At 59.3% G+C, this 43021-nt stretch carries 38 protein-coding genes and 1 pseudogene; 28 read left to right on the top strand and 11 right to left on the bottom strand.

What is annotated here, in order from left to right; genetic code table 11:
• Positions 1-58: 58 nt before the first annotated feature.
• The gene (locus KGB27_RS19630; protein ID WP_008026000.1) at positions 59-1426 is read right to left on the bottom strand and encodes an inorganic triphosphatase; all 1368 of its coding nucleotides are present in this window, start codon (positions 1424-1426) and stop codon (positions 59-61) included.
• Positions 1427-1582: 156 nt separating this feature from the next.
• On the opposite strand from KGB27_RS19630, the gene argE reads away from it, so the two are divergent.
• Both argE and argA read left to right on the top strand, forming a co-directional pair.
• Complete coding sequence (argE, locus tag KGB27_RS19625; protein ID WP_223413751.1) at positions 1583-2752, top strand: acetylornithine deacetylase; 1170 nt, start codon at positions 1583-1585, stop codon at positions 2750-2752.
• 266 nt (positions 2753-3018) lie between these two features.
• Positions 3019-4317 carry an amino-acid N-acetyltransferase gene (argA, locus tag KGB27_RS19620; RefSeq protein WP_008026003.1) on the top strand — a complete coding sequence of 433 codons (1299 nt, stop codon included), beginning with the start codon at positions 3019-3021 and terminating at the stop codon, positions 4315-4317.
• A gap of 113 nt (positions 4318-4430) precedes the next feature.
• Here argA and tauA read toward each other — a convergent pair whose 3' ends face one another.
• Positions 4431-5420: a taurine ABC transporter substrate-binding protein gene (gene tauA / locus KGB27_RS19615; RefSeq protein ID WP_008026005.1), complete on the bottom strand. Its 990-nt coding sequence runs from the start codon at positions 5418-5420 to the stop codon at positions 4431-4433.
• Positions 5421-5781: 361 nt separating this feature from the next.
• On the opposite strand from tauA, the gene KGB27_RS19610 reads away from it, so the two are divergent.
• The 9 genes from KGB27_RS19610 (at position 5782) to KGB27_RS19570 (ending at position 14889) form a co-directional block, all read left to right on the top strand.
• Positions 5782-7116, top strand: a complete 1335-nt coding sequence (locus KGB27_RS19610; RefSeq protein WP_008040737.1) for an OprD family outer membrane porin — start codon at positions 5782-5784, stop codon at positions 7114-7116.
• Positions 7117-7489: 373 nt separating this feature from the next.
• The gene (locus KGB27_RS19605) at positions 7490-8851 is read left to right on the top strand and encodes an OprD family porin (protein ID WP_192227510.1); all 1362 of its coding nucleotides are present in this window, start codon (positions 7490-7492) and stop codon (positions 8849-8851) included.
• 294 nt (positions 8852-9145) lie between these two features.
• A complete protein-coding gene (locus KGB27_RS19600) occupies positions 9146-9784 on the top strand; it encodes a peroxiredoxin (RefSeq protein ID WP_008026010.1) in 639 nt (212 codons plus the stop codon).
• A 310-nt stretch (positions 9785-10094) separates the two neighbouring features.
• The gene (gene ssuE, locus KGB27_RS19595) at positions 10095-10688 is read left to right on the top strand and encodes an NADPH-dependent FMN reductase (RefSeq protein WP_223555891.1); all 594 of its coding nucleotides are present in this window, start codon (positions 10095-10097) and stop codon (positions 10686-10688) included.
• A gap of 218 nt (positions 10689-10906) precedes the next feature.
• Complete coding sequence (locus KGB27_RS19590) at positions 10907-11872, top strand: sulfonate ABC transporter substrate-binding protein (protein ID WP_008026015.1); 966 nt, start codon at positions 10907-10909, stop codon at positions 11870-11872.
• A 25-nt stretch (positions 11873-11897) separates the two neighbouring features.
• The gene (gene ssuD / locus KGB27_RS19585; RefSeq protein WP_008026018.1) at positions 11898-13046 is read left to right on the top strand and encodes an FMNH2-dependent alkanesulfonate monooxygenase; all 1149 of its coding nucleotides are present in this window, start codon (positions 11898-11900) and stop codon (positions 13044-13046) included.
• An 8-nt stretch (positions 13047-13054) separates the two neighbouring features.
• Positions 13055-13837 carry an aliphatic sulfonate ABC transporter permease SsuC gene (gene ssuC / locus KGB27_RS19580; protein WP_008040745.1) on the top strand — a complete coding sequence of 261 codons (783 nt, stop codon included), beginning with the start codon at positions 13055-13057 and terminating at the stop codon, positions 13835-13837.
• Positions 13834-14640: an aliphatic sulfonates ABC transporter ATP-binding protein gene (gene ssuB, locus KGB27_RS19575; protein ID WP_223555889.1), complete on the top strand. Its 807-nt coding sequence runs from the start codon at positions 13834-13836 to the stop codon at positions 14638-14640. Before ssuC ends, ssuB begins: the two co-directional genes overlap by 4 nt.
• A 33-nt stretch (positions 14641-14673) precedes the next feature.
• Positions 14674-14889: a molybdopterin-binding protein gene (locus KGB27_RS19570; protein WP_003229256.1), complete on the top strand. Its 216-nt coding sequence runs from the start codon at positions 14674-14676 to the stop codon at positions 14887-14889.
• A gap of 173 nt (positions 14890-15062) precedes the next feature.
• On the opposite strand, the gene KGB27_RS19565 is transcribed toward KGB27_RS19570, so the two are convergent.
• The 3 genes from KGB27_RS19565 to KGB27_RS19555 all read right to left on the bottom strand — a co-directional run bounded on the left by KGB27_RS19565 (position 15063) and on the right by KGB27_RS19555 (position 18127).
• On the bottom strand, positions 15063-15701 hold the full coding sequence (locus KGB27_RS19565) for a TetR/AcrR family transcriptional regulator (protein ID WP_008040751.1): 639 nt from the start codon (positions 15699-15701) through the stop codon (positions 15063-15065).
• A 91-nt stretch (positions 15702-15792) separates the two neighbouring features.
• Positions 15793-16518: a carbonic anhydrase gene (locus KGB27_RS19560; RefSeq protein WP_223555887.1), complete on the bottom strand. Its 726-nt coding sequence runs from the start codon at positions 16516-16518 to the stop codon at positions 15793-15795.
• Between the two features lie 232 nt (positions 16519-16750).
• Positions 16751-18127 carry a glutamine synthetase family protein gene (locus KGB27_RS19555; protein WP_008026026.1) on the bottom strand — a complete coding sequence of 459 codons (1377 nt, stop codon included), beginning with the start codon at positions 18125-18127 and terminating at the stop codon, positions 16751-16753.
• Between the two features lie 278 nt (positions 18128-18405).
• Between KGB27_RS19555 and KGB27_RS19550 the strand changes: the two are divergent.
• The 8 genes and pseudogenes from KGB27_RS19550 to KGB27_RS19515 form a co-directional block, all read left to right on the top strand.
• Positions 18406-18723: pseudogene (locus KGB27_RS19550) on the top strand (gamma-glutamyl-gamma-aminobutyrate hydrolase family protein); the annotation flags it as partial.
• Positions 18724-18823: 100 nt separating this feature from the next.
• Positions 18824-20182 carry a glutamine synthetase family protein gene (locus tag KGB27_RS19545; RefSeq protein WP_008026030.1) on the top strand — a complete coding sequence of 453 codons (1359 nt, stop codon included), beginning with the start codon at positions 18824-18826 and terminating at the stop codon, positions 20180-20182.
• A 58-nt stretch (positions 20183-20240) separates the two neighbouring features.
• Entirely contained in the window at positions 20241-21605 is a 1365-nt protein-coding gene (locus KGB27_RS19540; RefSeq protein WP_008040754.1) for an aspartate aminotransferase family protein, read from the top strand.
• A gap of 170 nt (positions 21606-21775) precedes the next feature.
• Positions 21776-22888, top strand: a complete 1113-nt coding sequence (locus tag KGB27_RS19535; RefSeq protein WP_008026034.1) for a polyamine ABC transporter substrate-binding protein — start codon at positions 21776-21778, stop codon at positions 22886-22888.
• Between the two features lie 256 nt (positions 22889-23144).
• Positions 23145-24242, top strand: a complete 1098-nt coding sequence (locus KGB27_RS19530) for a polyamine ABC transporter substrate-binding protein (RefSeq protein WP_008026036.1) — start codon at positions 23145-23147, stop codon at positions 24240-24242.
• Between the two features lie 71 nt (positions 24243-24313).
• Positions 24314-25456: an ABC transporter ATP-binding protein gene (locus KGB27_RS19525; RefSeq protein WP_008026038.1), complete on the top strand. Its 1143-nt coding sequence runs from the start codon at positions 24314-24316 to the stop codon at positions 25454-25456.
• A gap of 35 nt (positions 25457-25491) precedes the next feature.
• Positions 25492-26373: an ABC transporter permease subunit gene (locus KGB27_RS19520; protein ID WP_177318183.1), complete on the top strand. Its 882-nt coding sequence runs from the start codon at positions 25492-25494 to the stop codon at positions 26371-26373.
• Positions 26370-27263 carry an ABC transporter permease subunit gene (locus tag KGB27_RS19515; RefSeq protein ID WP_008026042.1) on the top strand — a complete coding sequence of 298 codons (894 nt, stop codon included), beginning with the start codon at positions 26370-26372 and terminating at the stop codon, positions 27261-27263. Before KGB27_RS19520 ends, KGB27_RS19515 begins: the two co-directional genes overlap by 4 nt.
• 124 nt (positions 27264-27387) lie before the next feature.
• Here the strand turns inward: KGB27_RS19515 and KGB27_RS19510 are convergent, their stop codons facing one another.
• The gene (locus KGB27_RS19510; protein WP_192227514.1) at positions 27388-28029 is read right to left on the bottom strand and encodes an HD domain-containing protein; all 642 of its coding nucleotides are present in this window, start codon (positions 28027-28029) and stop codon (positions 27388-27390) included.
• A 304-nt stretch (positions 28030-28333) separates the two neighbouring features.
• Between KGB27_RS19510 and KGB27_RS19505 the strand changes: the two genes are divergently transcribed.
• The gene (locus KGB27_RS19505) at positions 28334-29299 is read left to right on the top strand and encodes a GlxA family transcriptional regulator (protein WP_223555882.1); all 966 of its coding nucleotides are present in this window, start codon (positions 28334-28336) and stop codon (positions 29297-29299) included.
• A gap of 117 nt (positions 29300-29416) precedes the next feature.
• On the opposite strand, the gene KGB27_RS19500 is transcribed toward KGB27_RS19505, so the two are convergent.
• Entirely contained in the window at positions 29417-31828 is a 2412-nt protein-coding gene (locus KGB27_RS19500) for a penicillin acylase family protein (protein WP_223555880.1), read from the bottom strand.
• A gap of 107 nt (positions 31829-31935) precedes the next feature.
• The gene (locus KGB27_RS19495) at positions 31936-32517 is read right to left on the bottom strand and encodes a DUF6436 domain-containing protein (protein WP_192227516.1); all 582 of its coding nucleotides are present in this window, start codon (positions 32515-32517) and stop codon (positions 31936-31938) included.
• Positions 32518-32614: 97 nt separating this feature from the next.
• Between KGB27_RS19495 and KGB27_RS19490 the strand changes: the two genes are divergently transcribed.
• On the top strand, positions 32615-33562 hold the full coding sequence (locus tag KGB27_RS19490) for an alpha/beta hydrolase (protein WP_223555878.1): 948 nt from the start codon (positions 32615-32617) through the stop codon (positions 33560-33562).
• Between the two features lie 104 nt (positions 33563-33666).
• Here the strand turns inward: KGB27_RS19490 and KGB27_RS19485 are convergent, their stop codons facing one another.
• Positions 33667-34419: a DUF2059 domain-containing protein gene (locus KGB27_RS19485; protein WP_192416684.1), complete on the bottom strand. Its 753-nt coding sequence runs from the start codon at positions 34417-34419 to the stop codon at positions 33667-33669.
• A 108-nt stretch (positions 34420-34527) separates the two neighbouring features.
• On the opposite strand from KGB27_RS19485, the gene KGB27_RS19480 reads away from it, so the two are divergent.
• Positions 34528-35160: a 2OG-Fe(II) oxygenase gene (locus tag KGB27_RS19480; RefSeq protein ID WP_223480664.1), complete on the top strand. Its 633-nt coding sequence runs from the start codon at positions 34528-34530 to the stop codon at positions 35158-35160.
• A 2-nt stretch (positions 35161-35162) separates the two neighbouring features.
• Positions 35163-35642 (top strand): DUF523 domain-containing protein, encoded by a 480-nt coding sequence (locus KGB27_RS19475; protein WP_207284898.1) that lies wholly within the window; start codon positions 35163-35165, stop codon positions 35640-35642.
• A 127-nt stretch (positions 35643-35769) separates the two neighbouring features.
• On the opposite strand, the gene KGB27_RS19470 is transcribed toward KGB27_RS19475, so the two are convergent.
• Entirely contained in the window at positions 35770-36354 is a 585-nt protein-coding gene (locus KGB27_RS19470) for a transporter substrate-binding domain-containing protein (RefSeq protein WP_008040763.1), read from the bottom strand.
• A gap of 136 nt (positions 36355-36490) precedes the next feature.
• Here KGB27_RS19470 and KGB27_RS19465 point away from each other — a divergent pair, with 136 nt between their 5' ends.
• On the top strand, positions 36491-36916 hold the full coding sequence (locus KGB27_RS19465) for a DUF4399 domain-containing protein (RefSeq protein ID WP_008026064.1): 426 nt from the start codon (positions 36491-36493) through the stop codon (positions 36914-36916).
• 62 nt (positions 36917-36978) lie between these two features.
• Here the strand turns inward: KGB27_RS19465 and serA are convergent, their stop codons facing one another.
• Complete coding sequence (gene serA, locus KGB27_RS19460) at positions 36979-38208, bottom strand: phosphoglycerate dehydrogenase (protein ID WP_008040764.1); 1230 nt, start codon at positions 38206-38208, stop codon at positions 36979-36981.
• Positions 38209-38569: 361 nt separating this feature from the next.
• Here serA and KGB27_RS19455 point away from each other — a divergent pair, with 361 nt between their 5' ends.
• From KGB27_RS19455 to KGB27_RS19440, 4 genes are all read left to right on the top strand, one after another.
• Positions 38570-39964: an FAD-binding oxidoreductase gene (locus tag KGB27_RS19455; RefSeq protein ID WP_032828611.1), complete on the top strand. Its 1395-nt coding sequence runs from the start codon at positions 38570-38572 to the stop codon at positions 39962-39964.
• A 37-nt stretch (positions 39965-40001) separates the two neighbouring features.
• Complete coding sequence (locus KGB27_RS19450) at positions 40002-40667, top strand: fumarylacetoacetate hydrolase family protein (RefSeq protein ID WP_008026071.1); 666 nt, start codon at positions 40002-40004, stop codon at positions 40665-40667.
• 247 nt (positions 40668-40914) lie between these two features.
• Positions 40915-41844, top strand: a complete 930-nt coding sequence (locus KGB27_RS19445; protein WP_223555876.1) for an SdiA-regulated domain-containing protein — start codon at positions 40915-40917, stop codon at positions 41842-41844.
• A gap of 130 nt (positions 41845-41974) precedes the next feature.
• Entirely contained in the window at positions 41975-42892 is a 918-nt protein-coding gene (locus tag KGB27_RS19440; RefSeq protein WP_223555874.1) for an SdiA-regulated domain-containing protein, read from the top strand.
• The last annotated feature ends 129 nt before the right edge of the window (positions 42893-43021 follow it).

Raw genomic sequence — 43021 nt, 5'->3', positions numbered from 1 at the left:
CGCTCCTACAGGATCTGCACAGTACCTGTAGGAGCGAGGCTTGCCCGCGAAGGCGGTTTTACATACGCAGCAGCATTTTCCAGGCACGATTCTGATAAACGGCAATCGCCTGCTGCTTGCGCGCATCCAGCAGTTCATCGGTGATCGGCTCGTTAGCCAGCAACGCCAACTGTTTCAGCTCGCCGTACAGTCGATCCATTTCCGGGACCTCCAGCACGTTGCGCGCATGGTGCAACCAGGACTGGATGCGCTCGATGCGCGGCAGTTGCTCGGCCAGATCTTCCGGCTGCTGCTGGTAACGCTGCAATTGCAGGGACGTCGCTTCTTCACCGAGCAAGCGCGGCAACCAGCTACCCAGTTGCGCAGCGCCCTGGCGATTGCCGCGAACATTACGATCGGCCGCCCAGGTGCGGGCCAGCAACCAGCGCGAGGTGTTCAGCGAGAACAGGCCCCAGCGCGGGTCTTCGAGTTCTTCGAGGAACTGCTCCGGCGCGGCTTTGCGCACGTCTTCGTCGTCCAGACCGGCTTGAACCAGCGGACGCCAGTCTTCAAGCAAGGCATCCAGCGCGAGACGCAGATCGTGCGTCGACTGACGCGGCGCGGCCTGGCCAAGGCTGCTCAGCAGGGCGCGCAATTCAGCAAGGTTTTCGACCCAGTCCTGCAACAGACGCCAGTGGCCATTGAAGCGATATTGCTCGGCCAGACGCTGGCTGCTGCTCAGCAAGTGCCAGCTCAACGCGGCGAACGCGTCGTCCAGCGGCATTTCGGCGCTGATCTGCGGGGCCGGCAGGCTCAACGAATAGCTGTTGGCGTCGTACAAGCGATAACCGCGTTCGGCCTTGCTGATGTCACACGGCATCAGGGCCAGGGTCGCGGCCAGTTCGGCGGCCAGCTCCAGCAATGCCGCCGGTTCGCCTTCGCGCAGTTCCAGTTCCAGCTCGCAGATTTCTTCTTTCTGCTTGCCGACCACCACGTGGCCCAGGTCCAGCGCGGCTTCGATGACCACTTTGGTCTTGCCACGGCCCCAGGCGATTTCAGCGCGTTCGCGGACGAAATCGGTGGTGAAGATCGGCTTCAGGGTTTTCTTGTCCAGCTCGGCCAGCTCTTCAGGCCAGCATTCGCCGTCGAGTTTCTTCACGTCGAGCTTGGCTTTGGGCAGGTTCCAGTCGTATTCGTTACGCTCGGACAAACCGGCGACGCTCTGGCCACGGGTCTTGAGGGTCTGAATGACTTCTTCGCCGTCCTTGCGCAGGCGCAGGGCAACCTTGGCGCGGGCCAGGTCGCGCTCAGGCGTGTCGAAGTACTGGTTCATCAGTTCACGGCGTTCCCAGCCACTTTTGTTGCGTTTTTTCAGGAGCGGGTGCTCGCGCAGTGCGGCGAGGGTTTCGCGGCTGACGCGGAGTTTGATTTCAGTTTCTTTCTGCATGGCCGGAAAATCCAGGATCGGGAGCGCAGCCGGGGGAATGTGTGGCTGCCAAGGTCGTGCAGTGTACAGCACTGCTCAGGCCTACGCGCCGCGACGGTTTATTCCTGTCACCGGATGGTTCTATGATGGACTTCAATTCGGGAGTTGGAGTCAGCGATGCCGTTGCCGTCGATGAAAGATCAGTTCGCTGCGCTGATTGCCGCACCATCGGTCAGTTGCACTCAGGCCAGCCTCGATCAGACCAACCGTCCAGTGATCGATTTGCTGGCGACGTGGCTCGGTGACCTGGGTTTTGCCTGCGATATCCAGCAGGTCAGCCCTGGCAAATTCAACCTGCTGGCCAGTTTTGGTTCCGGCCCCGGCGGTCTGGTGCTCGCCGGGCACAGTGACACGGTGCCGTTCGATGGCGCGTTGTGGCAGACCGATCCGCTGAAGCTGACCGAAGTCGATGGCCGCTGGGTCGGGCTGGGCAGTTGCGACATGAAAGGCTTTTTTGCCCTCGCCATCGAAGCCGTCCTGCCGTTGCTCGACCAGCCGTTCAAACAGCCGTTGCTGATCCTCGCCACCTGCGACGAAGAAAGCTCGATGTCCGGCGCGCGTGCCTTGGCCGCAGCAGGACGCCCGTTGGGCCGAGCGGCGGTGATCGGCGAGCCGACCGGGCTCAAGCCGATCCGCATGCACAAAGGCATCATGATGGAGCGCATCGACATTCTCGGTCAGAGCGGCCATTCCTCCGATCCGCGCCTGGGCCATAGCGCCCTCGAAGCCATGCATGATGCGATTGGCGAATTGCGCGGCCTGCGCTTGCTGTGGCAACGTGAATTCCGCAATCCACAGTTTGGCGTGCCGACTCCGACCATGAACTTCGGCTGCATCCATGGCGGCGATAACCCCAACCGGATTTGCGGCCAGTGTTCGCTGGAATTCGACCTGCGTCCGTTGCCGGGCATGGACCCCAAGGTGCTGCGTGCGGAGATTCTGCAGAAACTCCAGCCGGTTGCCGAGCGCCATCAGGTGAAGATCGATTACGCGCCGCTGTTCCCTGAAGTGCCGCCCTTCGAGCAGGCTGAGGACGCAGAATTGGTCCGCATCGCGGAGCAGCTCACCGGTCATCGCGCCGAAGCAGTGGCGTTCGGGACGGAAGCGCCTTATCTTCAACGCCTTGGCTGCGAAACGCTGGTGCTGGGCCCGGGTGACATCGCGTGTGCGCACCAACCGGGGGAATACCTCGAAATGTCACGTTTGCAGCCTACCGTGCATCTATTACGACAGTTGATTGAACATTACTGCCTGACACCGGCCCAATCGCCGATGTCGGTTGGTTGAGCACCATCCATGTGGGAGCGAGCCTGCTCGCGATGGCGATCTTTCATTCAACATCCATGTTGACTGGTCTGGCCTCATCGCGAGCAGGCTCGCTCCCACAGGGTCTGTGTCATGACCGACAAAGTGTATAAATTGCCGATGTTTAAACCCGTATTCATGAGGAGAGCGCGCGTGTCGCCAAGCCTGTTCCGACGATAACCATCAGCCCGCTGTGCGTTTTCTGTTTCGCCCATTTTTTGGCTGCTATTTATTACAGGCCCAGGTTCATGCCCGAATACGTTAATTGGCTTCGTCACGCTTCGCCTTACATCAATGCCCACCGCGATTGCACCTTTGTCGTCATGTTGCCCGGCGACGGCGTGGAGCACCCCAACTTCGGCAACATCGTCCACGACCTGGTGCTGCTGCACAGCCTCGGCGTGCGACTGGTGCTGGTTCACGGTTCCCGTCCACAAATTGAAACCCGTCTCGCGGCACGCGGCCTGACCCCGCATTACCACCACGGCATGCGCATCACCGATGCCGCGACCCTTGAGTGTGTGATCGACGCGGTTGGCCAGTTGCGTATCGCCATCGAAGCGCGCCTGTCCATGGACATGGCCTCGTCGCCGATGCAGGGCTCGCGCCTGCGAGTGGCCAGCGGCAACCTGGTGACCGCCCGGCCGATCGGCGTGCTCGAAGGTGTCGACTATCACCACACCGGCGAAGTGCGCCGGGTTGACCGCAAAGGCATCAATCGCCTGCTGGACGAGCGCTCCATCGTGCTGCTGTCGCCGCTGGGCTACTCGCCGACCGGGGAGATTTTCAACCTCGCTTGCGAAGACGTCGCCACCCGCGCGGCCATCGACCTGGGCGCCGATAAACTGTTGCTGTTCGGTGCTGACCTGGGCTTGATCGATGAAAACGGTCGTCTGGTGCGCGAACTGCGCCCGCAACAAGTGCCGGCGCATTTGCAGCGTCTGGGCAGCAACTATCAGGCGGAACTGCTGGATGCAGCGGCTGAAGCCTGCCGTGGCGGCGTAGCGCGCAGCCATATCGTCAGTTACGCCGAAGACGGCGCGCTGCTGACCGAACTGTTCACCCGTGACGGCGGCGGTACGCTGGTGGCACAGGAGCAATTCGAGGTTGTGCGTGAAGCCGCAATTGAAGACGTTGGTGGTTTGCTGGATTTGATCAGCCCGCTGGAAGAGCAGGGGATTCTGGTGCGGCGTTCGCGCGAAGTGCTGGAGCGTGAGATCGAGCAGTTCAGCGTGGTCGAGCGCGAAGGCATGATCATCGCTTGCGCGGCGCTGTATCAGATTGCCGATTCGGATGCCGGGGAGTTGGCGTGTCTGGCGGTGAACCCGGAATACCGTCATGGCGGTCGCGGGGATGAGCTGCTGGAGCGCATTGAAACCCGTGCCCGTGCTCAGGGATTGAAGACGCTGTTTGTCCTGACTACCCGTACGGCTCACTGGTTCCGCGAGCGCGGGTTTGTGCCAAGCAGCGTCGAGCGCCTGCCGTCGGCGCGGGCGTCGCTGTACAACTATCAGCGTAATTCGAAGATCTTCGAAAAAACCTTGTAACCCGGACCCTGTGGGAGCGAGGCTTGCCCGCGAAGGCGGCCTCAAATTCAACATATGTGTCGGCAGGTATGGCCTCTTCGCGGGCAAGCCTCGCTCCTACGGGGAACGGTGTGTTACTCGGTGACGAATTTCGCACTGACATACGGCGAATAGTCCGGCAGCACCGTCTCAACCTTGCCTTGTTCCTTCAAGAACTTCGCCGTCTCACCAATCGCCTTCGCCGTGCCGCCCTCCAGCAGCGCGGTGGTTTGTTGCGCCTTGGCGTCCGGGAATGCAGAACCGGCCAGCAATTCCGGTACATCGGCGGCATTGGCACCGGTCAGTTTGGCGATTTTCTGTACCGGCACCGAATCGGCGGTCCAGCTGTCTTTATGTGCCGCGTAGTCGGCGAACGAGTCCAGCGTCACCTTGGCGAACTTGGCTACGACGTCGGGGTGTTTCTCGGCGTAATCCTTGCGCGCCACCCACACTTCAAAAGTCGGCGCGCCCCACTGACCCACCTGTGCGGCGTCAGTCAACGTCTTGCCAGTCTTGCGAATTTCCCCCAGGGCGGGCGACCAGACGAACGCACCGTCGATGTCCCCACGCTTCCAGGCGGCAGCGATTTCCGCTGGTTGCAGGTTCACCACTTTGACTTTCGAGGCGTCGAGGCCCCAGTGCTTCAAGGCGCCGAGCAAGCTGTAGTGAGAGGTTGAAACGAACGGTGTGGCGATGGTCTTGCCGATCAGATCTTCCGGTTTATCGATGCCGCTGCCGTTGCGTACCACCAACGCTTCGGCGGCGTTGATCTGGGCAGAAACGATAAACGCGACGATCGGCAAATTGCGCGAGGCGGCCGCGGCCAGTGGGCTTGAACCGAGGTTGCCAATCTGTACGTCGCCCGAGGCGATGGCGGTTACTACTTCCGGTCCACTGTTGAAACGACGCCAGTCAATTTTTTGGCCGATGGTTTTCTCGTAGAGTCCATCCGCCTGGGGAACTTTGCTGGGGTCTATTCCGGTTTGATAGCCGACGGTGAGGTTCGCGGCATGGGCGGAAAAAGAAAATAATACCGATACACAAACTGTAACAATTGGGTTGGATAGTGCGCGCTTGGTCGTCATGGCGTAGGCCTTATCGATAGGAATTGTTGCGGAATTGCTTCCAAACCTAATCGATCTAAAAAACGCCTAATAAATACCATTTAGGAATTAGCTTATGAGCTGGCCGCTCTAGTCCGCGGGGCAGCAAACGGTGAGCAAAATTCCTAAACGGTATTAGAAAAGAATCCATTCATTCTTTTCAGGTTTATGACGAAATCATGACCCTGCACGGACCAAAAAACGGGGATTAGACCATGGTCGTAGACACACATGGTTACGATTGACTTGTGGGTCACGCTCTGGCGCTAATCGCGCATCTTAGGACTTGGGACATTGATTCCGGGCCAGGAATACAAGAATTAGAGACGAGAGGAGTTTAACAATGAACAAGTCCACCTTGGCGCTGGCCGTGGCCCTAGGGGTTATGGCGCAGCAGGCAGGCGCCGCCGGTTTCATCGAAGACAGCAAGGCTTCCGTCAGTTCGCGTACCTATTATTTCGACGCCGATGTCCGTGAAGGCGCCAAGACCCCAGCTAACCGTCAGCGCGAAGCCGCTGAAGGCCTCAAATTCGATTACCAGTCGGGCTTCACCCAAGGTGTCGTAGGTTTCGGTATCGATGCCCAGGCATTGGTCGGTATCCATCTGGACGGCGGCAAGGGCCATCACCCGGACAATAACTCCTTCAGCCCTAGCGATACCGATGGTTCGGCAGAGAGTTCGTGGAGCCGCGTGGCGGGCAACGTCAAGGCACGCTTCTCGAAGACAGAGGCCCACTACGGTGGTGCCCTGCAGCCAAACATGCCGATCCTGATCGCGAACGACAGTCGCGTACTGCCGCAAACCTTTGAAGGTGGCACCATCACCTCGAAGGAAATCGACAACGTGACCTTCAACGTAGGTCAGCTGGAGCACGCGACGGGTCGCGCATCCAGCAACAGCACTGGCCTGTCTGTGGCTGGCGCTACTCAGGACAGCAATCAGTTCCGTTATGCCGGTGCTGACTGGAAAGTCACCAAAGACCTGATGCTGCAGTACTACCACGCGAACCTGGAAGACTTCTACAAGCAGGACTTCCTCGGCCTGGTGCACGTCTACCCGATCGCACCCAACCAGTCGTTCAAGACCGACCTCCGTTATTTCGACAGCAGCTCCGACGGCAAGAACGGTCAGGCTGGCTACCAATTCAACAACAACGGTGGTTTCGCCAAGAACAAGGGCGAGGTCGATAACAAGACCTGGAGCGCCACGTTCACCTACACCTTGGGCGGCAACGCGTTCCTGCTCGGGCATCAGCGTGTCAACGATGACGGCGGCTTCGTCTTCTTGAACCAGGGTAACGTTGTCGATGGCAACGGTCGCAACGAAGGTGGTGGCGGCGCCAGCTTCTACTCGTTCACCGATGCCACTGTGGGCAGCTTTATCCGTGCCGGTGAAAACACCACGTACGGTCAGTACACCTATGACTTCGCGTCTTTGGGTGTACCAGGCTTGAAAGCTTCGGCCGCTTACTTGTATGGCCGGGATATCAAGACCGTCAGCGGCGCGGGTGAAGACCTGAACGAGCGGGAAACCGACTTGCGCGTAGACTATGTGATTCAAACCGGTCCACTTAAAGGGTTTGGCACGACGGTGCGTCACGGTGCTTATCGTGGCAACACCAACGCTGACCAAGACCAGACCCGTCTGATCTTCAACTACACCTACAGCTTCTTGTAAGAGATTTCGCAAAAGAGCCTCGCCGTTTGGCGGGGCTTTTTTGTGATTTTTTCACATATGCCAATTAGGTATTGCTTAGGAATTTATTATTCTTTTTGGCTTTTAAAATAAAGCCCTAAAGTGCATCCCGCCGGGGCCGATATCGAGTGTCCCGTAGCGATTAAAATGCCGCTTTTTATTCCCGCACGGCATGAAAAAGAATGAAATAAATGTATTTACGTTTACCATGCCGGCCCATTCGCCGCGCTTAGACCCTTGACTTAGACACATCAGTTGAGTGGCGCGCGGATTGCGGTTGGCGGTATCCGCACATTTCAGGATCCAGGGCATTCGACTCAGGACCGAAAAAATTAGAAACGAGAGGAGCGAAACAATGAACAAGTCCACCTTGGCCCTGGCTGTGGCCGTAGGGGTTTTGGCGCAGCAGGCAGGCGCCGCCGGTTTCATCGAAGACAGCAAAGCTACTTTGGGGCTGCGTAACTTCTACATCAACACTGATAACCGTGACCACGATGCCGCCACTGCTTCTGGTGTGCAGAGCAAAAACGAAGAATGGGGCCAAGGCTTCGATCTGCGCTTCACCTCCGGTTACACCCAAGGCACCGTCGGCTTCGGTATCGACGCGATCGGCCTGCTGGGCGTGCGTCTGGATTCGGGCGGCGGTACTAACGGCGCCACTTCGACTTCGTACGGCGGCACTGTTTTCCCAAGCAAATCCAACGGCGAAGCGGTTGATAACTTCTCCAGCCTGGGTCTGACTGCCAAAGCCAAGATCTCCCAGACTGAACTGAAGCTGGGCACCCTGCAGCCAAAACTGCCGGTTATCGTGACCAACGACGGTCGTCTGCTGCCACAAACCTTCCAGGGTGGCCAGATCACTACGAACGAGATCAAAGACCTGACACTGGTCGGTGGTCAGATCGAGCACGCAAAAGGTCGTAACTCCAGCAACAACGAAGAGTTGTCGATCGCTGGTGCCAACGCCCACACGGCTGCCGGTCGCGACAGCAACAAATTCATTTACGGTGGCGGTGACTACAAAATCACCAAAGACCTGACTGCCCAGTACTACTACGGCAACCTGGAAGACTTCTACAAGCAGCACTTCCTGGGTCTGGTTCACAACTGGGCCATCGGTCCGGGCGTGTTGAAGTCGGACTTCCGTTACTTCAACAGCCGTGACGATGGCGCTAATGGCCACGACTCGAGCTACTTCACTACTGGTAATGACACCGGTTTCGCTAACGGTCGAGGCAAAGTCGACAACAATCTGTACAGCGGCCTGTTCCTGTACTCCGTTGCCGGTCACACCTTCGGTGGCGGTTACCAAGCCAGCAACGGCAACAGCGACTTCCCTTGGTTGAACCAGGGCGACGGCTCGTCGGCTTACCTGACTACCGACAGTCAGATTGCCAAGTTTGCCCGCGCCGGTGAGCGCACCTGGCAAGCTCGCTACTCGTATGACTTCGCCAAAGTCGGCGTACCTGGCCTGACCGCCGGTGTGGTTTACCTGCGTGGCGACAATATCGACACCGTGGGTGCCAACGGTCGCGAAAACGGCTCTGACGGTTCCGAGTGGGAACGCGACCTGACCGTCGGCTACGTCGTACAAGAAGGCTCGCTGAAGAACCTGGGCGTGATGTGGAAAAACGCTACCTGGCGCAACGACATCCCTGGTCAGCGCGACCAGGACGAAAACCGCCTGATCGTCAGCTACTCGATCCCGCTGTTGTAATAGCGCTCGCGTAACGGCTGAAAAAAAGCCCCGCCCGGCATCACGCCGGGCGGGGCTTTTGCGTTTTCGGGGCGGGGTCACCCCCGTAATCCCGTCCCGAAACGTTCCCTCTTTTGCAGCGACTCAAGGCCTTCTCGAACCTTGGAAGCGATAGTCGTCGCGATGACTTTGCAGGTCCAGTGAACAGATCTTTAATATTCTTTTAGAGTCTAATAATGGCTTTATTTATTCTTTTTCTAAACTCCCCAACACGAGCTACAGTTGAGTTCTACACCTACTCATCAGGAGCCCACCATGAGCATCAGACTCGGCGACATCGCACCCGACTTCGAACAGGATTCCAGCGCCGGCACCATCCGTTTCCATGAATGGCTGGGCGATAGCTGGGGCGTGCTGTTTTCCCACCCGGCGGATTTCACCCCGGTGTGCACCACCGAGCTGGGCTTCACCGCCAAGCTCAAGGATGAATTCACCCAGCGCGGGGTCAAGGCCATCGCGTTGTCGGTAGACCCGGTGGACTCGCACCACAAGTGGATCGAGGACATCAACGAAACCCAGAACACGATCGTCAACTTCCCGATCCTGGCCGACGCTGATCGCAAGGTATCGGACCTGTACGACCTGATTCACCCAAACGCCAACGACACCCTGACCGTGCGTTCGCTGTTCGTGATCGACCCGAACAAAAAGGTTCGCCTGACCATCACCTACCCGGCGAGCACCGGCCGCAACTTCCATGAAATCCTGCGGGTGATCGACTCGCTGCAACTCACCGACAACTACAAGGTGGCCACCCCGGCCAACTGGAAGGACGGTGAAGAAGTGGTGATCGTGCCGTCGCTTCAGGATCCAGAGGAAATCAAGAAGCGCTTTCCAAAGGGTTATCGCGCGGTGAAACCGTACCTGCGCCTGACGCCACAGCCTAATCGTTGATCGACGTCCCTGTAGGAGCGAGGCTTGCCCGCGAAGGCGTCGTCAAAGCCAACATCAATGTTGGAGTCATGGCCTCTTCGCGGGCAAGCCTCGCTCCTACAAGGGCTGTGCAAACCCATATAGCAGGGGAATTTCGGGCCGTTTATACGGCCCATTTTTTTGCCCGGAGAAAGCGGTTTCGTATAGAACTACAGCGAATAACCAAATAAATAAATATGATTTAAAGATATATAAATCACCTGTTAAGGTCTCTCCATCGAAGCGAGATCGCCCACTGCGAATCGCCTGCACCGTTCAAGGAATCGTCTGAATGCTGGTCGTCTCACTCGGTGGCAGTCCCAGCCAACGCTCCCGTTCCGGGGTGCTGCTGGAGCGCTCTCAACGCTGGTTGCAAGAGCAAGGTGTGGAAGTGGTGAGTTATCAGGTACGGGACTTCCCGGCCGAAGACTTGCTGCACGCACGGTTCGACAGCCCCAAGGTGATCGACCTGTTGCAACAGATTGAAAACGCCGATGGCCTGCTGATCGCCACCCCGGTGTACAAAGCGTCGTTTTCCGGCGCTCTGAAAACCGTGCTGGACCTGCTGCCCGAACGCGCCCTGGCGCACAAAGTGGTGTTGCCCATGGCCACCGGCGGCAGCATCGCTCACATGCTGGCGGTGGATTACGCACTCAAGCCAGTGCTGTCGGCATTGAAAGCCCAGGAAATGCTCCACGGGATTTTCGCTGTGGACAGCCAGATCGCTTACGGCGAAGGCAGCGTCCAGGCGCAGCTGGCGCCGGAGCTGGAACAACGACTGAATGAATCGCTGGAGTTGTTCTTCAGCGCCATGGCGCGACGGCCCAAGCCGATCGATCCGAACCTGCTGAATGATCCTTTGTTGAGTGCTCGCTGGAGCATTTAAAGCATTTTATTTTTTAGTTTGAAAAGTCGCCGAGCGAAGATCAGGCAAGGCAAAAGTTAGCGAGGAAGCGGAGTTGACGTTAGTCAATGAGCATTCCGAGCTGACTTTTAACGCAGCATGATCGAGCGCAGGCACTTTTCAGACAAAAAACTCACCTTACTCAGCCGTCAACGGTTAAGCAGGTGCAGCCAAAACCCAACTGCAAAAAGGAGAGCGCTATGCGCACTGTCATTTTGCGTCGTGGTCTGGTCGCTCTGTTTGCTGCGGCTGTAACCTTCGGCGCCATTACTCAAGCACAAGCTGAAACCCTGCGGATCGGCTATCAAAAGTACGGCACCCTGGTGCTGCTCAAAGCCAAAGGCACCCTGGAAAAACGCCTCGCCGCCCAAGGCGTCGACGTGCAATGGACTGAATTCCCCGGCGGCCCGCAGCTGCTTGAAGGCCTGAACGTCGGCTCCATCGACTTCGGTGTCACCGGTGAAACGCCTCCGGTCTTCGCTCAAGCGGCGGGCGCCGATCTGCTCTACGTCGCCTACGAACCGCCTGCGCCGCACAGCGAAGCGATCCTGGTGCCGAAGGACTCGCCGATCAAATCGGTGAAGGACCTCAAGGGCAAGAAAGTCGTGCTCAACAAAGGCTCCAACGTTCACTACCTGCTGGTCCGCGCACTTGAAGACGCCGGCCTCAAATACACCGACATCCAGACCGTCTTCCTGCCGCCGGCCGATGCCCGCGCCGCGTTCGAGCGTGGCAGTGTCGATGCCTGGGTCATCTGGGACCCGTACCAGGCCGCCGCCGAGAAGCAGCTGCAAGCGCACACCCTGCGCGATGGCAAGGGCATCGTCGACAACCATCAGTTCTACCTGGCGACCAAGCCTTACGCACAGAAAAATCCTGAGGTGATCAAGACCCTCGTGGAAGAAGTGCGCGCCGTCGGCGAATGGTCCAAGGCCAATCCTGAAGACGTGACCAAACAGGTCTCGCCACTGCTCGGCTTGCCGGAAGACATCACCCTGACCTCGGTGAAACGCCAGGGCTACGGCGCGTTGTTCCTGACCCCGGAAGTGGTCGCTGCGCAACAGAAAATCGCCGATAGCTTCTACCAGCTCAAGCTGATTCCGAAGCCGCTCAGCATCAAAGACGTGATCTGGACGCCGCCGGCAGCCGTTGCCAAAGCGCAGTAATTCGATTCCCCAAGGAGACCACTCCATGAGCCTCAATATCTTCTGGTTCCTGCCTACCCACGGCGACGGCCATTACCTTGGCACCGCCGAAGGCGCTCGCGCCGTTGACCACGGTTACCTGCAACAAGTCGCGCAAGCGGCGGATCGCCTGGGCTTCGGCGGGGTGCTGATTCCCACTGGCCGCTCGTGCGAAGACTCGTGGCTGGTGGCCGCGTCGCTGATCCCGGTGACCCAGCGTTTGAAATTCCTTGTCGCCCTGCGCCCCGGGATCATTTCCCCGACGGTGGCTGCGCGTCAGGCCGCGACACTGGATCGTCTGTCCGGCGGTCGTGCGCTGTTCAACCTGGTGACCGGCGGTGATCCGGAAGAATTGGCCGGCGATGGTTTGTTCCTGACCCACGAAGAGCGCTATCAGGCTTCGGTGGAATTCACCCGCATCTGGCGTCGCGTGCTGGAAGGCGAAACCGTCGATTACGACGGTCAGCACATCAGCGTGAAAGGCGCCAAGTTGCTCTATCCGCCGATCCAGCAACCGCGTCCGCCGCTGTACTTCGGCGGCTCGTCGGAAGCCGCGCAAGACCTGGCCGCCGAGCAAGTGGAAATGGTCCTGACCTGGGGCGAACCGCCGGCCGCCGTGGCCGAGAAGATCGAACAGGTTCGCGCCAAAGCCGCGAAGCTTGGCCGCACGGTGCGCTTCGGTATTCGCTTGCACGTGATCGTCCGTGAAACCAATGCCGAAGCCTGGCAAGCGGCGGACCGACTGATCTCGCACCTGGACGACGACACCATTGCCCGTGCCCAGGCTTCCCTGGCGCGCTTCGATTCCGTGGGCCAGCAACGCATGGCGGCGCTGCATGGCGGTAGTCGCGACAATCTTGAAGTCAGCCCTAACCTGTGGGCCGGCGTCGGCCTGGTGCGTGGCGGTGCCGGTACTGCACTGGTCGGCGACGGTCCGACCGTGGCCGCCCGCGTGAAGGAATACGCGGACCTGGGCATCGACACCTTCATCTTCTCCGGTTACCCACACCTGGAAGAGTCGTACCGCGTCGCCGAGTTGCTGTTCCCGCACCTGGACATCGAGCGTCCGGAATTGCCGAAAAGTGCCGGTTACGTCAGCCCGTTCGGCGAGATGGTCGCCAACGACATTCTTCCCAAAGCTGCGTCCCAGAGCTGAGGCGCGCCATGAAAAGAATCATCCACAACTTTGCGCCCTGGGCGTTGCCGATTTTGCTGTTGGCGGTGTGGCAGTTGTCGGTGTCGGCGGGCTGGTTGTCGACACGGATTCTGCCGGCGCCGATTGCCGTGATCGAAGCCGGGGTGAGCCTGGTGCGCAGCGGTGAAATCTGGACGCACCTGGCCATCAGCGGCTGGCGTGCGGCGCTGGGCTTCACCATCGGTGGCGGCATCGGCCTGGCGCTGGGCTTCATTACCGGCCTGTCGAAATGGGGCGAGCGCCTGCTCGACAGTTCGGTGCAGATGATCCGCAACGTGCCGCATCTGGCGCTGATTCCGCTGGTGATCCTGTGGTTCGGCATCGATGAGTCGGCGAAGATTTTTCTGGTGGCGTTGGGCACCTTGTTCCCGATCTACCTCAACACCTACCACGGCATTCGCAACGTCGACCCGGCGCTGGTGGAGATGGCGCGCAGCTACGGCTTGTCCGGTTTCAGTCTGTTTCGTCAGGTGATTCTGCCGGGTGCATTGCCTTCGATTCTGGTCGGCGTGCGTTTTGCGCTGGGCTTCATGTGGCTGACCTTGATCGTTGCTGAAACCATTTCCGCGAGCTCCGGCATTGGTTACCTGGCAATGAACGCCCGGGAGTTTTTGCAGACCGACGTGGTGGTGCTCGCGATCCTGATGTACGCGGTGCTCGGCAAACTGGCCGACCTCGCGGCTCGTGGACTTGAACGTGTGTGGCTGCGCTGGCATCCGGCTTATCAAGTTGCCAAAGGAGGTGCCGCATGACCGCTCAACAACCTCCACGCCTGCTGCGCGGGATTCCGCTGGTGGTGCGCAAGCTGCAAAAAACCTTCGGTTCGCGGCAGGTGCTGCGCGAGATCGATCTGCACATTCCGGCCGGCCAATTCGTCGCCGTGGTGGGGCGCAGTGGTTGCGGTAAAAGCACCTTGCTGCGATTGCTCGCCGGTCTCGACAAACCCACGGGCGGTGAATTGCTCGCCGGTTCCGCACCGCTGAGTGATGCGCGGGAAGACACCCGGCTGATGTTCCAGGAAGCACGTCTGCTGCCGTGGAAAAAGGTCATCGACAACGTCGACCTCGGGCTCTCGGGCAACTGGCGGCCGCAGGCGCTGGAAGCGTTGGAGTCGGTGGGTCTGGCGGACCGCGCCAATGAATGGCCGGCGGCCTTGTCCGGCGGGCAGAAGCAGCGTGTGGCCCTGGCCCGCGCGCTGATTCATCAACCGCGCCTGCTGTTGCTGGACGAACCGCTGGGCGCGCTGGATGCCCTGACCCGGATCGAAATGCAGCAACTGATCGAACGGCTCTGGCAGAAGCACGGTTTCACCGTGTTGCTGGTGACCCACGACGTCAGTGAAGCGGTGGCGATTGCCGATCGGGTGATCCTGATCGAAGAGGGCGAAGTCGGCCTCGACCTGCACGTGGAACTGCCGCGCCCTCGGGTTCGGGGTTCGCATCGGCTGGCGGCGCTGGAAACCGAAGTCCTCAATCGCGTCCTCGCGCTGCCCGGCCAGCCGCCGGAACCGGAACCTGTTTCACCCTTGCCTACGCAATTGCGCTGGGCTCAATAACTCAAGCCTCATTCAACGACAGGAATCAACATCATGACTATCAAAGCCATCAACGTTCGTAACCAGTTCAAAGGCTCGATCAAGGAAATCGTACTGGGTGACGTGCTGTCGGAAATCGACGTGCAAACCGCTTCCGGCATCGTCACGTCGGTGATCACCACCCGCTCGGTGAAAGAGCTGGAACTGGTGGTCGGCAGTGAAGTGATCGCGTTTGTGAAATCCACCGAGGTGTCGATCGCCAAGTTGTAAGACTGTGCGCCAACAACAACCCCGAAGGGTTCGAACCCTTCGGGGTTTTTTATGGGCGTGAATCAGTCAATTCGGCGGTGCGGCCATCGCGAGCAGGCTCACTCCCACAGGGAAACGCGTTCCAATGTAGGAGCGAGCCTGCTCGCGATGAGGCCGGTGCAGCTGAAAAATAATCAGGCAGGAATAGCACGCTTCGGCAAATACGGCGGCAAATACAGCCCCAGATACGCATCAAACACCCGCATCCCTTCCTCGGCCATGCGCGGAGTGATCTGCCCATGCTGCTGCACTGAACGGGCATAAACGCGATCACCCAGCTCCATGGCCAGCGCAAACACATCAACGTCAGTCGGCAATTTAGGCAGTTCGAAATGATGATCGAACAGCTTGTGCATCAGGTCGCCCAGCTCAATGTCGTGCTGACGGTCGGCCTGGGTGACTTCGGTCAGGCCATGCTGCGCGAGGATCAATTGGCGGGCGGCGGCGTCTTCGTCGTAGATGTCGAGCATGCGTTGTTCCACCAACCGCGACAGGTCGCGCCAGCCGTTGAGCGCATCGTGGTCGATGGGCGCTTGCAGGCAGGCGCGAAAAGCCGCGTGGACGTCGGCGGTCAGCGCTTCGAGCAGGGCCGGGACGCTGGCGAAAAAGTGGTAGACCGAGGAGGGCGGGATTTCCGCGCGTTCGGCAACGCTGTAGATCGACAGACTGGCCACGCCCTCGGCGGCCAGCAGCGTGCGGGCGGCATCGAGTATCGAATCGATCCGGGCCTGGCTGCGGGCGCGGGGTTTGCGTGGGGTGGCGAGTCGGGTCATTGAAGTCTCCTGCGGGGCAGCGGGCATTGTACGAGGCGGGTGGCACCTTGTCTGTATGGGCACCGCTGCCCGAATTGACTGTCAGGACTGTTTAGCCTCCGACGTGCACACTCCGACCGTTCAAGGGTTGAACTGGGCGTGAATTCATCGGATAGAGCACCTGGAAAGCCTCCAGTTGCGCGCGGGAAATTTCCAATGGAGTGGTCAGCACATTCCAGCGCACACCTTCGGTACAGGGAGGTGTTGTGAGGGAGCCCATGTAGGAATAGGCGTTATGGTTTGCAGGTAATAACTGCGCAACGTTAATCGCCTCCAGGTTCGCAGTGCCACCTGTATTTTTTGGCATGGCTGCCAGGACAGGCTCCAGGTCCGGGTTGTGAGCACCTTCTTCAAACACCACGGCCACCACGGCCAGTTCGCCTGCGGCATTGCGATGAACCAGGTGTGCGTCCATCGGGAAGATGCGCCCCTGGATCATTTCTTCACTTGGCGTATGGAAATGCAGTTGTACCAAGGAGTAATGACCGGAGGCCAGATTGATTCCTCCGGCGTTCTCTGGAGTTACTTGAATCGTATGACCGTTGTTCACTACCGTGGCTTTGCCTGAATGGTAGGTAAAGTTCAGAGGCTCCAGATCGGTTTTGACCGCGTCACGAATATCAATGGGCGACTGTGTTTGGCCTGACGAGCAGAGGCTGTACTCGCTCTTCAGTTCACCCCAGTTTTGTGGGCCGGTGGGGGCGGAATAGCTCCATGGGGCCGTGTCGCCAGCGGTTGCCCAGGCGGTCGTGCACAAACTGGCGACGATCAGAGTCATGGCTGTACCCAATCGCTGTTTTTTCATTTTTGTTCTCACACGTAGTCAGGGAAACGGAAAGAGTTCCGGAGTCTAGAGTGTGAGGTGGTGGTCAGGGGACAGATGTCGTTAGCGTCTGACGAATTCGTAGGAGTTTTCTTTGGTTTTTGGTCGCAAGCACTCCATAACAAATCGCGAGCAAAAAAAACGCCGCAAGCTGTGAAGCCTGCGGCGTTGTTTTCACTGCAACCGCTTAAACGGTATGCAGATACCAGTTGTACTCAAGGTCGGAGATGGAGTGTTCAAACTCTTCCAACTCACTTTCCTTGCAGGCCACGAAGATATCGATGTATTTCGGATCGATGTACTTGGCCATGACTTCGCTGTCGTCCAGCTCGCGCAATGCGTCGCGCAGGTTGTTCGGCAGGCTTTGCTCGTTCTGCTCGTAGGAGTTGCCTTCCACGGGTGCGCCCGGCTCGATCTTGTTGGTCAGGCCGTGGTGCACGCCCGCCAGGACCGAAGCCATCAGCAGGTACGGGTTGGCGTCGGCGCCGGCTACACGGTGTTCGATGCGCACGGCATCGGCGGCGCCGGTGGGTACGCGAATCGCTACGGTGCGGTTGTCCAGGCCCCAGCACGGCGAGTTCGGCACATAGAACTGCGCGCCGAAACGACGGTAGGAGTTGACGTTCGGGCAGAGGAAAGCCATCTGCGCCGGTAGGGTCTCGAGCACACCGCCGATCGCGTGACGCAGTGCGGCGTTCTGCTCGGGATCCTCGCTGGCAAAAATGTTTTTGCCGTCTTTATCAAGAATCGAAATGTGGACGTGCAGACCGTTACCCGCCTGGCCCGGGTAAGGCTTGGCCATGAAGGTGGTGTCCATCTCATGGTCGTAGGCGATGTTCTTGATCAGGCGCTTGAGCAGGACCGCGTAGTCGCAGGCCTTGATCGGGTCGGCCACGTGGTGCAGGTTCACTTCGAACTGCGCCGGGGCACTTTCCTTGACGATGGCGTCGGCCGGGATGCCTTGCTCTTTTGCACCTTCCAGAATGTCCTGGAGGCAGTCGACGTATTCGTCGAGGTCGTCGATCAGGTAGACCTGTGTCGAGTGCGGGCGTTTACCGGAAACCGGCGAGCGAGGTGGTTGCGGACGGCCGTTCACGTTCTCCTGGTCGATCAGGTAGAACTCCAGTTCGAACGCGGCGCAGATGGTCAGGCCCATTTCGTCGAACTTGCGCACCACGTTGGCCAGCACTTCGCGCGGGTCGGCGAAGAATGGCTCGCCTTCGAGTTCATGCATGGTCATCAACAGTTGCGCGGTAGGGCGCTTCTGCCAGGGCTCATTGCACAGGGTATCGGGGATTGGATAGCAGATTCGGTCAGCATCGCCGATGTCCAGGCCCAGGCCGGTGCTTTCCACCGTCGAGCCGTTGATATCCAGAGCAAATAGAGAGGCCGGCAGGTTGATGCCTTTCTCGTAAACCTTGTGGAGGCTGGTGCGTTCAATGCGCTTGCCGCGCACCACACCATTCATATCCGCAATCAGAAGGTCAACGTACAGAACCTCAGGATGTTCCTTAAGGAACGCGTTCGCTTCGTTAAGCTGAACGGCACGCGGGGGTACCGACATGATGCAACACCTTTGTTGTTAAAAATATCAATCATTGATCTCTTCGGATTCCAGTCAACCCGAACGGCATGCCGAAGTCAAGCGAGGCCTTTTTTGCCCTAAAAAAGCGCCCATGAGGCTTTTTTGAGGCACTTTGGGGCGTTTTTATGCCTTTGAATGCTTTGCCGTCCGCGGGCTTGAGCGGGCCGTGTTGTATTTTTTACGGGGGTGTTGTGTAAAAAAATGAACAAGGCTAAGCTCGATTCAAACCCATAACAGCAATAATACCGGGGTGCTTCATGTCTCGCCTGCCGTTAATCGGCGTCGCCGTCTGCTCTAAGCAGATCGGTCTGCATGCTTATCACATCAGTGGCGATCGTTACGCTCACGCCAGGGCCCGTGTTGCCAAAGGCGTGCCGTCGACTCTTCCTTCCCCGGCAAACCGGCTGGTTCCGTCCGATATTCTGGACGGTCTGCGCGACATTCTCTTTACGGGTTGTCCTTCCAATATAGAACCGTTTTACCTGGCTGGCCCGACCAACGTGTCGGTCATCGCTCATGATTCTGCACGCCTTGCATTGTTCCCGTTCACTCATGCCGTCGTCGAGGCAGGTATTTGTGCGCGGCAATTGCAGTGGCAATCTGTACCAAGCGACGCCCGTGCGTCAAACAACGCCTGACTTATAAGAGTCAGGAAACTCAGCCTAAGAGGCATTTATGAGTAACAACCTCGACCAGCTCACCGATTGGTTGAAAGACCACAAGATCACAGAAGTCGAATGCATGATCGCCGACTTGACCGGGATCACCCGGGGCAAGATTTCGCCGACCAACAAGTTCATTGCTGAAAAAGGCATGCGCCTGCCCGAGAGCGTTCTGTTGCAGACCGTGACCGGCGACTATGTCGAAGACGACATCTATTACGAACTGCTCGACCCGGCCGACATCGACATGATCTGCCGTCCCGACTCGAATGCAGTGTTCCTGGTGCCATGGGCCATCGAGCCGACCGCCCAGGTGATCCACGACACTTATGACAAGCAAGGCAACCCGATTGAGCTGTCGCCGCGCAACGTGCTTAAAAAGGTTCTGAAGCTCTATTCCGACAAGGGCTGGCAGCCAATCGTGGCGCCGGAAATGGAGTTTTACCTGACCAAGCGTAGCGACGACCCCGACTACCCGCTGCAACCGCCAATCGGTCGCTCGGGGCGCCCGGAAATCGGCCGCCAGTCGTTCTCGATTGAAGCGGCCAACGAATTCGATCCGCTGTTCGAAGACGTCTACGACTGGTGCGAACTGCAGGAACTGGACCTCGACACGCTGATCCACGAGGACGGCACGGCGCAGATGGAAATCAACTTCCGTCACGGCGATGCCCTGTCCCTGGCCGACCAGATCCTGGTGTTCAAACGCACCATGCGCGAAGCCGCGCTCAAGCACGACGTGGCCGCCACTTTCATGGCCAAGCCGATGACCGGCGAGCCGGGCAGCGCGATGCACCTGCACCAGAGCATCATCGACATCGAGACCGGCAAGAACGTCTTCTCCAATGAAGACGGGACCATGAGCCAGTTGTTCCTGCATCACATCGGTGGCTTGCAGAAACTGATCCCCGAGCTGTTGCCGCTGTTTGCCCCGAACGTCAACTCGTTCCGCCGCTTCCTGCCGGATACGTCGGCGCCGGTGAACGTGGAGTGGGGCGAAGAGAACCGCACCGTGGGCCTGCGGGTGCCGGATGCCGGGCCGCAAAACCGTCGGGTGGAAAACCGCCTGCCGGGGGCCGATGCCAACCCGTACCTGGCGATTGCCGCGAGCCTGCTCTGCGGTTACATCGGCATGGTCGAAGGCTTGAACCCAAGTGCGCCGGTGGTGGGGCGCGGCTATGAACGCCGCAACCTGCGCCTGCCACTGACCATCGAGGACGCGCTGGATCGCATGGAAAACAGCGCGACCATCGAGAAATACCTGGGCAAGAAATTCATCACTGGCTACGTCGCGGTCAAGCGGGCCGAGCATGAAAACTTCAAGCGCGTGATCAGCTCCTGGGAGCGGGAATTCCTGCTCTTCGCCGTCTGATGCGCCGGGCGCTGCTGATTCCTGCGGCGCCTTTCACCGAAATCTTAGGAGAGTTCGCATGACCAGCAACAACCCGCAAACCCGTGAATGGCAAACCCTGAGCAACGATCACCACTTGGCCCCGTTCAGCGACTTCAAGCAGCTGAAAGAGAAAGGCCCGCGGATCATCACCAACGCCAAGGGCGTTTACCTCTGGGACAGCGAAGGCAACAAGATCCTCGACGGCATGGCCGGCCTGTGGTGCGTAGCGATCGGCTACGGTCGCGATGAACTGGCTGATGCCGCCAGCAAGCAAATGCGCGAGTTGCCTTACTACAACCTGTTCTTCCAGACCGCTCACCCGCCGGTGCTCGAGCTGGCCAAGGCCATTGCCGACATCGCGCCAGAAGGCATGAACCATGTGTTCTTCACCGGTTCCGGCTCCGAAGGCAACGACACCATGCTGCGTATGGTCCGCCACTATTGGGCGATCAAGGGCCAGCCGAAAAAGAAAGTCATCATCAGCCGCAAGAACGGTTATCACGGTTCCACCGTGGCCGGCGCGAGCCTGGGTGGCATGACGTACATGCACGAACAAGGCGACTTGCCGATCCCGGGCATCGTCCACATCGCCCAGCCTTACTGGTTCAGTGAAGGCGGCAACATGACACCGGAAGAGTTCGGTGTGTGGGCAGCCAATCAGCTGGAAGAGAAGATTCTGGAAATCGGCGTGGACAACGTCGGTGCCTTTATTGCCGAGCCGATCCAGGGTGCCGGTGGCGTGATCATTCCGCCAGACACCTACTGGCCGCGCATCAAGGAAATCCTCGCCAAGTACGACATCCTGTTCGTGGCGGACGAAGTGATCTGTGGTTTCGGCCGCACCGGTGAGTGGTTCGGTACCGATTTCTACGGCCTCAAACCCGACATGATGACCATCGCCAAAGGCCTGACGTCCGGCTACATCCCGATGGGTGGCCTGATCGTGCGTGACGAAGTGGTGGCGGTGCTCAACGAGGGCGGCGATTTCAACCACGGTTTCACCTACTCCGGGCACCCGGTGGCGGCGGCGGTGGCGCTGGAAAACATCCGCATCCTGCGCGAAGAAAAAATTATCGAGCGCGTTCATGCAGAAACGGCACCTTACTTGCAGAAACGTTTGCGGGAACTGAGCGATCACCCGTTGGTGGGGGAAGTGCGCGGGGTGGGGCTGTTGGGGGCCATCGAACTGGTTCAGGACAAGGCCACGCGCAAGCGTTACGAAGGCAAGGGCGTCGGCATGATCTGCCGCACATTCTGCTTCGACAACGGCCTGATCATGCGTGCCGTCGGCGACACCATGATCATCGCTCCGCCACTGGTGATCACCAAGGCTGAAATCGATGAGCTGGTGACCAAGGCACGCAAGTGCCTGGACCTGACCCTGAGTGCGTTGCAGGGCTAAGTGCTAGGCTCTGAGCGGGAGACATGAAACTTTCGCTCAGGGCAGTCGCAAACGGCGGCCTTTCCTTGAAAGACCGCCACCGATCTTGCCAGACTAGCCGCGGTTCCAGTTGCCCGGGTTTGGCCGCTGAACAAAGTGGTTCAAAAAAGAAAAAATTTGGAGCATTACGCATGAAGGCATTAGGAAAAAAGCTTGCTGGCAAGACACTTCTCGCCATGTCCCTGATGGGCATTATGGCGGGTGCGGTTCAGGCGGACGACAAGGTGTTGCACGTCTATAACTGGTCCGATTACATCGCTCCGGACACCATCAAGAAGTTCGAAACCGAGTCCGGCATCAAAGTCGTTTACGACGTATTCGACAGTAACGAAACCCTGGAAGCCAAGTTGCTGGCAGGCAAGTCCGGTTACGACATCGTCGTACCGTCGAACAACTTCCTGGCCAAGCAGATCAAGGCCGGCGTTTACCAGAAGCTGGACAAGTCCAAGCTGCCTAACTGGAAGAACCTGAACACTGACCTGCTCAAAGCGGTATCGGTGAGCGACCCGGGCAACGAACATGCCTTCCCGTACATGTGGGGTTCGATCGGTATCGGCTTCAACGCCGAGAAGGTCAAGGCAGCACTGGGCGCCGATGCACCGACCAATTCCTGGGACCTGTTGTTCAAACCTGAAAACATCGCGAAGTTGAAATCGTGTGGCGTCAGTTTCCTTGATTCGCCAACCGAGATGATTCCGGTGGCGTTGCACTACCTGGGCTATCCAACCGACAGCCAGGACAAAAAACAATTGGCCGAAGCCGAAGCGCTGTTCCTGAAGATTCGTCCTTCGGTTGGCTACTTCCACTCGTCCAAGTACATCTCCGACCTGGCCAACGGCAACATCTGCGTAGCCGTGGGTTACTCGGGTGACATCTACCAGGCCAAAGCGCGCGCCGCCGAAGCCGGTGACAAGGTGAAAGTCAGCTACAACATTCCGAAAGAAGGTGCCGGCAGCTTCTACGACATGGTCGCCATCCCTAAAGATGCCGAAAACGTCGAAGGCGCCTACAAGTTCATGACCTTCCTGCAAAAGCCGGAAATCATGGCTGAAATCACCAACGCGGTACGTTTCCCGAACGGTAACGCGGCGGCCACTCCTCTGGTCGAAAAAGAAATCACCGAAGATCCGGGTGTCTACCCGCCTGCCGATGTGCTGGCCAAGCTGTACGCGATTGCCGATTTGCCGGCCGCGACCCAGCGGATCCTGACTCGCAGCTGGACCAAGATCAAATCCGGTAAGTAAGCAGTAGTAACCCTTGTAGGAGCGAGCCTGCTCGCGATGAACCTGAGAGCAACGCTGGGTGTCAGGCACCCAGCGTCATCGTTGACGACCATCGCGAGCAATCGAGCGTCGACCGGCTGCTCCTACACGGATCTTCATAAAGTTTGCTGGAACGGTTTTTCGAGGGTAAGTTGCGCGCCGGTTTTGTTGCTGGGCAGCTACGACTGTCATGTAACGCGGGGCAACTTGGGCCCAACTAATTTTAGAGGACCTCCACTTGCCTATTTTTTCTTTGTTGCGCAATGCATTGCTGGCCGGTGCCGGACTGACGATGGCTGTCAGTGTCCAGGCTGCCGGCACGGTGCATATTTATAACTGGTCGGACTACATCGGCGAGACCACCCTGGCCGACTTCCAGAAAGAGACCGGTATCAAACCGGTGTATGACGTTTTTGATTCCAACGAAACCCTGGAGGGCAAGTTGCTCGCCGGGCGTACCGGTTATGACGTGGTCGTGCCGTCGAACCACTTCCTCGGCAAGCAGATCAAGGCCGGTGCTTTCCAGAAACTCGACAAGTCGAAGTTGCCGAACTACTCGAACCTCGACCCCGTATTGCTCAAGCGTCTGGAACAAAACGATCCGGGCAACTTGTACGCCGTCCCTTACCTGTGGGGCACCAACGGCATCGGTTACAACGTCGACAAGATCAAGGCTGTGCTGGGCGTCGACAAGATCGATTCCTGGAGCGCGGTGTTCGAGCCGGAGAACATCAAGAAGCTGCAGAGTTGCGGCGTGGCGTTCCTCGACTCCGCCGATGAAATGATGCCGACGGTCCTCAACTACATGGGCCTGAACGCCAACAGCACCAACCCCGAAGATTACAAAAAGGCTGAAGCCAAGTTGCTGGCGGTGCGGCCTTACGTGACTTACTTCCACTCCTCCAAATACATCGCGGATCTGGCCAACGGCGATATCTGCATCGCGATCGGTTTTTCCGGCGACATGTTCCAGGCTCGCAACCGTGCGGCTGAAGCGAAGAAAGGCGTGAACATCGCCTACACCATTCCCAAAGAGGGCGGTGCGCTGTGGTTCGACATGCTCGCGATTCCGAAGGATTCGGGCAACGTCAAAGAGGCCCACGCCTTCATCAACTATTTGTTGAAACCCGAGGTGATCGCACAGGTCAGTGATTCTGTTGGCTATGCGAACCCCAACCCTGGCTCGGACAAATTGATGGAGCAGTCCATCCGCACCGACGAGTCGGTTTATCCACCGCAAGCAGTCCTCGACAAGACCTACGTGTCGGTCGAGTTACCACCAAACATTCAACGTTTGATGACCCGCAGCTGGACCAAGGTCAAGTCGGGCAAATAGCTTCAGGGCTCAAACTATCCAGGTTGGCTCACCTTGAGCGAACTGCACTCTTTTTTTTGGGAGTTTCGTAAATGGCAGTTGCCTCCGGCGCCTATAAGAAAGCCCTCGAGGGCGACCAGTCACCTAAACAGGTGCTGGTCAAAATCGACCGGGTCACGAAGAAGTTCGACGAGACGATTGCCGTGGACGATGTGTCCCTGGAAATCAAGAAAGGCGAGATTTTCGCCCTGCTCGGCGGTTCGGGATCGGGCAAGTCCACGTTGCTGCGCATGCTCGCAGGCTTCGAACGGCCCACGGAGGGGCGTATTTTCCTCGATGGCGTAGACATCACCGACATGCCGCCCTACGAGCGGCCGATCAACATGATGTTCCAGTCGTACGCCCTGTTCCCGCACATGACCGTGGCGCAGAACATCGCCTTCGGCCTCAAGCAGGACAAACTGCCTGCGGCTGAAATCGATGCCCGCGTGGCCGACATGCTCAAGCTGGTTCAGATGACCCAGTACGCCAAGCGCAAGCCGCATCAGTTGTCCGGTGGTCAGCGTCAGCGTGTGGCCCTGGCGCGTTCGCTGGCCAAGCGACCGAAGCTGTTGCTGCTCGACGAACCGATGGGTGCGCTGGACAAGAAGCTGCGTTCGCAAATGCAGCTTGAGCTGGTCGAGATCATCGAGCGCGTCGGCGTAACTTGCGTCATGGTGACCCACGACCAGGAAGAGGCCATGACCATGGCCGAGCGCATCGCGATCATGCACCTGGGCTGGATCGCCCAGATCGGCAGCCCGATCGACATCTACGAAACCCCGACCAGCCGCCTGGTCTGCGAGTTCATCGGCAACGTCAACATCTTCGACGGTGAAGTGATCGACGACGCCGAAGGCCATGCGACCATCACCTGCAAAGACCTGGATCGCCAGATCTACGTGGGCCACGGCATCAGCACCTCGGTGCAGGACAAATCCGTGACCTACGCGATCCGTCCGGAAAAACTGCTGGTGACGCCGGACATGCCGACCTGCGAATACAACTGGTCCAGCGGCAAGGTGCACGACATCGCCTACCTCGGTGGCCACTCGGTGTTCTACGTCGAGTTGCCGAGTGGCAAGATCGTCCAGTCCTTCGTCGCCAACGCCGAACGCCGCGGTCAGCGCCCAACCTGGGGTGACCAGGTTTACGTGTGGTGGGAAGACGACAGCGGCGTGGTACTTCGCTCATGAACATGCGCAAATTTAAACGCCGCCTCAATCGAATAATTCCCGGTGGCCGTCAGCTGGTCATCGGGGTTCCGTTCCTCTGGCTGTTCATGTTCTTCATGCTGCCGTTCTTCATCGTCCTGAAGATCAGCTTCGCTGAAGCCGACGTGGCCATTCCGCCGTACACCGAGATCTACAACTTCGTAGACCAGAAGCTGCAGGTGCTGCTCAACCTCGGCAACTACGCGATGCTCGGCGACGATGAGTTGTACATCGCCGCTTACCTCGGTTCGTTGAAGATGGCGCTGATCAGCACCATCCTCTGCCTGCTGATCGGTTACCCGATGGCCTACGCCATCGCCAGTGCCCGCAAAGAGCTGCAAACAGTGCTGGTGCTGCTGATCATGATGCCGACCTGGACCGCGATCCTGATCCGCGTTTACGCGTGGATGGGCATCCTCAGCAACAACGGTCTGCTCAACGGTTTCCTGATGAGCATGGGCTGGATCGATGAACCGCTGCAGATCCTCAATACCAACCTGGCGGTTTACATCGGCGTGGTTTATTCGTACCTGCCGTTCATGATCCTGCCGCTCTACGCCAACCTGGTGAAGCACGACAACAGCCTGTTGGAAGCCGCATCCGACCTCGGTTCGAGTACGTTCAACAGCTTCTGGAAGATCACCATTCCGCTGTCCAAGAACGGCATCGTCGCCGGTTGCATGCTGGTGTTCATTCCAGTGGTGGGCGAGTTCGTGATCCCGGAACTGCTGGGCGGTCCGGAAACCTTGATGATCGGTAAAGTGCTCTGGCAAGAGTTCTTCAACAACCGTGACTGGCCGGTGGCGTCTGCCCTGGCGGTGGTGATGCTGTTGATCCTGATTGTGCCGATCATCCTGTTCAACCGCAGTCAGGCCAAGGAAATGGAGGGTAAAGAATGAAGCGCTTCCGTTTCTCGAGTTTCATGCTGATCGCGGGTTTGCTGTTTATCTACGCGCCGATGCTGATCCTGGTGATCTACTCGTTCAACGCCTCGAAACTGGTGACGGTGTGGGGCGGCTGGTCGATCAAGTGGTACGTCGGCCTGATGGACAACACCCAACTGATGGGCTCGGTGGTGCGTTCGCTGGAAATCGCCTGCTACACGGCGATTGCCGCTGTGGCGCTGGGCACGTTGGCCGCATTCGTCCTGACCCGCATTACCCGCTTCAAGGGCCGCACGTTGTTCGGTGGTCTGGTCACCGCGCCGCTGGTGATGCCCGAAGTGATCACCGGTCTGTCGCTGTTGCTGCTGTTCGTGGCCATGGCGCAGATGATCGGTTGGCCGCAAGAGCGTGGCATCGTCACCATCTGGATCGCCCACACCACGTTCTGTGCGGCGTATGTGGCGGTGGTGGTGTCGGCACGCTTGCGTGAGCTGGACCTGTCCATCGAAGAGGCCGCCATGGATCTCGGGGCGAAGCCGTGGAAGGTGTTCTTCCTGATCACCATCCCGATGATCGCGCCATCCCTGGGGGCGGGCGGCATGATGTCGTTCGCGCTGTCGCTGGATGACCTGGTGTTGGCCAGCTTCGTGTCGGGGCCGGGGTCGACGACCTTGCCGATGGAAGTGTTCTCGGCGGTGCGTCTGGGCGTGAAGCCTGAGATCAACGCCGTGGCCAGCCTGATTCTGCTGGCGGTGTCGTTGATGACCTTCCTGGTCTGGTTCTTCAGCCGCCGCGCCGAAGAAAGCCGCAAGCGTGCGATTCAGCAGGCCATCGAAGAAAGCGCTGCCGATTCGTGGAAGCAACCGGACGTGCGTCGCGCGCAGCAGGCGCCGGAAGCCGCCTGAGTGTTGGCCACAATCGCGTGGCCAACCCCGATCTACTGTAGGAGCCAGCTTGCTGGCGATGGTATGTCAGCCACATTGATGTCGACTGACACACCATCGCCAGCAAGCTGGCTCCTACAAGGTTTTATGCAATCCAGGGGGACTTGCGGATGATCTCGACGAAGTTCATCGGCTTGAACCCTGGCTCGCTGTCCACCAGCACATCCGCGTTCACCGTACCGAACGTGGTGTCCGGCTTGTGCTTGAAGCCGTTGGCGAACGCACACAGGATGCACTCCTTGAACCCCTCGCCCCGTGGATGCGCATGCACCACCGCCTCACGCTGCGCCGTGGGAAATGCCGCGTAGTCGATCCCCAGCACATCCATTTCAACGCCCGCCGTCACCAATGCCACGTTGGGGCGCAGGTGATGCACTACGTTCGGCGTGGTGTGCAGGGCAATCGACAACCACACCTGTTCGATGTCGTCATCGCTCAGGCCATAAGGCTTGAGAAACGCTTTGGCGGCGTTGGCGCTATCGACTTCGAAGCGTTCATCGTCGCTGCGATGACCTTCCACCAGACCCAAGTCATGGAACATCGCGCCGACGTATAACAGCTCCGGGTTGTAGGCCAGTTGCTTGCGTTCACCGCTCAAAGCGCCGAACAGAAACACCCGGCGCGAGTGGTGATAAAGCAGGTCGGATTCGACGTCGCGAATGTATTCCGTGGTGGCCCGGGCCAAAGCGCTGTCGGGGATTTTGATGCCGGCGATGGTGCTGCTCATGGTGCTGTCCTCGTGGGGAACGCCGTGGCGGCGCTGATGGAACAAGTCTGTTCCCGGCCCCAAAACCGGACAATCGATCCATGGCTGCGATCCTTGCCAATGAGCATGCAAATCGCGCCAACCTCGCTTGTTGAGCGCGGATTGGCTACGGTTGAGGTCCTGCGCATGGATTTACGTCATGCGCACACCTTGTAGGAGCCGGCTTGCTGGCGATGGTATGTCAGCAACATTGATGTCGACTGACCCTCCATCGCCAGCAAGCCGGCTCCTACAAAGTCTGCGTGCATCGAGGGTGTTCCTTGTTATGAGTAAAACCGTTGCCATCGTGGTGTTCGCCGGCGTTCAGTCCCTGGACGTCACCGGCCCCATGGATGTGTTTTCCGAGGCCAATCGTTTCCTCGCGCCGCAGGATCACTATCAACTGGAGGTGATCGGCGTCGAGCGCGGTGTGATGCCGTGCTCCAACGGTTTATCCCTTAATGCCCATCGGCATTTCAGCGAGGCGCTGGGGGCGTACGACTTGTTGCTGGTGGCCGGTGGGCCGCAGTTGCCGTTCATGGATTTCGGCGCGGCCTTCGATGCCTGGCTGCGCGATGCCAGCGCGCTGGCGCAACGGTTCGGCTCGATCTGCAACGGTGCGTTCATGCTCGCCCGGGCAGGCTTGCTCGAAGGGCGAACAGTGACGACTCATTGGGGCGATGCCGCTGCGCTCGCGGCGTTGTGCCCTTCGACGCAGGTCGAGGCTGATCGCTTGTACGTGCAGGACGGCGAGCTCTATACCTCGGCCGGGGTCACGGCGGGGATCGATCTGTCGTTGTACTTGTTGGCCCGGGATCATGGGCCGGAAGTGGCGCTCAGCGTGGCCAAGCGGCTGGTGGTGTTCACGCAGCGCTCGGGCGGGCAATCGCAGTTCAGTCCATTCCTCACGCCCCACGCCGAGCCGACGTCGGCGGTGGCGATGGTTCAGCATTATGTGCTGGCCAACCTGACCGGCGATCTGACCATTGCTGACCTGGCCAACGCCGCCAACATGAGCGCCCGCAACTTTTCCAGGGTGTTTGCCAAAGAGGCGAAAGTCACCCCGGCAGAATTCGTCGAACGGGCGAGGGTGGATGCGGCGCGGGTGATGCTCGAAAGCACCGTCGCGCCGTTGAAGACGGTGGCGTATCAGTGCGGGTTTCGCGATGCGCAGCATATGCGCAGTGTTTTCAATCGCCGGATGGGGGTAACGCCGCAGCAGTTCAGGTTGAATTTTGCGGCGATGGTTTGAGCTGACATTTGTGTGGTCAGTCAGGGCCTCTTCGCGGGCAAGCCTCGCTCCTACAGGAATAGGTCACTTGTAGGAGCGAGGCTTGCCCGCGAAGGCGTCAGCCCGGCCAACAAAAATCTACTGCACAGCCCGCGCCGGCAACAGCTTCAACGTACTCCGCGTATTCGCCGTCACCTCTTCATCATTGAGATGCGCCTGGAAGTACACCCCTTCGACATACGCCTCCGCCTGATCATCAAAATGCCGGTCAAACGGCACGCCACTCTGGCCCACCGGGTTGACGGTCAGGCTGTGCGCCGGGTCGGCGAAGTCGATCAGGCGTCGAGTCGATGGCCCATAAGTCACCGGCCACGGCGCCGGGCCGATCTTGGCCGAGAGGTTGTTTGGCACCTCGTGAGTGCCCGGTGCCGCGAACGGCCCGACATTGAAAATCCGGTCCAGCGGCTTCTGTTGCCCCAGCGGATGACCATGGGTCAGCGTGTGCGCCTTGCCCCACTGCCATTGCGCGAAGTCCGCACCCAGCGTGCTCTTGAGGTGCGCGAGGCTCGCTTGCCACGCCACCTTGACCGTGTCGGCGCGGGTTTCCTTGCCGAGGGTGTTGCGGTTGTCCCACCACGGCGAGTCGGCGTTCGCGGCCAGACGCGGCAGCGCAGCGTCGATCACCCGAGTCGAGAGCAGCGTCTCGAAGAAGTCGTTGCCCAGCTCATCGTGCATCGTCGCGTCAGCGAGGTTGAACAGGAACTGGTTGAACAGCGTGGCGCTGGTGGAATCCAGCGGGTAGTCGCCGGTCCACTGGGCCAGTTGTTCAACCAGTTTCAGTTCAGCGGGATCGCTCACCACCTCGCGCAGCACCGGTAACAACGGCGCGAGCAAGCGCGGGCCGTAAGCGGTGGTGGTGCCCAGTTGCAGTTTCTGGCTGGCCTCCAGATCCCACTTCACGGCCTTGTCGCTGAGCTGGCGATTGAGCTGCTGCCCACGATCGGCGAGGTTGTAGTAACCAGGGATCTCCATGCCGGTCGGCGACACGGGCTGGAAGTTGGCCGAAACAATGTAGCCCCGCGCAGGGTTCTCTTCCTGCGGGTTGGCGCTGAACGGGTAGAAGCCGTCCTTGTCCGCTTCGGCGCTGCTGCCGTCGAGGATGAACCACGGCCGCACACCCGCCGGACGCTTAGGCAGTTGCGCCGCCGCCCACCAGCCGATGTCGCCCTTGGCATTGGCCCAGACGATGTTCAGCCCCGGCGCCTGGACCTTGGCGGCGGCACTGCGCGCCTTGGCCAGGGTGTCGGCGCGGTTGAGCTGGTAGAAACCTTCGAGGATCGGGTTCTGGCTTTCCAGAAAACCCCACCACATGGCGATGGGCGTCTTGCCGACGCTGTTGCCCAGCGCATCGTTGACGATCGGCCCGTGTGGCGACTGGCGCAGCAGCAACTTCACCGGCGGCTGCCCCTTGACCGCGATCTGCTGTTCGCTGGTGACCATGTCCACCCACTTGCCGCGATACCAGACCTGGTTGGTGTTGTCCGGGTTGACCTTCTCGGCGATCAGGTCGAGGTCGTCGTTCTGGAACATGGTGATGCTCCAGCCGAAGTCACGGTTCATCCCCAGCGAGGCGAACGGCATCAACGCCTGATAGTGACCGTAGAGCTCGAAGCCCGGCGCCGAGAGCTGCGCTTCGTACCACACCGACGGCGCAGAGAAGCGGATATGCGGATCGCCGGCCAGCAGCGGTTTGCCGCTTTTGGTTCGATTGCCCGCGACCACCCAGGCGTTGCTGCCCTCGAACTGCGGTAAACCGTTGTCGGCCAGCGCCTGCTCGCTCAGGCGGGCGAGAGTGTTGAGGTCTTTCCAGTCGGCGCTGGCGAGAGGCGGCGGGGTGCTGCTGTGGTTGTTCGCCAGCACGCCTTTGGACTGCCAGTCGAGATCGAAGACGTTCAGGTACTCGGCACCCAGTTGATCGCGCACGTAGGTCAGCAAGGGTTCGGTGCGAAACGCCGCGGCAAAACTGTAGGCCATGTAACCGGCGATGCTGATGGTGTCCTGCGCGGTGAACGGGCGTTTTGGAATGCCCAGTACATCGAACTCCGCAGGTTTTGCATGGCTGTCCTGATACTGGTTGATGCCGTCCAGGTAGGCTTGCATGGCGATGAAGGCCGGCGACTGCTTATCCATGTTCGCCAGGTAGGTTTCGGCGCGTTCGCGAATGCGCAGGCTGCGCATAAGCTTGTCGGTGTCGAGCAGTTTGGGGCCCAGCACTTCGGCCAGTTCACCACGCGCCAGGCGGCGCAGGACTTCCATCTGAAACAGCCGGTCCTGGGCGTGCACATAGCCGAGGGCGCGGTACAGGTCGGTTTCGTTTTCGGCGCGGATGTGCGGGATGCCGCGTTCGTCGTAACGGACGGTGACGGAGCCTTGCAAGTGTTGCAGCTCGACCATGCCCTGGCGCGTCGGTTGCTTGCTGTAGATGTACCCGCCGGCACCTGCGGCGAACGCGACTATCAGCAGTGCGAGAACGGTCAGGCTACGTTTCATGGTGACTCCTTGTTGTTATTAGTGGCAGCAGTTCCCTGGCGCCACTGTTTAACACGGCTTGCCGAATCGGCCCATCGCCCTTAGGAGGGATTCGCGTCTGCGCGGTCTTACTGCTTTGTGTCGGCGGGCCACGGGCAGTAACACCCGACGGCCAGCGTGTGCGTGGCATTGACGGTGCGGCCCGCGTTTAACGCTTGTAGGATCGGCTCAATGAAGCTGTTGCTCGAATTACAGGTCAGGCCTTCGCTGTAAGGGCCGAAGTAGGCCAGTTTGCCGCTGCGGTCCCAGATCGCCACCGCCGGGCTGGCCGGGATCTGTTCGGAGCCCGGGAGGACGGTGATGGTTTTCAGGCTGCTCAGCGTGCTCGGCAACTGGCCGTGGCTGCCGGGTTTTTGTACCGCATAAAACTCGACGCCTTGCGGCACATACTGCTCGACCAGTTCGCTCAGGTGTTGTTGATTGCCGACGTTGCACGGGCAGGCCGGGTCCCAGAAGTGCACCAGGCGAATGGCGCCGGGGCCGGCGAGGTTGTCGGGCAAGTGCAACGGGTCACCGGAAAACACCGCCGTGTGTTCACTGAACGCCCGCAGGTAGCGTCCTTGAAACCAGTCGTACGCCGCCCATAAAACACCGGCGCACACGAGGGCGAGCAGGCAGGCAAGCAGTGGGGTGCGGTAGGGCGAACGCATGGGTGTCGATCCTCGAAGGTCGCCCAGCTTGCCATGCTTGCCGCGACAGATGAATATCGCAGGCTTATAAAGTCCGCTTCGTGCTCTGGAATCGCCCATGTCCGTCACTTTCGCCCCCGATCATTTGCGTGCCAGCCTGCGGCCCCTGGCCGAGTGGCAGCCACTGTCCGAGGAGGCGCAGGCATACCAGCGGTTCTACGGGCTGGATTTTCCGGGGCGTCAACTGCGCAGGGGCCTGGGGCGTTTTGAGGTGGATGCTTATGACGTGGTCGGCCAGGTGTGGTGGCCGGAGCGGGCGAAGGCGACGCTGTTTGTGTTCCACGGTTTCTACGATCACACCGGGCTCTACCGGCACGTGATCGAGTGGGCGCTGAATCAGGATTTCGCGGTGATTGCCTGCGACTTGCCGGGTCATGGTCTGTCCAGCGGCGAACGCGCGAGCATCAACGATTTCGCCGAGTATCAGGACACGCTGCAAGGGCTGTTCGCCGAGGCGAAATCCCTCGATCTGCCGCAGCCGTGGCACCTGTGCGGTCAAAGTACCGGTGGCGCCATCGTGATCGACCATGTGCTCAACGAAGGGGCGGGCAGCCCGGCCCAGGGCCAGGTGATCCTGTTATCGCCGCTGGTAAGGCCGCGCGCCTGGGGCTGGTCGCAGCTCAGTTATTACCTGCTCAAGCCGTTCGTCAAAGCCATCGCCCGACGTTTCAGCGAGAACTCCAACGACCCGGATTTCCTGCCGTTCCTGCAAGCCGACCCGCTGCAACCGCTGCGCTTGCCGACGGCCTGGGTTGGGGCGCTGGCGCGCTGGATCAAACGCATCGAAGCTGCGCCGGACAGCACTCGGCGGCCGCTGATCGTGCAGGGGCAGGCGGACATGACGGTGGATTGGCAGCACAATCTTGAGGTGTTGAAAGCCAAGTTCGATCGGCCTCAAGTGTTGATGCTGCCTGAGGCGCGGCATCATTTGGCGAATGAGACGGTGGCGTTGCGCGGGGAGTATTTCGGGTTTTTGACGAAGCGGATCAAGGGCCGGAGTCTTTAGCGGTTGTTCCGGCCTCTTCGCGGGCAAGCCTCGCTCCTACGAGTCATGCGTGAACCCTGTAGGAGCCGGCTTGCCGGCGATGGCGATCTAACCGGCGCTGAAAATCATTGGGTCAAATTCGAAGGGGTTTGCCCCACCGCCAGCCCAGCCCGAATCGCCGCCAACGCCGCCTGGTAATACGCCTTGCCTTCCGCCGACTCGGCAAACGTGGCGAACTCTTCCAGCTCGTCATCCGACAGATCGCGATAGACATACAGCAACGTGTTGTTGAGGTCGCTGCCGATCTGGTCCATCAAGCGTTGACGCTGACCGTTCAACAGCCCCTGCGCCTGACCGCCACCGAGCAGGCCGGGGATCATCGAACTCAGGCTGTCGGCCGCGACGCCGGCAATCGCCAGGCTGACTTCCGCACCGGCCTCCCGTGCGGGCAAGGCCTGGGCGAGGTGACCGATGATCAGCGTGCGGCTGTCGCTGGCCTGAATCTTCGGCAGGCCTTTGGCGTTCTTCGCCAGTTGATCGCGACGGGTCGCCAGCAACTCGGCGGCGACGATCTTCTTGCCCAGCGGCGACTGGAAAAAAGCCAATGCAGGTTTAGGATCGGCCAGGGTTTTGCGCAATTGCGCTTCGGCGCGCTGGTCCACGGCCTGCGGGGCAAAACGCTGATTGCTGTTGTTCACCAGCGCCTGAAACACGGCGGGCGGCAGGCTGTTCTGGTAACGCTGCTGGGCGGCTGAAAGGGCATCACTGAAATGCGCGCGTTGTTCTGGCCAGCCGGCGACCTTGTACAACTGGTCGTGGCCGTCTGCCCAAGCGGGCAAAACGCAGAACATCATCAGTGAGAAAAGCAAACGGCGCATAGGGACTCCTGTCAGCAGGCGACTATTCTCCGTGTGGCATAGGGACTTGTCGAGAATTCGTATCAAGCCGCCGCGTGGCTCTGTCGGATTTTCCGGCACAGGAATACTATGCGCGCCATGCCAATACCCTCTGATCACCCGCTGCTGTTACGTATCGTCGACGACCTGGCCGAGCGCGGCTGGTCGCAGCAGAACATTTTCCTGCCTTTGGGTCTGACCCAAGAACTGGCGGCTGAGTGCCGTAAACGTGCCGCCGAGGGTGAATTGGCCCCGGCCGCCGTGGGCCGCGGGCCGACATCGGAGATTCGCGAGGGAATTCGCGGCGACCGAATCCAGTGGATCGAGCCGGGTCAGGCTCTGGCTTGCGACAGCTATCTGCAGTTGATGGACAGCCTGCGCGAGGCATTGAATCGCGGGTTGTATCTGGGCCTCGAAGACTTTGAAAGCCATTTCGCGATGTACCCGCCCGGCGCTTTCTACCTCAAGCATGTCGACCGCTTTCGCGACGATGATCGGCGCATGGTCTCGGCGGTGGTCTACCTCAACGACGCCTGGTTGCCGGAGCACGGTGGTCAGTTGCGCATGTACCTCAAGGAAGGCGTCGAATACGATGTGGTGCCCACCGGCGGATGCCTGGTGGTGTTCCTGTCGGGCGAAGTGCCCCACGAAGTCCTGCCCGCGACCCGCGATCGCCTGTCGTTGACCGGCTGGTTCCGGCGTCGTGGCAACGAGCCGTTCTGATCATGCAGAAAATTCTGGTAAGTCGCTGCCTGCTCGGCCACCGCGTGCGTTACGACGGCGGTGCCAGCGGGCCGTTCGATCAGCTTCAACAGTGGGTCGACGAAGGTCGCGTCGTGCCGTTGTGTCCGGAAGTTGCCGGTGGCTTGCCGACGCCACGGGCGGCGGCGGAGATTCCGGGCGGACAGGGCGGTGACGTGCTGGCGGGGCAGGCGGCGGTGATTACCACCGAGGGCGAGGATGTCAGCGCGCAGTTTCTGAGCGGTGCTTACCAGGCGCTGGAGCTGGTACAGAAACACAACATCCGCATCGCCGTGCTCAAGGCCAACAGCCCGTCGTGCGGCAACCTGTTGACCTATGACGGCACGTTCAGCGGCGTGAAGGTCAGCGGCGAAGGCGTGACGGCGGCGTTGCTCAAGCGCCATGGCGTGCAGGTCTTCAGCGAACTGGAACTGGCTGAAGCCGCCGCTGCACTGCAACTCTAAACGCAAATCCCTGTAGGAGCCGGCTTGCCGGCGATGAGGCCGTAACATTCAATATCTATATTGACTGTTACACCGCTATCGCCGGCAAGCCGGCTCCTACAAGGGATCGCGGTGATTGTCCGTGGCCTTAGGGTTTCGGTATCTCGGCGGCATCCGCCCCAAACCATTTCTTCTCCAGTGCCTCCAGTCGCCCATCCGCCTTTATCCGCTGCAACGCGTTCTCCAGGCTGGCATGAAACGCCGGGTTCCCTTTCTGAAACGGAATGGCCAGGTTCTCGGCCGGGGCGGCTTTCGGCTTTTCTTGCGTCAGCGACTGCACCAACAGGATTGAACGCGGCTCTTCTTTCTGCGCGATCAAATGCGCATCGGTGTGAATGTAAGGTTCGCTGAAGTCGAAACGATCCTTGAGCGCCGGAGTCTCTGTTATGTGATTGATGGCGATGTCGTACTTGCCGCTTTCAACGCCGGTCAACAGATCGCTGGAATCGGTGACGACGAAGTCGGCCCTTACATCCAGTTCATTGGCCAGCAGTTGGCCCAGTTCGACTTCGAAGCCCGAGAGTTGGCCATCGTCCTTGAAATTGAAAGGTGGTGTATTAGCCTCAAGGGCAATTCGCAATTCACCGCGGTCGTTTACATCGTCAATCAGTTCGGCATGAGCCAAAGGGCTCAAAAGGGGTAGCAGGCAGATCAGGCCAGGCAAAAAGCGCATGGTCACTCCTTTGAATACATTTATCGCGATGCGCTGGTTCAGGCTCGCTTTGCTATGGTTGTCGAGTGCCTTCGACAACGAATGGCCATGAAGTTGTCATGGTCACATGGATTTTACGAAAAAACTGGAGAAGAGAATGAAAACCTTTATGTCACGTGCTGCGCTGGCTGGCCTGCTGATGGGTGTTTCGGTGCTGGCCAGTGCGGCTACGCCGGCACCCAAGGGGGCTGAAGTGTCCATCGTTTCTCCTGAAGACGGTGCGACGGTCCCGCAGACTGTCGTCGTCAAGTTCGCTGTCGAGAACATTGCGCTGGCCCCGGCGGGTGATCCCACCAAGAACACCGGTCATCACCACTTGTTGATTGATGTCGATGAGTTGCCAGCCGCCGGTGCGCCGATCCCCAAAGATGCCAACCACCAGCATTTCGGCAACGCGCAAACTCAGGCTGAAGTAACGCTGACGCCCGGCAAGCACACCTTGCAACTCGAACTTGGCGATAGCAACCACATGCCGTTCGATCCGCCGATCCTCTCCGAGAAAATCACCGTCAACGTTAAGTAACGTTAGTCGCGCCCAAGAAAAAGGAGACCCGAAGGTCTCCTTTTTTGTCGCTCAAGTCGCTATCAGAACAACACACGGCTACGGATGGTGCCGTTGACGTGTTGCAGCTTCTGTTGCGCCAGGTCCGAGTACTCGGCGTCTACGTCGATCACCACGTAGCCGACTTTCTCGTTGGTCTGCAGGAACTGACCGGAGATGTTGATGCCGTTTTCGGCGAAGACCTTGTTGATCTCGCTCATCACACCCGGAATGTTCTCGTGGATGTGCAGCAGACGGTGCTTGCCAGGGTGAGCCGGCAGGGCCACTTCCGGGAAGTTCACGGACGATACCGAGGTACCGTTGTCGCTGTACTTGACCAGTTTCTCGGCCACTTCCAGACCGATGTTGGCTTGCGCTTCAGCGGTGGAACCACCGATGTGCGGGGTCAGGATCACGTTGTCCAGGCCACGCAGCGGGCTTTCGAACTCTTCGTCGTTGGAGCGTGGCTCCACCGGGAATACGTCGATGGCCGCGCCGATCAGGTGCTTGTCCTTGATCGCGTCCGCCAGGGCTTGCAGTTCGACCACGGTGCCGCGAGCGGCGTTGATCAGGATGCCGCCCTTCTTGATGGCGCGGATTTCCTGCTCGCCGATCATCCACTGGGTCGCAGCGGTTTCCGGAACGTGCAGGGTCACGATGTCGGACATGCCCAGCAGCTCGTGCAGGTTGCCGACCTGGGTCGCGTTACCCAGAGGCAGCTTGGTCACGGTGTCGTAGAAGTACACCTGCATGCCCAGGCCTTCAGCCAGGACCGACAGTTGCGTACCGATCGAGCCATAACCGACGATGCCGAGCTTCTTGCCACGGATTTCGAAGGAGTTGGCCGCGCTTTTGATCCAGCCGCCACGGTGGCAGGAAGCGTTCTTCTCAGGGATGCCGCGCAGCAACAGGATCGCTTCGGCCAGCACCAGCTCGGCAACGGAGCGAGTGTTGGAGTACGGAGCGTTGAACACTGCGATGCCGCGTTCGCGGGCAGCGTTCAGGTCAACCTGGTTGGTGCCGATGCAGAAACAACCTACAGCGACGAGCTTCTTCGCGTGATCGAAGATCTCTTCGGTCAGTTGAGTGCGGGAGCGAATGCCGATGAAGTGAGCATCAGCGATCTTTTCCTTCAGCTGGGCTTCCGGCAGAGAACCCGTGAGGTACTCGATGCTGGTGTAGCCCGCCGACTTGAGAACGTCGACAGCCGATTGGTGGACGCCTTCGAGAAGAAGGAACTTGATCTTGCTCTTATCGAGAGAAGTCTTGCTCATCTGCGTAAACCTGTATCCCGGAGAAAAATGGCAGGAATGGTCAGAGTGCCCTGCCTTATACGTACTGTTCCTTTTTGACGGCGTCTGTTGCCGTCATGCTGCGTTGCCGCTCCTCCCCATAGCGAGCTATGACTCGTCGCGGCGCCTTGCTTGACGGCAACAGCCACTCGTCAAAAGAGGAACGTACGTATAAGGCAGGGCACAGAACGCTGACCCCGACGGCACGACAGCCGTCGCCGCAGAACAGCCGTTGGGCACTATCCTGCGGGGTCGGTATGCTAGCATAAGCGCCCCGCAAACACTCATTCCTGCGACGTGAAGCGTTCTCAGGATGACCATGAATTGTTCGAGAGTTCTGTCGATGACCAATCCTGCCCTGATTGATGAACTGAAGACCCTGGTCGAGCCTGGCAAGGTACTGACCGATGCCGACTCCCTGAACGCTTACGGCAAGGATTGGACCAAGCATTTCGCCCCGGCCCCGACCGCCATCGTGTTCCCGAAGACTACCGAGCAGGTCCAGGCCATCGTTTTGTGGGCCAATAAACACAAGGTGGCGCTGGTGCCGTCCGGCGGGCGCACCGGGCTTTCTGCCGCTGCGGTGGCCGCCAATGGCGAAGTGGTCGTGTCCTTCGACTACATGAACCAGATCCTCGACGTGAACCTCACCGACCGCACCGCCGTGTGCCAGCCGGGCGTCGTGACCGAGCATTTGCAGAACGTCGCCGAAGAAAAAGGCCTGTACTACCCGGTGGACTTCGCTTCCGCAGGATCGAGTCAGATTGGCGGCAATATCGGCACCAATGCCGGCGGGATCAAGGTAATTCGCTACGGCATGACCCGTAACTGGGTCGCCGGCATGAAAGTGGTCACCGGCAAGGGTGACGTGCTGGAACTGAACCGCGACCTGATCAAGAACGCCACCGGCTACGACATGCGTCAGCTGTTCATCGGCGCTGAAGGCACCCTCGGTTTTGTGGTCGAAGCGACCATGCGTCTGGACCGGGCGCCGAAAAACCTCACCGCGATGGTGCTTGGTACTGCCGATTTCGACTCGATCATGCCGGTATTGCACGCGTTCCAGAGCAAACTTGACCTGACCGCGTTCGAATTCTTCTCCGACAAAGCCCTGGCCAAGGTCATGGGGCGCGGTGACGTGCCGGCGCCGTTTGAAACCGACTGCCCGTTCTACGCGCTGCTGGAATTCGAAGCGACCACTGAAGAAGTGGCCAACCACGCGCTGGAAACCTTCGAGCATTGCGTGGAGCAGGGCTGGGTGCTGGATGGCGTGATGAGCCAGAGCGAAACCCAGCTGCAAAACCTTTGGAAACTGCGCGAATACATTTCCGAAACCATCTCCCACTGGACGCCGTACAAGAACGACATTTCGGTCACTGTGTCGAAAGTCCCGGCGTTCCTGAAGGAAATCGATGCGATCGTCGGCGAACACTATCCGGACTTCGAAATCGTCTGGTTCGGCCACATCGGCGACGGCAACCTGCACTTGAACATCCTCAAGCCGGATGACCTGAGCAAGGACGAGTTCTTCGCCAAGTGCGCGACCGTGAACAAGTGGGTGTTCGAAACCGTCGAGAAGTACAACGGCTCGATTTCCGCCGAACACGGCGTGGGCATGACCAAGCGTGACTACTTGACCTACAGCCGCTCCCCGGTTGAGATCGAGTACATGAAAGCGGTCAAAGCGGTGTTCGATCCGAACGGCATCATGAACCCGGGCAAGATTTTCGCTGTTTGATTTTCGAACTTAAGCGCTACGAACCAGGAGTCGGTCAATGAGCTATCAGCACCAGTATGTCGACGGTACACGCATCCACTTCCCATTGGGCAAAGTGGTTTGCATCGGCCGCAACTACGCCGAACACGCCAAGGAACTGGACAACCCGGTGCCAACGGAGCCCCTGCTGTTTATCAAGCCAGGCAGCTGTGTCGTGCCGCTGGAAGGCGGTTTCAGCATCCCGACCGAGCGCGGTTCAGTGCACTACGAGGCCGAAATCGCGGTGTTGATCGGCAAGCCATTGTCGACCAAACCAAGCCGTGAAGAAGTCCTTGATGCTATTTCCGGTTTTGCTCCAGCGCTGGACCTGACCCTGCGTGACAAGCAGGCAGAGCTGAAGTCCAAAGGCCTGCCGTGGGAAATCGCCAAGTCCTTCGACGGTGCGGCAGTGATTGCCCCGTTCGTATCCGGCAGCACCTTTGCCGACCTGACCGACATCGGCATCCGCCTGACCATCAACGGCGAAGTGCGCCAGGATGGCAACAGCAGCGCGATGCTCAACCCGATCGTGCCAATGATCCAGCACATGGCCGGCTGCTTTTCGCTGCAGGCTGGCGACGTGATCCTGACTGGCACGCCGGTGGGTGTCGGCCCGCTGAATGTGGGTGACGAAATCGTTCTGGAACTGCCAGGCGCGAGCAGCTTCACCAGCAGCGTCCGCTGACACAAACCCCCTGTAGGAGCCGGCTTGCCGGCGATGAGGCCGTCACATTCAACATTTATGCTGAATGTTCCACCGCCATCGCCGGCAAGCCGGCTCCTACAGGGGGGATTTAGTTGCCCGTAAAGGGCAATCCCGCCATTTCCCGTTTTTTTCACATCTTGTCTGGATAATTCCCGGGCTTCTGGCGTCTGAGCCGGTCCCAATTGTGCTATTACCCTTAGCCTGAATTTCTGGAACGCATCCCCTGATGGCCATCCAATCGCTGCCCACGCTTAAAACTGCCCGTCGCCCGCGCTTTTTCATGCGTTGGTATGCCTGGCTTTTGCTGGTCGCGGCCGCTGCGTATGGCCTCGCCTTTGCAATGCATTGGGATGACCGCGGTGTGCTCTGGGTGCTGGAGCGTTTCGAAAGCCCGGCTGAACGCCAGGAAAGTATCTGGCTCCCGGATTACCGGGCGGTGATCGATGCCAAGTCACTGCCGGGGATGGAAAAGGACGAAGCGTCCGACCTGGCCTACAACCCGCAAACCAAAACCCTGTTCTCGGTGATGGGTAAAAACCCGTTCCTGGTCGAACTGGACCTGCAGGGTGAAGTGCTGCGCAAAATGCCCTTGGTGGGCTGGAGCAACCCGGAAGGCGTGACGGTCATGGGCAACGGTCTGCTGGCCATTGTCGATGAGCGTGAGCATTTGCTGAGCATCGTCAAGGTCGACGCCGATACCCGCGAGCTGAACATCGCCAACTTCCCCAAGTACGACCTCGGTCCGTCGAAAGACCAGAACAAAGCGTTCGAAGCGGTCGTCTGGGATGCGCGCAATCAACACATGCTGCTGGGTGAGGAGCGTCCACCGGCGCTGTTCACCTGGAAAAGCGCCGACGGCCTGACACTCACCGGCGACAAGCAGAAGCTGGCCAGTGACGCGCTGGACATCCGCAACCTGTCGGCCTTGGCCATCGACCCGCGCACCGGCCATACGCTGGTGTTGTCCGCCGACTCGCACTTGCTGCTGGAGCTGGACGAGAAGGGCGAGCAGGTCAGTTTCATGACCTTGCTGGGTGGTTTCAATGGCCTGAAGAAGACCATTCCCCGCGCCGAAGGCGTGACCATGGACGAGGCGGGCACGCTGTACATGGTGAGCGAGCCGAACCTGTTCTACCGATTCGAAAAGCAGCACTGATTCGCGACCTTGATCTGCGAATGTGTAGGAAACGCGACGCTCAGTTGTAGGGTCAACCCAACGGCCTTTAAGCTTCAATTCAGACTGCCGTGGTATTTCATCCGCCCGTCCTGATTCCGAGCTTGCCTGAATGCGCCGACTTGCCCGCCCCAAACCCCTGATCCTGATTCTCTCGGTGATCGCGCTGACCGTGCTGGTTGCGTTCGGCCAACACCTGCGTCTGTTTGAGCGGGCCTGGTTCAATCTGCATACGCTTTGGCAGGCAGAAAGCGCCCAGTCGATCGGACTGGATCACTATCAGGTTGTCATTGAGGGCCGGGTCATCGAAGGCCTGGACGACGATGTGTCAGCGCTGACCTTCGATCCGGTCCGCAAAAGCCTGTTCACCGTCACCAATAAAAACTCCGAGCTGATCGAGCTGTCGCTGGAAGGCCAGATCCTTCAGCGCATCGCGCTGGTCGGCTTCGGTGATCCGGAAGCGGTGGAATTCATCAGCGCCGACACTTACGTCATCACCGACGAGCGTCAGCAGCGGCTGATCAAGATTCATCTGGAGAAGGACACGACGTTCCTCGATGCGGCGGATGCCGAACAGATAACCCTCGGCGTGCACATGAGCAGCAACAAGGGTTTTGAAGGCCTGGCCTACGATTCGGTGGGCAAGCGGCTGTTTGTCGCCAAGGAGCGCGACCCGATGTTGATCTATGAAGTGCAGGGCTTTCCGCATTACAACCCGGAAAAATCCTATGCGGTGCACGTGGTCAACAACCCCAAGCGCGATGCCGGGATGTTTGTGCGAGACCTGTCGAGCCTGCAATACGACGAGCGCAGCGGTCACCTGTTGGCGCTGTCCGACGAGTCGCGACTGATTCTGGAACTGGATGTGGACGGGCGTCCGCTGAGCACCATGTCACTGAGCAAGGGGCGTCAGGGGTTGCAGAAGACGGTGCCGCAAGCGGAAGGGATCGCCATGGATGACGACGGCACGATGTACCTGGTGAGCGAGCCGAACCTGTTCTACGTCTTCAAGAAACCGCCACAGCCCTAACATTGGAATGCGGACCTGTAGGAGCCGGCTTGCTGGCGATTGCGGTATGACATTCAACATTTAGATTGACTGTCGCACCGCTATCGCCAGCAAGCCGGCTCCTACACGGGTTTTGCGTCTGGCTTACTG

This window comes from Pseudomonas sp. BF-R-01 (assembly GCF_019946615.1).
GTDB lineage: Bacteria > Pseudomonadota > Gammaproteobacteria > Pseudomonadales > Pseudomonadaceae > Aquipseudomonas > Aquipseudomonas migulae.
This window is presented reverse-complemented; position numbering and strand designations above follow the sequence as displayed.

Coding starts and splice junctions, on each gene's coding strand:
- KGB27_RS19495 (WP_192227516.1), bottom strand. CDS start 32,517: ATGCGTTCGCCCTACCGCACCCCACTGCTTGCCTGCCTGCTCGCCCTC.
- KGB27_RS19510 (WP_192227514.1), bottom strand. CDS start 28,029: ATGAGCAGCACCATCGCCGGCATCAAAATCCCCGACAGCGCTTTGGCC.
- KGB27_RS19500 (WP_223555880.1), bottom strand. CDS start 31,828: ATGAAACGTAGCCTGACCGTTCTCGCACTGCTGATAGTCGCGTTCGCC.
- KGB27_RS19610 (WP_008040737.1), top strand. CDS start 5,782: ATGAACAAGTCCACCTTGGCGCTGGCCGTGGCCCTAGGGGTTATGGCG.
- KGB27_RS19440 (WP_223555874.1), top strand. CDS start 41,975: ATGCGCCGACTTGCCCGCCCCAAACCCCTGATCCTGATTCTCTCGGTG.
- ssuD (WP_008026018.1), top strand. CDS start 11,898: ATGAGCCTCAATATCTTCTGGTTCCTGCCTACCCACGGCGACGGCCAT.
- KGB27_RS19490 (WP_223555878.1), top strand. CDS start 32,615: ATGTCCGTCACTTTCGCCCCCGATCATTTGCGTGCCAGCCTGCGGCCC.
- KGB27_RS19465 (WP_008026064.1), top strand. CDS start 36,491: ATGAAAACCTTTATGTCACGTGCTGCGCTGGCTGGCCTGCTGATGGGT.
- KGB27_RS19445 (WP_223555876.1), top strand. CDS start 40,915: ATGGCCATCCAATCGCTGCCCACGCTTAAAACTGCCCGTCGCCCGCGC.
- tauA (WP_008026005.1), bottom strand. CDS start 5,420: ATGACGACCAAGCGCGCACTATCCAACCCAATTGTTACAGTTTGTGTA.
- KGB27_RS19480 (WP_223480664.1), top strand. CDS start 34,528: ATGCGCGCCATGCCAATACCCTCTGATCACCCGCTGCTGTTACGTATC.
- KGB27_RS19540 (WP_008040754.1), top strand. CDS start 20,241: ATGACCAGCAACAACCCGCAAACCCGTGAATGGCAAACCCTGAGCAAC.
- KGB27_RS19505 (WP_223555882.1), top strand. CDS start 28,334: ATGAGTAAAACCGTTGCCATCGTGGTGTTCGCCGGCGTTCAGTCCCTG.
- KGB27_RS19560 (WP_223555887.1), bottom strand. CDS start 16,518: ATGACTCTGATCGTCGCCAGTTTGTGCACGACCGCCTGGGCAACCGCT.
- KGB27_RS19485 (WP_192416684.1), bottom strand. CDS start 34,419: ATGCGCCGTTTGCTTTTCTCACTGATGATGTTCTGCGTTTTGCCCGCT.
- KGB27_RS19455 (WP_032828611.1), top strand. CDS start 38,570: ATGACCAATCCTGCCCTGATTGATGAACTGAAGACCCTGGTCGAGCCT.
- argE (WP_223413751.1), top strand. CDS start 1,583: ATGCCGTTGCCGTCGATGAAAGATCAGTTCGCTGCGCTGATTGCCGCA.
- KGB27_RS19525 (WP_008026038.1), top strand. CDS start 24,314: ATGGCAGTTGCCTCCGGCGCCTATAAGAAAGCCCTCGAGGGCGACCAG.
- ssuB (WP_223555889.1), top strand. CDS start 13,834: ATGACCGCTCAACAACCTCCACGCCTGCTGCGCGGGATTCCGCTGGTG.
- KGB27_RS19605 (WP_192227510.1), top strand. CDS start 7,490: ATGAACAAGTCCACCTTGGCCCTGGCTGTGGCCGTAGGGGTTTTGGCG.
- ssuE (WP_223555891.1), top strand. CDS start 10,095: ATGCTGGTCGTCTCACTCGGTGGCAGTCCCAGCCAACGCTCCCGTTCC.
- KGB27_RS19630 (WP_008026000.1), bottom strand. CDS start 1,426: ATGCAGAAAGAAACTGAAATCAAACTCCGCGTCAGCCGCGAAACCCTC.
- KGB27_RS19545 (WP_008026030.1), top strand. CDS start 18,824: ATGAGTAACAACCTCGACCAGCTCACCGATTGGTTGAAAGACCACAAG.
- KGB27_RS19555 (WP_008026026.1), bottom strand. CDS start 18,127: ATGTCGGTACCCCCGCGTGCCGTTCAGCTTAACGAAGCGAACGCGTTC.
- KGB27_RS19450 (WP_008026071.1), top strand. CDS start 40,002: ATGAGCTATCAGCACCAGTATGTCGACGGTACACGCATCCACTTCCCA.
- KGB27_RS19590 (WP_008026015.1), top strand. CDS start 10,907: ATGCGCACTGTCATTTTGCGTCGTGGTCTGGTCGCTCTGTTTGCTGCG.
- KGB27_RS19565 (WP_008040751.1), bottom strand. CDS start 15,701: ATGACCCGACTCGCCACCCCACGCAAACCCCGCGCCCGCAGCCAGGCC.
- KGB27_RS19470 (WP_008040763.1), bottom strand. CDS start 36,354: ATGCGCTTTTTGCCTGGCCTGATCTGCCTGCTACCCCTTTTGAGCCCT.
- serA (WP_008040764.1), bottom strand. CDS start 38,208: ATGAGCAAGACTTCTCTCGATAAGAGCAAGATCAAGTTCCTTCTTCTC.
- KGB27_RS19570 (WP_003229256.1), top strand. CDS start 14,674: ATGACTATCAAAGCCATCAACGTTCGTAACCAGTTCAAAGGCTCGATC.
- KGB27_RS19475 (WP_207284898.1), top strand. CDS start 35,163: ATGCAGAAAATTCTGGTAAGTCGCTGCCTGCTCGGCCACCGCGTGCGT.
- KGB27_RS19515 (WP_008026042.1), top strand. CDS start 26,370: ATGAAGCGCTTCCGTTTCTCGAGTTTCATGCTGATCGCGGGTTTGCTG.
- ssuC (WP_008040745.1), top strand. CDS start 13,055: ATGAAAAGAATCATCCACAACTTTGCGCCCTGGGCGTTGCCGATTTTG.
- KGB27_RS19535 (WP_008026034.1), top strand. CDS start 21,776: ATGAAGGCATTAGGAAAAAAGCTTGCTGGCAAGACACTTCTCGCCATG.
- argA (WP_008026003.1), top strand. CDS start 3,019: ATGCCCGAATACGTTAATTGGCTTCGTCACGCTTCGCCTTACATCAAT.
- KGB27_RS19600 (WP_008026010.1), top strand. CDS start 9,146: ATGAGCATCAGACTCGGCGACATCGCACCCGACTTCGAACAGGATTCC.